General features: G+C 73.4%; 43 protein-coding genes. 31 read left to right on the top strand and 12 right to left on the bottom strand.

The window, feature by feature from the left end:
• Nucleotides 1-180 precede the first annotated feature (180 nt).
• Nucleotides 181-546: a DUF1844 domain-containing protein gene (locus tag WDV06_RS21440; RefSeq protein WP_395511376.1), complete on the bottom strand. Its 366-nt coding sequence runs from the start codon at nucleotides 544-546 to the stop codon at nucleotides 181-183.
• A gap of 324 nt (nucleotides 547-870) precedes the next feature.
• Here WDV06_RS21440 and infC point away from each other — a divergent pair, with 324 nt between their 5' ends.
• The 9 genes from infC to WDV06_RS21395 all read left to right on the top strand — a co-directional run bounded on the left by infC (nucleotide 871) and on the right by WDV06_RS21395 (nucleotide 10868).
• Entirely contained in the window at nucleotides 871-1569 is a 699-nt protein-coding gene (gene infC / locus WDV06_RS21435) for a translation initiation factor IF-3 (RefSeq protein WP_395511375.1), read from the top strand.
• Between the two features lie 101 nt (nucleotides 1570-1670).
• Entirely contained in the window at nucleotides 1671-1865 is a 195-nt protein-coding gene (gene rpmI / locus WDV06_RS21430) for a 50S ribosomal protein L35 (protein ID WP_030387121.1), read from the top strand.
• Nucleotides 1866-1966: 101 nt separating this feature from the next.
• Nucleotides 1967-2353, top strand: a complete 387-nt coding sequence (rplT, locus tag WDV06_RS21425; protein WP_079425210.1) for a 50S ribosomal protein L20 — start codon at nucleotides 1967-1969, stop codon at nucleotides 2351-2353.
• A gap of 133 nt (nucleotides 2354-2486) precedes the next feature.
• Nucleotides 2487-3344 carry a TrmH family RNA methyltransferase gene (locus tag WDV06_RS21420; RefSeq protein WP_395511374.1) on the top strand — a complete coding sequence of 286 codons (858 nt, stop codon included), beginning with the start codon at nucleotides 2487-2489 and terminating at the stop codon, nucleotides 3342-3344.
• A gap of 55 nt (nucleotides 3345-3399) precedes the next feature.
• Nucleotides 3400-4521, top strand: a complete 1122-nt coding sequence (locus tag WDV06_RS21415) for a sensor histidine kinase (RefSeq protein WP_395511373.1) — start codon at nucleotides 3400-3402, stop codon at nucleotides 4519-4521.
• Between the two features lie 168 nt (nucleotides 4522-4689).
• Entirely contained in the window at nucleotides 4690-5817 is a 1128-nt protein-coding gene (gene pheS, locus WDV06_RS21410; protein WP_395511372.1) for a phenylalanine--tRNA ligase subunit alpha, read from the top strand.
• On the top strand, nucleotides 5817-8345 hold the full coding sequence (gene pheT, locus WDV06_RS21405) for a phenylalanine--tRNA ligase subunit beta (protein ID WP_395511371.1): 2529 nt from the start codon (nucleotides 5817-5819) through the stop codon (nucleotides 8343-8345). Before pheS ends, pheT begins: the two co-directional genes overlap by 1 nt.
• 602 nt (nucleotides 8346-8947) lie before the next feature.
• Nucleotides 8948-10285 (top strand): transcriptional regulator, encoded by a 1338-nt coding sequence (locus WDV06_RS21400; protein ID WP_395511370.1) that lies wholly within the window; start codon nucleotides 8948-8950, stop codon nucleotides 10283-10285.
• Nucleotides 10286-10337: 52 nt separating this feature from the next.
• Complete coding sequence (locus WDV06_RS21395; protein ID WP_395511369.1) at nucleotides 10338-10868, top strand: NUDIX hydrolase; 531 nt, start codon at nucleotides 10338-10340, stop codon at nucleotides 10866-10868.
• Here WDV06_RS21395 and WDV06_RS21390 read toward each other — a convergent pair.
• Nucleotides 10865-12208, bottom strand: a complete 1344-nt coding sequence (locus WDV06_RS21390; RefSeq protein ID WP_395511368.1) for an acyltransferase family protein — start codon at nucleotides 12206-12208, stop codon at nucleotides 10865-10867. The two genes, WDV06_RS21395 and WDV06_RS21390, sit on opposite strands and share 4 nt — an antisense overlap.
• A 79-nt stretch (nucleotides 12209-12287) precedes the next feature.
• The gene (locus WDV06_RS21385) at nucleotides 12288-13190 is read right to left on the bottom strand and encodes a 3-hydroxybutyryl-CoA dehydrogenase (RefSeq protein ID WP_079425195.1); all 903 of its coding nucleotides are present in this window, start codon (nucleotides 13188-13190) and stop codon (nucleotides 12288-12290) included.
• Nucleotides 13191-13344: 154 nt separating this feature from the next.
• Between WDV06_RS21385 and WDV06_RS21380 the strand changes: the two genes are divergently transcribed.
• Nucleotides 13345-14616, top strand: a complete 1272-nt coding sequence (locus tag WDV06_RS21380; protein WP_395511367.1) for a glycoside hydrolase family 10-like protein — start codon at nucleotides 13345-13347, stop codon at nucleotides 14614-14616.
• Nucleotides 14617-14664: 48 nt separating this feature from the next.
• On the opposite strand, the gene WDV06_RS21375 is transcribed toward WDV06_RS21380, so the two are convergent.
• Entirely contained in the window at nucleotides 14665-14880 is a 216-nt protein-coding gene (locus WDV06_RS21375; RefSeq protein ID WP_395511366.1) for a DUF1918 domain-containing protein, read from the bottom strand.
• 59 nt (nucleotides 14881-14939) lie between these two features.
• Nucleotides 14940-15869, bottom strand: coding sequence for a DMT family transporter (locus WDV06_RS21370; protein ID WP_395511365.1), 930 nt, complete (start codon nucleotides 15867-15869; stop codon nucleotides 14940-14942).
• On the opposite strand from WDV06_RS21370, the gene WDV06_RS21365 reads away from it, so the two are divergent.
• From WDV06_RS21365 to WDV06_RS21330, 8 genes are all read left to right on the top strand, one after another.
• Entirely contained in the window at nucleotides 15868-17307 is a 1440-nt protein-coding gene (locus tag WDV06_RS21365; protein WP_395511364.1) for an aminotransferase-like domain-containing protein, read from the top strand. The genes WDV06_RS21370 and WDV06_RS21365 overlap by 2 nt on opposite strands.
• Before the next feature lie 65 nt (nucleotides 17308-17372).
• Nucleotides 17373-18125, top strand: coding sequence for an N-acetyltransferase (locus WDV06_RS21360; protein ID WP_395511363.1), 753 nt, complete (start codon nucleotides 17373-17375; stop codon nucleotides 18123-18125).
• A gap of 69 nt (nucleotides 18126-18194) precedes the next feature.
• Nucleotides 18195-18695, top strand: a complete 501-nt coding sequence (locus tag WDV06_RS21355) for a GNAT family N-acetyltransferase (RefSeq protein ID WP_395511362.1) — start codon at nucleotides 18195-18197, stop codon at nucleotides 18693-18695.
• A 75-nt stretch (nucleotides 18696-18770) separates the two neighbouring features.
• Nucleotides 18771-19799: an N-acetyl-gamma-glutamyl-phosphate reductase gene (gene argC / locus WDV06_RS21350; protein WP_395511361.1), complete on the top strand. Its 1029-nt coding sequence runs from the start codon at nucleotides 18771-18773 to the stop codon at nucleotides 19797-19799.
• Nucleotides 19796-20965: a bifunctional glutamate N-acetyltransferase/amino-acid acetyltransferase ArgJ gene (gene argJ / locus WDV06_RS21345; RefSeq protein WP_395511360.1), complete on the top strand. Its 1170-nt coding sequence runs from the start codon at nucleotides 19796-19798 to the stop codon at nucleotides 20963-20965. The genes argC and argJ overlap by 4 nt, the downstream gene beginning before the upstream one ends.
• The gene (gene argB, locus WDV06_RS21340) at nucleotides 20962-21882 is read left to right on the top strand and encodes an acetylglutamate kinase (protein ID WP_395511359.1); all 921 of its coding nucleotides are present in this window, start codon (nucleotides 20962-20964) and stop codon (nucleotides 21880-21882) included. The genes argJ and argB overlap by 4 nt, the downstream gene beginning before the upstream one ends.
• Nucleotides 21879-23069, top strand: a complete 1191-nt coding sequence (locus WDV06_RS21335; RefSeq protein ID WP_395511358.1) for an acetylornithine transaminase — start codon at nucleotides 21879-21881, stop codon at nucleotides 23067-23069. Before argB ends, WDV06_RS21335 begins: the two co-directional genes overlap by 4 nt.
• A gap of 7 nt (nucleotides 23070-23076) precedes the next feature.
• Nucleotides 23077-23616, top strand: coding sequence for an arginine repressor (locus WDV06_RS21330; protein WP_395511357.1), 540 nt, complete (start codon nucleotides 23077-23079; stop codon nucleotides 23614-23616).
• 8 nt (nucleotides 23617-23624) lie between these two features.
• Here WDV06_RS21330 and WDV06_RS21325 read toward each other — a convergent pair whose 3' ends face one another.
• On the bottom strand, nucleotides 23625-24311 hold the full coding sequence (locus WDV06_RS21325; protein WP_395511378.1) for a L,D-transpeptidase family protein: 687 nt from the start codon (nucleotides 24309-24311) through the stop codon (nucleotides 23625-23627).
• A gap of 159 nt (nucleotides 24312-24470) precedes the next feature.
• Complete coding sequence (locus WDV06_RS21320) at nucleotides 24471-26012, bottom strand: HEAT repeat domain-containing protein (protein WP_395511356.1); 1542 nt, start codon at nucleotides 26010-26012, stop codon at nucleotides 24471-24473.
• A 262-nt stretch (nucleotides 26013-26274) separates the two neighbouring features.
• Here WDV06_RS21320 and argH point away from each other — a divergent pair, with 262 nt between their 5' ends.
• On the top strand, nucleotides 26275-27702 hold the full coding sequence (gene argH, locus WDV06_RS21315) for an argininosuccinate lyase (protein WP_395511355.1): 1428 nt from the start codon (nucleotides 26275-26277) through the stop codon (nucleotides 27700-27702).
• Between the two features lie 71 nt (nucleotides 27703-27773).
• On the opposite strand, the gene WDV06_RS21310 is transcribed toward argH, so the two are convergent.
• Together WDV06_RS21310 and WDV06_RS21305 are read right to left on the bottom strand one after the other, a co-directional pair.
• Nucleotides 27774-28193 carry a hypothetical protein gene (locus WDV06_RS21310; RefSeq protein WP_395511354.1) on the bottom strand — a complete coding sequence of 140 codons (420 nt, stop codon included), beginning with the start codon at nucleotides 28191-28193 and terminating at the stop codon, nucleotides 27774-27776.
• 67 nt (nucleotides 28194-28260) lie between these two features.
• A complete protein-coding gene (locus WDV06_RS21305; RefSeq protein ID WP_395511353.1) occupies nucleotides 28261-28773 on the bottom strand; it encodes an HAD domain-containing protein in 513 nt (170 codons plus the stop codon).
• 89 nt (nucleotides 28774-28862) lie between these two features.
• Here WDV06_RS21305 and WDV06_RS21300 point away from each other — a divergent pair, with 89 nt between their 5' ends.
• The 3 genes from WDV06_RS21300 to WDV06_RS21290 all read left to right on the top strand — a co-directional run bounded on the left by WDV06_RS21300 (nucleotide 28863) and on the right by WDV06_RS21290 (nucleotide 32518).
• Entirely contained in the window at nucleotides 28863-29411 is a 549-nt protein-coding gene (locus WDV06_RS21300; RefSeq protein ID WP_395511352.1) for a TetR/AcrR family transcriptional regulator, read from the top strand.
• Nucleotides 29411-30955, top strand: a complete 1545-nt coding sequence (locus tag WDV06_RS21295) for an MFS transporter (RefSeq protein ID WP_395511351.1) — start codon at nucleotides 29411-29413, stop codon at nucleotides 30953-30955. The genes WDV06_RS21300 and WDV06_RS21295 overlap by 1 nt, the downstream gene beginning before the upstream one ends.
• Nucleotides 30956-31024: 69 nt before the next feature.
• On the top strand, nucleotides 31025-32518 hold the full coding sequence (locus WDV06_RS21290; RefSeq protein WP_395511350.1) for a membrane-associated oxidoreductase: 1494 nt from the start codon (nucleotides 31025-31027) through the stop codon (nucleotides 32516-32518).
• A gap of 9 nt (nucleotides 32519-32527) precedes the next feature.
• On the opposite strand, the gene WDV06_RS21285 is transcribed toward WDV06_RS21290, so the two are convergent.
• Nucleotides 32528-33148 (bottom strand): lysophospholipid acyltransferase family protein, encoded by a 621-nt coding sequence (locus tag WDV06_RS21285; protein WP_395511377.1) that lies wholly within the window; start codon nucleotides 33146-33148, stop codon nucleotides 32528-32530.
• Between the two features lie 298 nt (nucleotides 33149-33446).
• Here WDV06_RS21285 and WDV06_RS21280 point away from each other — a divergent pair, with 298 nt between their 5' ends.
• The 3 genes from WDV06_RS21280 to WDV06_RS21270 all read left to right on the top strand — a co-directional run bounded on the left by WDV06_RS21280 (nucleotide 33447) and on the right by WDV06_RS21270 (nucleotide 35748).
• The gene (locus WDV06_RS21280; RefSeq protein ID WP_395511349.1) at nucleotides 33447-34607 is read left to right on the top strand and encodes a glycerophosphodiester phosphodiesterase; all 1161 of its coding nucleotides are present in this window, start codon (nucleotides 33447-33449) and stop codon (nucleotides 34605-34607) included.
• A 73-nt stretch (nucleotides 34608-34680) separates the two neighbouring features.
• Nucleotides 34681-35205, top strand: coding sequence for a sigma-70 family RNA polymerase sigma factor (locus WDV06_RS21275; RefSeq protein WP_395511348.1), 525 nt, complete (start codon nucleotides 34681-34683; stop codon nucleotides 35203-35205).
• A gap of 36 nt (nucleotides 35206-35241) precedes the next feature.
• On the top strand, nucleotides 35242-35748 hold the full coding sequence (locus WDV06_RS21270; protein ID WP_395511347.1) for a GNAT family N-acetyltransferase: 507 nt from the start codon (nucleotides 35242-35244) through the stop codon (nucleotides 35746-35748).
• 30 nt (nucleotides 35749-35778) lie between these two features.
• Here WDV06_RS21270 and WDV06_RS21265 read toward each other — a convergent pair whose 3' ends face one another.
• Together WDV06_RS21265 and WDV06_RS21260 are read right to left on the bottom strand one after the other, a co-directional pair.
• Nucleotides 35779-36195 carry a hypothetical protein gene (locus tag WDV06_RS21265; RefSeq protein ID WP_395511346.1) on the bottom strand — a complete coding sequence of 139 codons (417 nt, stop codon included), beginning with the start codon at nucleotides 36193-36195 and terminating at the stop codon, nucleotides 35779-35781.
• Nucleotides 36188-36556, bottom strand: coding sequence for a hypothetical protein (locus tag WDV06_RS21260; RefSeq protein ID WP_079425147.1), 369 nt, complete (start codon nucleotides 36554-36556; stop codon nucleotides 36188-36190). Before WDV06_RS21260 ends, WDV06_RS21265 begins: the two co-directional genes overlap by 8 nt.
• Before the next feature lie 573 nt (nucleotides 36557-37129).
• Here WDV06_RS21260 and WDV06_RS21255 point away from each other — a divergent pair.
• The 6 genes from WDV06_RS21255 (at nucleotide 37130) to cobT (ending at nucleotide 46087) form a co-directional block, all read left to right on the top strand.
• Nucleotides 37130-38197, top strand: coding sequence for a methionine ABC transporter ATP-binding protein (locus WDV06_RS21255; RefSeq protein ID WP_395511345.1), 1068 nt, complete (start codon nucleotides 37130-37132; stop codon nucleotides 38195-38197).
• Nucleotides 38194-38862 (top strand): methionine ABC transporter permease, encoded by a 669-nt coding sequence (locus WDV06_RS21250; protein WP_042812822.1) that lies wholly within the window; start codon nucleotides 38194-38196, stop codon nucleotides 38860-38862. Before WDV06_RS21255 ends, WDV06_RS21250 begins: the two co-directional genes overlap by 4 nt.
• Before the next feature lie 115 nt (nucleotides 38863-38977).
• On the top strand, nucleotides 38978-39841 hold the full coding sequence (locus tag WDV06_RS21245) for a MetQ/NlpA family ABC transporter substrate-binding protein (protein ID WP_395511344.1): 864 nt from the start codon (nucleotides 38978-38980) through the stop codon (nucleotides 39839-39841).
• 191 nt (nucleotides 39842-40032) lie between these two features.
• Nucleotides 40033-40764, top strand: a complete 732-nt coding sequence (locus tag WDV06_RS21240) for a GNAT family N-acetyltransferase (RefSeq protein ID WP_395511343.1) — start codon at nucleotides 40033-40035, stop codon at nucleotides 40762-40764.
• 60 nt (nucleotides 40765-40824) lie between these two features.
• The gene (gene cbiE, locus WDV06_RS21235; RefSeq protein WP_395511342.1) at nucleotides 40825-42036 is read left to right on the top strand and encodes a precorrin-6y C5,15-methyltransferase (decarboxylating) subunit CbiE; all 1212 of its coding nucleotides are present in this window, start codon (nucleotides 40825-40827) and stop codon (nucleotides 42034-42036) included.
• A 244-nt stretch (nucleotides 42037-42280) separates the two neighbouring features.
• Nucleotides 42281-46087 (top strand): nicotinate-nucleotide--dimethylbenzimidazole phosphoribosyltransferase, encoded by a 3807-nt coding sequence (gene cobT, locus WDV06_RS21230; protein WP_395511341.1) that lies wholly within the window; start codon nucleotides 42281-42283, stop codon nucleotides 46085-46087.
• Nucleotides 46088-46201: the final 114 nt, after the last annotated feature.

Below are 46201 nucleotides of genomic sequence, written 5' to 3'. Positions count from 1 at the left end.
GGGCTATGGTGCCTTCCATGTACGCGCTCTCCAGCCAGACCTGGTGGTGGTCCGCTCCCGGCGGCCCCCCCCCCCTGCGGTCCCACAGACACCAGCCAAAACAACCCCCCCCCCACGGGCGGGCGGGGCGATCGCGCGGACGGCCCTTCGGCGTGGGAAACGGAACGGGAGGGGTCGGGCTCAGGCGTACACGGGGCCCGTGAACTTCTCGCCCGGGCCCTGGCCCGGCTCGTCCGGGACGAGCGAGGCCTCGCGGAAGGCCAGCTGGAGCGACTTCAGGCCGTCGCGCAGCGGCGCCGCGTGGAAGGAGCTGATCTCGGTGGCGCTGGCCGTGACCAGGCCGGCCAGGGCGTTGATCAGCTTGCGGGCCTCGTCGAGGTCCTTGTGCTCGGAGTCGGGCTTGTCCAGGCCCAGGTTGACCGCCGCGGCGCTCAGCAGGTGGACGGCCACCGTGGTGATGACCTCGACGGCCGGGACGTCCGCGATGTCGCGGGTCATCTCGTCGTAGTCGGGAAGGGTGGAATCGGAGGGCGTCGCGTCAGTCATGCGGTCCACGATAGGTCGTGCGGCGGGCTTGCCATGCGTGGGGTACTATGTATCTCGACCGGCCGGACACCTGTGTGCCCGGCCCACAAGTGGAGGCTCCGATCTCCCACCCGACCACCCTCCGGGGCGGCGGGTCATCCGGTCAGGCGGTATCCATCGTTCCGTACGGACGATGGAAGGCCGCCGAGTCGCGCCCCGCGGATTGCACGCGGCGGTGCTCCGGTTGTTTTGGAGCCCCTGCCTGTGCCCGGCGGGGCATTTTTCATTCTCCGCCGCGGTGAGGTCTGACGACAAAAGACGTCAGCGGTTGTCTGCCAGGCAGCCGTGTGGTGCTACCGAGGAGGATCCATCAGCACCGAGCCCCGCATCAACGATCGGATTCGCGTCCCTGAGGTGCGACTCGTCGGTCCCAGCGGCGAACAGGTGGGCATTGTTCCGCTTGCGAAGGCGCTTGAGCTCGCGCAGGAGTACGACCTGGACCTGGTCGAGGTCGCGGCCTCCGCTCGCCCGCCGGTCTGCAAGCTCATGGACTACGGCAAGTTCAAGTACGAGTCGGCCATGAAGGCCCGTGAGGCGCGCAAGAACCAGGCGCACACGGTCATCAAGGAGATGAAGCTCCGGCCGAAGATCGACCCGCACGACTACGACACCAAGAAGGGTCACGTCGTTCGGTTCCTCAAGCAGGGCGACAAGGTCAAGATCACGATCATGTTCCGTGGTCGCGAGCAGTCCCGGCCGGAGCTCGGCTACCGACTGCTGCAGCGTCTCGCGGAGGACGTCCAGGACCTCGGCTTCATCGAGTCGAACCCGAAGCAGGACGGCCGGAACATGATCATGGTTCTCGGTCCGCACAAGAAGAAGACCGAGGCGATGGCCGAAGCCCGTGAGGCGCAGGCCGCCCGCAAGGCCGAGCGCCAGGGTGGTGCCGCCGCCGAGGCCGCTCCGGCCGAGGCCGCCGAGGTGGAGTCCACCGAGGTCGCCGCCGACGCCGACGGCTCTGCCGAGGCGAACGCCGAGGCCTGATTCCGAGGCAGCCGTCTCGGATCACCCACACAACATGACGCTCCCGGCAACCGGTCCGCGAGGACCGGCGGGAGCGCCACCGACGAGGAGATAACGGCGCTATGCCGAAGAACAAGACGCACAGCGGTTCCAAGAAGCGCTTCAAGATCACCGGCTCCGGCAAGGTGCTCCGTGAGCGCGCCGGCAAGCGCCACCTGCTTGAGCACAAGTCGTCCCGTGTCACCCGCCGCCTGACCGGCACCGCGGAGATGGCCCCCGGCGACGCCGCGAAGATCAAGAAGCTTCTCGGCAAGTGACGTCCCTCCGCCTCCCTGCGGGGGCGGGACGTCGAGACCGGGACCCCATCGAATTCGGGCCGTGTGAAGACAACCACGGCCCCGCTACAAGGAGTTAAAAAGTGGCACGCGTCAAGCGGGCAGTAAACGCCCACAAGAAGCGCCGGGCGATCCTCGAAGCGGCCTCCGGCTACCGCGGTCAGCGTTCGCGCCTGTACCGCAAGGCCAAGGAGCAGGTCACCCACTCGCTGGTCTACAACTTCAACGACCGCAAGAAGCGCAAGGGCGACTTCCGTCAGCTGTGGATCCAGCGCATCAACGCCGCTGCCCGCCAGAACGGCATGACGTACAACCGCCTCATCCAGGGTCTGAAGGCCGCCAACATCGAGGTGGACCGCAAGATGCTGGCCGAGCTGGCCGTCAACGACGCCAACGCGTTCGCCGCGCTCGTCGAGGTCGCGCAGAAGGCCCTCCCGGCCGACGTGAACGCGCCCAAGGCCGCTGCGTAAGGCCTCGCCGGCCCGATGACCGAGGCCGGCACCCACGGACCCGCAGGCGTTCGCCTGCGGGTCCGTGTGCGTTCGCCCCGCCCCGCGCGGCCCCAGCCGCGCACCGGACCCCCCGAGAGAGAACCCTGAGACCATGCCCACCCCCGCCGAGCTGATCTCCCCCCGATCCCCGCGGGTGGCCGCCGCCCGGCGGCTGGCGCGGCGCAACTTCCGCACCAAGGAGCGCCGGTTCCTCGCCGAAGGCCCCCAGGCCGTCCGTGAGGCGGCCGAGCACCGCGGGTCCCAGGGCGCGACCCTGATCGAGCTGTTCGCCACCGTCGAGGCCGCCGAGCGCTACGCCGACATCGTCGAGGCCGCCCTGCTGGGCGGGGCGCGCGTGCACTACGCCTCCGACGAGGTCCTCGCCGAGGTCTCCCAGACCGTCACCCCGCAGGGGCTCGTCGGCGTCTGCCACTTCCTGGACTCCCCCTTCGAGGAGATCCTGGAGGCCGGGCCCAAGCTGGTCGCCGTCCTCGCCCACGTCCGCGACCCCGGGAACGCCGGCACCGTCCTGCGCTGCGCGGACGCCGCCGGCGCCGACGCCGTGGTGCTGACCGACGCCTCCGTGGACCTCTACAACCCCAAGTCCGTCCGCGCCTCCGTGGGCTCCCTCTTCCACCTCCCGGTGGCCGTCGGCGTCCCCGTCGAGCAGGCCGTGGCGGGGCTGCGGGCTGCGGGCGTACGGATCCTCGCGGCCGACGGGGCCGGCCACGACGACCTCGACGCCGAGCTCGACGCCGGCACCATGGGCGGTCCCTCGGCGTGGGTCTTCGGGAACGAGGCGTGGGGCCTGCCCGAGGAGACCCGGGCCCTCGCGGACGCCGTCGTACGGGTCCCGATCCACGGCAAGGCGGAGAGCCTGAACCTCGCGACCGCCGCCGCCGTGTGCCTCTACGCGTCCGCCCGTGCACAGCGGGCGTCCGGAGGGTGCCGTTCCGTGACCCCCAGCTAGTAATGTGACCGTCCGGGGGCCCACTGAGCTACCCGGAGATGTGGGGTACGGGGACATGACCGTCGGCACGAACAGCTCGCCGGTGACCGCGCAGGCCGCGGCGCCGGCCGCAGTGCGGCTCCGGGACCCCCACGGGGCCTTCGCCGTCGACCCCGACGAGCTGCCGGACGGGCTCGTCGTCGCCGACCACGCCGGCCGGGTCGTCTGCTTCAACCGGGCCGCCTCCCGGATCACCGCCATCGAGGCCGGCCGGGCCCTCGGCGCCCGCATCGACAGCGCCCTCCCGCTGGAGGACCTCGAAGGCCGCCGCTGGTGGGCGCTGACCGACCCGTACGGGGGGCTCGCCACCCGGCGCGGCCAGCCCGAGCGGAACCTGCTGCTCCCCGGCGGCCGCGAGGTGCTGGTCTCCGCCCGGTACGTGCGCACCCACCCCACCGGCCCGCTCAGCCGCCTCGTGGTCACCCTCCGCGGTACCGAGGCCCGCCGTCGCACCGAGCGCAGCCACGCGGAGCTGATCGCCACCGTCGCCCACGAGCTGCGCTCCCCGCTGACCTCCGTCAAGGGCTTCACGGCGACCCTGCTCGCCAAGTGGGAACGGTTCACCGACGACCAGAAGCGGCTGATGCTGGAGACCGTCGACGCCGACGCCAACCGGGTCACCCGCCTGATCGCCGAGCTCCTCGACATCTCCCGCATCGACTCCGGCCGCCTGGAGGTGCGCCGGCAGCCGGTGGACATCGCCGCGGCCGTCGGCCGGCACGTCCAGGCCCTCACCGCGAACGGGCAGGCCCCCGAGCGGTTCCTCGTCCGCGTCAGCCGCCCCCTGCCCGACCTGTGGGCCGACCCGGACAAGATCGACCAGATCCTGGGCAACCTCCTCGAAAATGCGGTGCGGCACGGCGACGGAACGGTCACCATCGACGTAGCGCCGCACGAGAAGGGAACAGCCGTCACCGTGACCGATGAAGGCCCCGGGATCCCCGAGGAGTCGATGGGCCGCGTCTTCACCCGTTTCTGGCGGGGGAGCAAGCGCGGCGGCACCGGCCTGGGCCTGTACATCGTCAAGGGCATCGTCGAGGCCCACGGCGGCAGCATCACCGTCGGGCGCGGACCCGGCGGCGGCGCGGAGTTCCGATTTATGCTGCCCGTGAGCGCGCCGGCCTACCTCACCCAGTAACCCTGCGGAGAGTCTCGCCAGGCGGCCCACGGGCTTCCTCACCCCCGGCGGCCCTTAGACTCGTCCTTTGGCACCTTTGTGTCCTTGTGCCGATCACACCGATCAGCCGATCGAGTCGTGCGCGTCGTGCGGGGACCCACCAGCCAGCCATCGGAAGTACGGGAAGAGATGTCGGCACCGAACAAGTCGTACGACCCTGTCGAGGTCGAGGCACTGAAACCGGAAGAGATCGAGCGCATGCGGGACGAGGCGCTCGCCGCCTTCGCGTCCGCCGGCGACCTCGACGAGCTCCGCGAGGCGAAGACCGCGCACATGGGCGACCGCTCGCCCCTCGCGCTCGCCAACCGCGAGATCGGCGCCCTGCCGCCCCAGGCCAAGGCCGAGGCGGGCAAGCGCGTCGGCCAGGCCCGCGGCGCCGTGAACAAGGCCTTCGGGGCCCGCACGGTGGCCCTGGAGGCGGAGCGCGACGAGCGGGTGCTGGTCGAGGAGGCGGTGGACGTCACGCTGCCCTACGACCGCGTGCCCGCCGGCGCCCGCCACCCGCTGACCACGCTGATGGACCGCATCGCGGACATCTTCGTCGGCATGGGCTACGAGGTCGCGGAAGGCCCGGAGGTCGAGGCGGAGTGGTTCAACTTCGACGCCCTCAACTTCACGCCCGACCACCCGGCCCGCCAGATGCAGGACACCTTCTTCGTCCAGGGCCCCGAGGGCACCACGGGCGACGAGTCCGGCGTCGTGCTGCGCACCCACACCTCCCCGGTGCAGGCGCGCTCGCTGCTGGAGCGCAAGCCCCCCGTCTACATCGTCTGCCCGGGCCGCGTGTACCGCACCGACGAGCTCGACGCGACGCACACCCCGGTCTTCCACCAGGTCGAGCTCCTCGCCGTCGACGAGGGCCTGACCATGGCCGACCTCAAGGGCACCATCGACCACATGGTCCAGGAGCTCTTCGGGGAGCAGACCACCACGCGCCTGCGCCCGCACTTCTTCCCCTTCACCGAGCCGTCCGCCGAGATGGACATGCAGTGCTACGTCTGCCGCGGCGCGTCGGTGGGCAACCCCGACCGCCCCTGCCGTACCTGCTCCAGCGAGGGCTGGATCGAGCTCGGCGGCTGCGGCATGGTCAACCCGAAGGTGCTCGTCGCCTGCGGTGTGGACCCCGAGAAGTACAGCGGATTCGCCTTCGGGTTCGGCATCGAGCGGATGCTGATGTTCCGCCACAACGTTGAAGACATGCGAGACATGGTCGAGGGTGACGTGCGCTTCACCCGGCCGTTCGGGAGTGAGATCTGATGCGCGTCCCGCTTTCCTGGCTGCGGGAGTACGTCGACCTCCCCGCGGGCGAGACCGGCCGCGACGTGGCCGCCAAGCTGGTCGACGCCGGCCTTGAGGTCGAGACCGTCGAGCAGCTCGGCGCCGGCCTCAAGGGCCCCCTCGTCGTCGGCCAGGTGCTGACCATCGAGGAGCTGGAGGGCTTCCGCAAGCCCATCCGCTTCTGCACGGTCGACGTCGGCCAGGCCAACGGCACCGGCGAACCGCAGGAGATCGTCTGCGGTGCCCGGAACTTCGCCGTCGGCGACAAGGTCGTCGTGGTCCTGCCCGGCGCCGTCCTGCCCGGCGACTTCGCGATCGCCTCGCGCAAGACGTACGGCAAGACCTCCCACGGCATGATCTGCTCCGGCGAGGAGCTCGGCATGGGCGACGACGGCACGCACGGCATCATCGTGCTGCCGCCGGAGTACGAGCCCGGCACCGACGCGATCGAGCTGCTCCAGCTCGTCGACGAGGTCCTCGACATCGACATCACCCCGGACCGCGGCTACTGCATGTCGATGCGCGGCGTGGCCCGCGAGGCCGCCACCGCCTACGGCCTGCCGCTGCGCGACCCGGCGCTGCTCGACGTGCCCGCGCCGAACTCCTACGGCTACGCGGTGAAGATCTCCGACCCGCAGGGCTGCGACCGCTTCACCGCCCGCACGGTGACCGGCCTCGACCCCGAGGCCCGCTCCCCGATCTGGCTCACCCGCCGCCTCCAGAAGGCCGGCATGCGCCCGATCTCGCTCGCGGTCGACATCACCAACTACGTGATGCTCGAACTGGGCCAGCCGCTGCACGCCTACGACCGCTCCCGCCTGGACGGCGAGATCGGCGTCCGCCGTGCCGAGCAGGGCGAGAAGTTCACCACCCTCGACGGGGTCAAGCGGACCCTCGACGCCGAGGACCTGGTGATCACCGACAACAGCGGCCCGATCGGGCTCGCCGGTGTCATGGGCGGCGCCAACACCGAGATCGCCGACTCCGTCACCGACCCGGAGACCGGTGCGGTCACCGGTACGACGGACGTGGTGATCGAGGCCGCGCACTTCGACTCGGTGTCGATCTCGCGCACCGCCCGCCGCCTGAAGCTGTCCTCCGAGGCCTCCAAGCGCTTCGAGCGCGGCGTGGACCCGCTGGCCGCGGCCGCGGCCGCGCAGCGCACCGTCGACCTCCTCGTGCTGCTCGCCGGCGGCACCGCCGAGGCCGGGGTCACCGAGCTCATCGCCCCGGGTGCCCCGCGCACCATCGCGATGCGCGCCGACCACCCGGACCGGGTCGCGGGCATGGAGTACGGCCGCGAGACCGTCGTGCGCCGCCTCCAGGAGATCGGCTGCGACGTCTACGGCCAGGACGAGCTCGTCGTCACCGTCCCCTCGTGGCGGCCCGACCTCGCCGCGCCCAACGACCTCGCCGAGGAGGTCATCCGCCTGGAGGGCTACGGGAACCTCCCGTCCACCCTCCCGCAGGTGCCCTCCGGCCGCGGCCTGACCCCGCGCCAGCGGCTGCACCGCCGCGTCGGCCGCGCCCTGGCCGGCGCCGGCTACGTCGAGGCGCTCAGCTACCCGTTCATCGGCGAGGGCGTCTTCGACCAGCTCCAGCTGGCCGCGGACGACCCGAGCCGCCGGGTCGTCAAGCTCGTCAACCCGCTCTCCGACGAGGAGCCGGCGCTGCGCACCACGCTGCTGCCGGGTCTGCTCGGCGCGCTGCGCCGCAACGACAGCCGCGGCAGCCACGACCTCGCGCTGTTCGAGACGGGCTCGGTCTTCCGCGCCGGCGAGCAGCCGGGTGCCGCCGTACGCCTGCCCGTCGACCGCCGTCCCACGGACGAGGAGATCGCCACCCTGGACGCGGCCCTGCCCGCGCAGCCGCGGTACGCCGCGGTCGTGCTGGCCGGCGCCCGCGAGCAGGCCGGCTGGTGGGGCAAGGGCCGTCCGGCCGACTGGGCCGACGCGGTCCAGGCCGCCCGTTCGCTGGCCGCCGAGGCCGGTGCCGAGCTGGTCGTCCGCCAGGGCCAGTACGGTCCGTGGCACCCCGGCCGCTGCGCCGAGCTGGTCGTCACCCTCGACGGCGCGGAGACGGTCATCGGCCACGCCGGTGAGCTGCACCCGCGCGTGGTCAAGGCCCTCGGCCTGCCGGCGCGCACCAGCGCCATGGAGCTCGACCTCGACCGCCTCGCGGCGGCCGGCGGCGAGGCCCTCCAGGCGCCCCGGATCTCCACCTTCCCGGTGGCGACCCAGGACGTCGCGCTGATCGTCGACGCGTCTGTCCCGGCCGCGGCCGTCGAGGCCGCGCTGCGCGAGGGCGCCGGTGCACTCCTCGAATCGCTGCGGCTGTTCGACGTGTTCACCGGTGAGCAGGTCGGCGAGGGCAAGAAGTCCCTCGCGTACGCGCTGCGCTTCCGCGCGCCCGACCGCACCCTGACCGCCGAGGAGTCCACGGCCGCGCGCGACGCGGCGGTGGCCCTCGCCGGCGAGCGGACCGGGGCGGTGCTGCGCGGCGCCTGACCCGCCGTGAGCAGGACCCGCTGAGGGGCCCGTCCGGACCACCGGACGGGCCCCTCGGGCATGTCGTCGCCCGCGACCGCCACGGCCGCTTCTTGCCCGTGGCGAACCACCTCGCGCGGCGGGCGACGCTCACGCCCGCGCGGCTGGTTCGCGGGCGCCACGACCGGAAGGGCCGGGCCCACCCGGGCCGGGGGGAGTGGAACGGCCCGGACGGCTCCGGCTCGACCGGCTGCGCTGCCGCCCCGCACCGGGCCGGTGGACGGACCCGGTGCGGAACCGGCCCGGCTCGGGCGGGGGGCCCGGCGACCAACCGGGCGGCCCCCGCGGAGCCGTGGTGCGCCGCCCGCCTGCCATGGAGTGTCGGGCAGACAGCAAGGCGGGCGGCGCGGTGCCGGGTCGTCGCACTGTACGAGGGGGAGCCGACGACCGGGCGGCCTCCTTGGCGAGGCCCTTAAGTGAAGCGCGGCGCGGCCCCTTCGCGGCAGGGTGCGTATCGCATTTATGCGCGTTCTTGTTTCACACCCCGTGTGAATTGGGTGTACCGCCCCCCGCTCGCCCCCCGCAGCCACTAGCCTGAAGCGGACGAGCCCTTGGAGGGGCCCATGCAGCCCAACGCCCTGCTCGACGCCCTCCTCGCCGAGGCGGGCATGTCCCACGCCGGACTCGCCGCGCACGTCAACCAGGCGGGGCGGTCCCGCGGACTCGCGCTGCGCTACGAACACACCGCGGTCTCCCGCTGGTTGAAGGGGCAGCGCCCCCGCGGCCAGGTGCCCGACCTCATCTGCGAGGTGCTGGGCGGACGCCTGCACCGCCCGGTCGGCCTCGACGACATCGGGCTCGGCATCCCCGGCCAGCAGACTCCGCACTCCGCCCGGCTCAGCGGCTTCGTGGACCGGGCCACCGCCCTCTGGCGCTCCGACGAGCTGGGCCGGCCCGCGCAGCTCACCGCGCAGGCCCTCACCGGCACCCCCGCCGTCATCCCGGTGTGGGAGTGGGAGAACCCGCCGGAGGACGCGGACGTGTCCCGTTCGGGCACGCACCGGATCGGCCCCGAGCACATCGAGATCCTGCGGGCCGCCCGCGCCCACTACGAGCTGATGTACCGCCGGGCCGGAGGCATGGCCACCCGCGCCCGGATCGTCCGCTTCCTCGGCAGCGAGACCGCCCCGATGCTCCGCGGCGGCTACCCCGACGACGTGGGCCGGCAACTGCACCGCGCCACCGGGTCCCTGGTGGCGGTCGCGGGCATCTGCGCGTACGACTCCGACGCGCACGGACTCGCCCAGCGCTACTTCCACCAGGCCCTGCGCCTCGCCAAGGCCAGCGGGGACCGGGGGCTCGGCGCATACGTGATCGCCCTGCTGGTCAACCAGTCCCTGCACCTGCGGGACTTCCGCCAGGCCGTGGCCTTCGCCGAGGCCGCGCTGCGGGCCGCGGGCCGGCAGACCACCCCCGCGCTGGCCGCCGACCTGTACGCGATGCAGGCCAAGGCCTACGCCCAACTCGGGGACACCGCTGCGGCGCTGACCTGCATCCGGCGCGCCGAGGTGGCCGCGGAGCGGATCCGGCCCGGCACCGAGCCCGCCGAGACGGGCTACGTCCAGCCGGGGCTGGTCAACGTACAGGTGGCGGAGGCGCTGCTCAGCCTGGGGGACCTGGACGCCGCGCACGAGCAGGCGGCCGAGGCCGTCGGCACCCCCGCGCACGACCGGGGACGGGTGCACCGGCTGGCCATGCTGTGCGAGATCCAGCTGCGCCAGGGCGAGGCGGACCGGGCGGTGGCCTCGGCGGCCGAAATGGCCGAACGGGCCAAGGGGATGGAGTCGCTGCGCCTGAGGGACCGGCTGCGGGCGGTCCGCGAGGCCCTGCTGGACAGCGGGTGCGCCGGGGCGCAGGAGACCGCCGACCTCATCGACGGGGCGCTGCGCGTTCCCCTGTGACCGTTGGAGCTGCTGCCATGTTGCCACCTACGAACCGGAAGGCGGCAAGACCGTGCAGTGGACGAATCTGAGCGAACAGACCGTGTACAAGAACCGCTGGTTCAACGTGAACCTGGCGGACGTGGAACTCCCCGACGGCCGGCACCTGGACCACTTCGTCATCCGGCTGCGGCCGGTGGCCGTGGCCACGGCCGTCAACGAGGCGGACGAGGTGCTGCTGCTGTGGCGGCACCGGTTCATCACCGACAGCTGGGGCTGGGAGCTGCCCGCGGGGGTGGTCGAGGACGGGGAGTCCGTCGAGGCGGCGGCCGCACGGGAGATGGAGGAGGAATCGGGCTGGCGGCCCGGCCCGCTCCACCACCTGATGACCGTCGAGCCCTCCAACGGGCTGACCGATGCCCGCCACCACCTCTACTGGGCGGAGGGGGCCACCCGCATCGGCGAACCGGAGGACGGGTTCGAGTCCTCGCGCCGCGCGTGGGTGCCGCTCAAGCTCGTCCCGGACATGATCGGGCGCGGGGAGGTCCCGGCCGCGAACATGGCGGCCGGCCTCCTGCTGCTGCACCACCTCAGGCTGGGCTAGCCCCGCTCGCGCGCGGCGGCCGGCCGGCGCCGGGCCGCCGCCCGCTGGGCCCGCCGGCCCAGGTTCTGCACCGGTATCTCGACCAGCCGGTACAGCAGGTGGCTGACGACCAGCACCGCCGCCAGGTACAGGGCGGTCCACGCGATCCTGCCGGGCACCGAGGACGGCAGCGGCGGCACGCCCACCAGGGGGCCGAGCAGGTGCTTCAGCGGCAGGTGGACGAGGTACAGGGAGAAGCTGATCGCGCCGAGCCAGGTGAGCACCCGGGGGAAGCGCCGCCGCCGGAGCAGGAAACCGAGCCCGAACACGGCCCAGGCGGCCAGGTAGGCGGCCGACCAGGACAGCCAGCCCGGGGTCCAGGTGTGGTCCTCGAAACCGTTCCGGTTGTACAGCGGGCCGACCAGCACGCCCGCGGCGACCACGAAGCCGCACGCCAGGAGGGACGGCACCCGGCCGCGCCGGGCGTGCTGCGCCCGGTACACCGCCGTTCCGGCGAACATCGTCGCGAAGATCGTCCACGTCTCGTACCCGGGGGCCCGGCTGTTCAGGGTGACCAGCACCAGGCCCAGCCCGCCGAGCAGCAGCGCGCCCGCGCGGGTCGGTCCGGGGCGGCCGCTGAGCACCCCGGCGAAGCCCGCGAGCACGACCGGGACGACGGCCGCCAGGAGGAGCCGTACCGCGTGGGCGTCGGGCGTCAGGAGCTTCTCGCCGACGGCCGTGCCGACCGCCAGGGCGAGGGCGGCGCAGCCCGCCGCGATGGGGGCGCTGTGCCGGTGCAGGCCGCGGGTGAACAGGGCGGTGACGAAGAAGTAGAAGACCATCTCGTAGCAGAGCGTCCAGGTGACGTTCATGCCGTTGGTGACCCCGAGCACGTCCTGGAGCAGCAGCCCGTTCGCGAGCAGCGAGGCCGCGTCGTCGCCGGTCCGCAGGAGGCGGACCGCGCCGTCGCCCGCCGGCAGCACCAGGAGCGCGACCACCAGGGTGACGACCAGTGCGGGGTGGATGCGGAAGAACCGGCCGATCCAGAAGCCCCGGACGTCCCCGCGGCGTTCCAGCGAGGCCGGGATGATGTAGCCGCTCACGATGAAGAACAGCATCACCCCGAACAGGCCGAGGTCGAAGTTCCGCGCCGCGCTCTGCCCGGACGGCAGCATCCCCAGCACGCCGAAATGGTGCAGGGCCACGACCAGGGCGGCGAGGCCGCGCAACGCGTCGAGCCAGCCCAGCCGGGCGGCGGCCGGGGCCGGAGCAGAGCCCGGAGGGCCCGGATCCGGGGCCGGGGAGGGCACGGGGACGTCGGCGGTCGGGAGCCGCGACGGTGCGGTCCTGGGGCTGTTCACGGAGGGGACCCTAGCCGTACCCCGGCCGCCGCGAGGGCGACCGAGGCACTTCTCACACGAGCAGGAGCTCCGCGACCGCTCAGCCGTACGGGTAGAAGCCCGAGCCGGTCTTGCGGCCCAGCCGGCCCGCGTCGACCATCCGCTGGAGCAGCGGGGGAGCGGCGTACAGCGGCTCCTTGTACTCGGCGTACATCGAGTCGGCGATGGAGGCGATGGTGTCCAGGCCGATCAGGTCGGACAGCTTCAGCGGGCCCATGGGGTGGGCGCAACCCAGCTCCATGCCGTTGTCGATGTCCTCGCGGCTCGCGATGCCGGACTCGAACATCCGGATCGCGGACAGCAGGTACGGCACGAGGAGCGCGTTGACGACGAACCCGGACCGGTCCTGGGCGCGCACGGCGTGCTTGCCGAGCACGTCCCGCACCAGGGCCTCGGACCGCTTCACGGTCTCCTCGCCCGTCGTCAGCGCCGGGATCAGCTCCACGAGCCGCTGCACGGGCGCCGGGTTGAAGAAGTGGATGCCGATGACCTGGTCGGGCCGCGAGGTGGCGACGGCCAGCTTGACCAGCGGGATCGAGGAGGTGTTGGAGGCGAGGATCGCGTCCGGGCGGGTGATCACCTGGTCGAGGACCTGGAAGATCTCCGTCTTGACCTGCTCGTTCTCGACGACGGCCTCGATGACGAGGTCGCGGTCGGCGAATTCGCCGAGGTCGGTGGTGAAGGTCAGGCGGGCCAGGGTGGCGTCCCGCTCCTCCTCACTGATCTTGCCGCGTTCGGCGGCCTTGGTCAGCGAGTTGTGCAGCCGGGTGCGCCCGATCTCCAGGGCCTCCCCGGTGGTCTCGGCGACCTTCACCTCAAGACCGCTGCGGGCGCACACCTCCGCGATGCCCGCGCCCATCTGGCCACAGCCCACCACGCCGACCCGGGTGATGTCGGTCGGGAGGGTAGAGAGGTCCGTCACATCGTGCCTTTCGCTGCTCATCCGGGCGGGTCCCCCGTAGTTCGGCAGTGGTAACTGCACCCCGGCGCCCGCCACGCCCCCCGACGTTACTCCCGTCCTTGCCGCCGGTGGCGGGGCGGGGCGGGCATGCTGGGCGTTCGCGAAGCGTTGTCACGGAACGGAACGGAGTCGTCACATGGCGTACATCGGACGGCGGGGGCTGCTGGCGGGAGCGGCGGGGGCGGTGGCCGCGGTGGCGGGCGCGGGCCCGGCGCAGGCGGGGCCCGTCCCCGCGCGGCTGCCGCGGGGGGCCGGCGGGGGCGGGGGAGCGGGCGGGGCGGCGGTCCGGGAGTTCCGGGGGATGTGGATCGCGACCGTACAGAACGTGGACTGGCCCGCGGCCTCGGGCCTCACCGCCCGGGAGCAGCGCGCCGGGCTGGTATCCCTGCTGGACACCGCCGTCCGGCGCCGGCTGAACGCGGTGGTCCTCCAGGTCCGGCCGGCCGCGGACTCCTTCTGGCCGTCCGCCCGCGAGCCCTGGTCGCAGTGGCTGACCGGAACGCAGGGCAAGGACCCGGGCTGGGACCCGCTGGGCACGGCGGTCACCGAGGCGCACGCGCGCGGGCTGGAGCTGCACGCCTGGTTCAACCCGTACCGGGTGGCCAACCACACCGACCCCTCCAGGCTCGCGGCCGCGCACCCGGCCCGCCGCAACCCCGACTGGGTGGTCCCGTACGGCGGCAAGCTCTACTACAACCCGGGGCTGCCGCAGGTGCGGGCCTTCGTACAGGAGGCGATGCTCGACGCCGTCTCCCGCTACCCCGTCGACGGGGTCCACTGGGACGACTACTTCTACCCCTACCCGGTGGAGGGGGAGTACTTCGACGACGACGACGCCTACGCCGAGTACGGGGCCTCCTTCGGCTCCCGCGCCGCCTGGCGCCGCCACAACACCGACGCCCTGGTCTCCGAGATGAGCCGGCGGCTGCGCCAGGTCCGCCCGGCGGCGCGGTTCGGGGTGAGCCCCTTCGCGGTGTGGCGCAACCGGGACACCGACCCGCTCGGCTCGCCGACCCGCGCGGGCGTGCAGACGTACGACGACCTGTACGCGGACACCCGCAAGTGGGTCACCGAGGGCTGGCTCGACTACATCGCGCCGCAGGCCTACTGGCAGATCGGCCATCCGCAGGCCGACTACGCGGCGATCGTGCCCTGGTGGGCGAAGACCGTCGCGGGTACCGGCGTGGACCTCTACGTGGGCGAGGCGCTGTACCGCTGCGACGCGCACAGCACCACGCCCGCCTGGCGCGATCCGGCGGAGCTGTCGAAGCACCTGACGTTCGCCAAGAAGTACGCGGAGGTCCGCGGCCACGTCTACTTCTCGGCGAAGCAGGTGGCCGCGGACCCCAACGGTGCCATGGCCCGGGTCGTCGCCGACCACTACCAGGCGGTGGCCGCGCCGCGCTGACGCGGTGTCAGGCGGTAGGTCCGGCGGGTGGTCCGTCCGGCAGGCGGATCAGCGCCAGGTGGTGGCCGCGCCCTCGGCCCTGTCCGGGTGGCGCACCACGCAGTCGGGGCCGGGGGACATGACGGCGTCGTGCCCGTCCGGGAAGTGCACCCGGTACGGGGGCGCGCCGTTCTCGCCCAGCACCTCGACGATCTCGCCCACCCTGTCGTGCTGGCCCACCACCCTGCCGTGCTGTACCAGCTGGTCGCCCTCGGTCGCTCGCATCTGCTGACCTCCCTCGGAACAGGTCCGGTCCGGTGCCAGTAGTTTAGGCCGATCCGGGGCTATTTGACCCGTTGGGTCACGGTGATGCAGACCAGGACCGCCCCGGCGGCCAGGGGGGTCGCCGGGGACAGCCGCTCGCCCAGCAGCGCCACCGACCAGACCAGGGTCAGCAGCGGCTGGGCGAGCTGGAGCTGGCTGGCGCGCGGGGCGCCGATCGCGGCCATGCCGCGGTACCAGACGTACAGGCCGAGGAAGGTCGAGCCGGCCGCCGCCCACACCAGGCCGGCCACTCCGTGCCAGGTCGGGTGCACCGGCTCGGCCGCGAGCCCGAGCACGGAGCCGGCCAGGGAGAGCGGCAGGCACAGCACCAGGGCCCAGCCGACCACCTGCCAGCCCGGCATCAGCCGGGCGAGGCGCCCGCCCTCGGTGTAGCCGGCCGCGCAGACCAGCAGGGCCCCGAACAGGTAGGCGTCCCCGGCGGAGGGGGCGCCGCCGCTCTGCGCCAGGGTGAACGCGAGGACCACCAGGGCTCCGGCGACGGCCGCCGCCCAGAAGGCGCGCGGGGGCCGGATCCCGGTGCGCAGGGCCGACAGGGCGGCGGTGGTCAGCGGCAGCAGGCCCACCACGACGGCGGCGTGCGAGGTGGTGGACGTGCGCAGGGCGAGCGTGGTCAGCAGCGGGAAGCCCACGACCACCCCGCCGGCGACGACGGCCAGCCCCGCCCAGTGCGCGCGGGCCGGGAGCGGGACCCGCCCGGCGAGCAGGAAGCCGCCCGCGACCAGGGCGGCCAGGGTGCTGCGCAGGGCCACGAGGGACCACGGGCCGAAGCTCTCCAGGCCCCAGGCGGTGGCGGGGAAGGTCAGCGAGAAGGCGACCACCCCGAGGAGGGCGAGGGCGGTACCGCTGCGGCCCCCTGCCCGGACCGTGCTGTGGCCCTCCACCTGGACTGCTATCGGGCTCAGGCGAGTAGCGCTATTCTTTGCTGTCATGTATGAGCGTAGCAGTGTGGCGGAACTGGCGGAATCTCTGCGGTCCGAGCTGGACCGCTACCCGGTGGGTGGAAAGCTCCCGTCGAGCCGCGCCCTGGTCGAGCGCTACCGCGTCAGCCCCGTCACGGTCTCCCGGGCCCTCGCGCAGCTCGCCGCCGAGGGGCTCGTCGTCACCCGCCCCGGCGCCGGCGCCTACCGCGCGCACCCCCGTACCGCCGGACCCGCCCCCGGCGACACCTCCTGGCAGGAGGTCGCGCTGAGCGCCGAAGGGGCCGGGGACGTGGTGCCGCGCTCCGTGGACGCCTCCGGGCTGCAGATCTCACTGGCCGCCTCGCCGCCCGGGGTCATCGAGCTCAACGGCGGCTACCTGCACCCCTCGCTCCAGCCCGAGCGGGCCATGGCCGCCGCCCTCGCCCGGGCCGGGCGCCGCCCCGGGGCCTGGGGCCGCCCGCCGCTGGAAGGGCTGCCCGAGCTGCGCGACTGGTTCGCCCGGGAGATCGGCGGCGCGGTGGGGGCGCTGGGCGCCGCCGACGTGATGATCACCGCGGGCGGGCAGAGCGCCCTGACCACCGCCCTGCGGGCACTGGCCCCGCCGGGGGCGCCCGTGCTGGTGGAGTCGCCCACCTACCCCGGGCTGCTGGCCATCGCCCGCGCCTCGGGCTGCCGCCCGGTGCCCGTCCCGGTGGACGCCGACGGGGTCCGGCCCGAGCTGCTGGCCGCCGCGTTCGAGGCCACGGGCGCACGGGTCTTCGTGTGCCAGCCGCTGTTCCAGAACCCGACGGGAGCGGTCCTGTCCGCCGAGCGACGGCCCGAGGTGCTGCGGATCGCCCGGGCGGCCGGAGCCTTCGTGGTCGAGGACGACTACGCCCGCAACCTCGCCCACGAGGACGCGGGCCCCCTGCCCGCGACCCTGGCCGCCGAGGACGCCGACGGGATCGTCGTCCACGTGCGCTCCCTGACCAAGGCCACCTCACCCAGCCTGCGCGTCGGCGCGCTCGCCGCCCGGGGCCCGGTCCTGGACCGGCTGCGCGCCATCCAGGTCGTGGACAGCTTCTTCGTGCCCCGCCCGCTCCAGGAGGCCGCCCTCGAACTGGTCGGCGCCCCCGCCTGGCCCCGCCACCTGAGGGCCGTCGCCGCCGAGCTGCGCCACCGCCGCGACGTGCTCGCGGGGGCCCTGCGCCGCGAGCTGCCGGGGGCGGAGGTGCCGCACCTGCCGCGCGGGAGCTACCAGCTGTGGGTGCGTCCCGCGGGCGGCGGGAGCGACGCGGAGTTCGCCGCGGCGGCCCTGCGCGCCGGGGTCGCGGTCGCGCCCGGCCGCCCGTACTTCTGCGCCGAGCCGCCGGCCGCGTACGTCCGGATGAGCTTCGCCGGGGTCTCGGGCCCGGGCGAGCTGGTGGAGGCCGTCCAGCGGCTGCGCGCCGGGATGCCCCGGCCCTGAGCCGTCCGCGGGGTGCGGCCAAACCCCGTTGAGCGGGACGCCGGCCACTGCCTAGCCTGCCCACCATGACCGAGATCGAGATCACTTCCCTGGCCCGCCGCCCGGAGCTGGCACCCCGCCTGTGGGACATGGCGGACTCCTGGCCCCGCTTCGCCCAGCACGACGCCGTGGCCTGGCTGCTCTACCCGCGGCTGGTCACCGAGTTCCCCGAGTACGTCTTCATCGCCACCGACGGCGACGAGGTGGTGGCCCGGGCCTTCAGCGTGCCCTTCGCGCTGCACTCCGACGAGCGCGGCGGAGTACTGCCCGCCCAGGGCTGGGACCGGGTCCTGATGTGGGCCTTCGCCGACCGGCGCCGGGGGATCGAGCCCGACACCGTCAGCGCCCTGGAGATCTCCGTCGCCACCGGCCGCCAGGGGCGGGGCCTGTCCGGACGGATGCTGGCCGCGATGCGCCAGGGCGCCCGGGCCGCCGGGTTCACCGAGGTCGTGGCACCGGTCCGGCCCAGCGGGAAGCCGGCCGAGCCGCACACGCCGATGTCCGAGTACGCGTACCGCACCCGCGAGGACGGCCTCCCGTACGACCCGTGGCTGCGGGTCCACGTCCGGGCCGGGGCCGTCATCGACTCGGTCGCCCCGCTCTCGATGACCGTCACGGGCTCCCTCGCCCAGTGGCGCGAGTGGACCGGGCTGCCCTTCGACGAGCCCGGGCGGGTCCGCGTCCCCGGCGCGCTGAGCCTCGTCCACTGCGAGCCGGAGCACGACTACGCCGTCTACGTGGAGCCCAACGTCTGGGTCCGCCACCCGCTCACGGGCTGAACGCGGCGTTTGATTGGCGGTCCCGGGAAACGTGCGCGATCAATCCGCGGCCCCGGCTAGGTTGCCGCCATGATCGAGATTCGTGGGGCGGGCGCGGTCGACGGGGACGCGCTCGGCGAGATCCACGCAGCCGCCTGGGGGGCCGCGTACGGCCCCTTCTTCAGCCCCGAGTTCGCCGCGGCGGGCGTCGCCGACCGGCGCGCCCGCTGGCACGGTCGCGTCACGGACGGCCCGGGGACGGTCCTGCTGGCCCTGGCCGACGGCCGCCCGCTGGCCCTGTCCTGGTACCGGCCCTCGGACACCCGGCCCCCGGGCACCGCCGAGATCCTCAGCTTCTACGCGCACCCCGACGGCTGGGGCACCGGCGTCGCCGCCGCCCTGATGACCGGCACGCTGGTGCGGCTGCGCGCCGACGGCTTCACCGCCGCGCACCTGTGGACCCTGCGTGACACGCCCCGCTCCCGGCGCTTCTACTCCAAGTCCGGGTTCGTCGCGAGCGGCGCCTCGCGACCCTGTGACTTCGGTGACGGCCACCCCCTTGAACAGGTCGAATACGAGCGGGACTGTTGAGGTGTCGGCCCCCGGGAACCCTTTGCATAACCCTGCAAAGGTACGTATAGTCATGCCATCGAAGAGGAGGGTCCGATGGTGGTACGTGTAGCGGTGGCCGGAGCGAGCGGATACGCGGGCGGTGAGGTCCTGCGCCTGCTGCTCTCCCACCCCGAGGTCGAGATCGGCGCGCTGACCGGACACTCCAACGCCGGACAGCTCCTCGGCGGCCTGCAGCCGCACCTGGTGCCGCTCGCCGGACGGACCCTGGAGCCCACCACGGCCGAGGTCCTCGCGGGCCACGACGTCGTCTTCCTCGCCCTTCCGCACGGGCAGTCCGCCGCCGTCGCCGCCGAACTCGGCGACGAGGTGCTCGTCGTCGACATGGGCGCCGACCACCGGCTGAAGGACTCCGCCGACTGGGACCGCTTCTACGGCGCCCCGCACGCCGGGACCTGGCCCTACGGCCTCCCCGAGCTCCCCGGCGCCCGGGCGGCCCTCGCGGGCACCAGGCGCATCGCCGTGCCCGGCTGCTTCCCCACCGCCGTCTCGCTCGCGCTGCACCCCGCCTACCAGGCGCGGCTCGCCGAGCCCGAGGCCGTGGTCGTCGCCGCCACCGGCACCTCCGGCGCGGGCAAGGCCCTCAAGCCGCACCTGCTCGGCTCCGAGGTCATGGGCACCGTCAGCCCCTACGGCGTCGGCGGCGTCCACCGCCACACCCCCGAGATGGTGCAGAACCTCTCCCCCCTCGCCGGGGAGCGGGTCTCCGTCTCCTTCACGCCCCACCTCGTGCCCATGGCGCGCGGCATCCTCGCCACCTGCTCGGCCAAGGCCCGCCCCGGCACCACCGCGGAATCGCTGCGCGCCGCCTACGAGAAGGCGTACGCGGACGAGACCTTCGTCCAGCTGCTCCCCGAGGGCGTCTGGCCGACCACGAAGGCGGTGTACGGCTCCAACTCCGTCCACCTCCAGGTCGCCTACGACGAATCCGCCCAGCGGATCATCGCCATCAGCGCGATCGACAACCTGACCAAGGGCACCGCCGGCGGCGCGGTGCAGAGCATGAACATCGCCCTCGGCTTCCCCGAGGCACTGGGACTTTCCACGATCGGAGTCGCACCGTGAGCGTCACGGCAGCACAGGGATTCACGGCGGCGGGCATCGCCGCCGGGATCAAGGAGAACGGCAACCCCGACCTGGCCCTCGTGGTCAACGCCGGGCCGCGACTGGCCGCCGCCGGCGTCTTCACGTCCAACCGCGTCAAGGCCGCGCCGGTCCGCTGGTCCGAGCAGGTCCTGCGCGGCGGCACGGTCAGCGCCGTCGTCCTCAACTCCGGCGGCGCCAACGCCTGCACCGGCCCCAAGGGCTTCCAGGACACCCACGCCACCGCGGAGAAGGTCGCCGCCACCCTCAACGCGCACGGTCTCGGGGAGCACAACGCCGGCGAGATCGCCGTCGCCTCCACCGGCCTGATCGGCGTCCTGCTCCCGATGGACAAGCTGCTGCCCGGCGTCGAGACGGCCGCGGCGGCCCTCTCCGCCGACGGCGGCGAGGCCGCGGCCATCGCCATCAAGACCACCGACACCGTGCACAAGACGGCCACGGCCGGCCAGGACGGCTGGACCGTCGGCGGCATGGCCAAGGGCGCGGGCATGCTCGCCCCGGGCCTGGCCACCATGCTCGTCGTCCTCACCACCGACGCCGACCTGGACGCCGCCACCCTGGACAAGGCGCTGCGCGACGCCACCCGCACCACCTTCGACCGGGTCGACTCCGACGGCTGCATGTCCACCAACGACACGGTGCTGCTGCTCGCCTCCGGCGCCTCCGGGCAGGTCCCGGCGTACGAGGACTTCGCCGCCGCCGTCCGCGCCGTCTGCGACGACCTCGCCCGCCAGCTCATCGGCGACGCCGAGGGCGCCAGCAAGGACATCCGCATCGAGGTCGTCGGCGCGGCCAGCGAGGACGACGCCGTCGAGGTGGGCCGGTCCATCGCCCGCAACAACCTGCTCAAGTGCGCCATCCACGGCGAGGACCCCAACTGGGGCCGGGTGCTGTCCGCGATCGGCACCACCAAGGCGGCCTTCGACCCGGACCGCCTCAACGTCGCCATCAACGGCGTGTGGGTCTGCAAGAACGGCTCGGTCGGCGAGGACCGCGACCTGGTCTCCATGAAGGGGCGCGAGGTGCACATCACGGCGGACCTGTCGACCGGCACCGAGTCGGCGGTCATCTGGGCCAACGACCTGACGGCCGAGTACGTCCACGAGAACAGCGCGTACTCGTCATGAGCGCCGCGAGGAAGCACACCGCGCTGCCCAAGGCACAGATCCTCATCGAGGCCCTGCCCTGGCTCACCCGCCACAACGGCAAGATCGTCGTGATCAAGTTCGGCGGCAACGCCATGATCGACGAGGACCTGAAGGCGGCCTTCGCCCAGGACGTGGTCTTCCTGCGCCAGGCCGGCCTCAAGCCCGTCGTGGTGCACGGCGGCGGCCCGCAGATCAAGGCCCAGCTCGCCAAGGAGGGCCTGGTCAGCGAGTTCAAGGCCGGTCTGCGCGTCACCACGCCCGAGGCGATGGACATCGTCCGCATGGTGCTGGCCGGGCAGGTCCAGCGCGAGCTGGTCGGCCTGCTCAACCAGCACGGCCCGCTCGCCGTCGGCATGACCGGCGAGGACGCCCACACCATCACCGCCACCCAGCACAAGCCGGAGATCGAGGGCGAGCTCGTCGACATCGGCCGGGTCGGGGAGATCACCTCCATCGACACCGGGGCGATCGAGGCGCTCCTCGCGGACGGCCGGATCCCGGTCATCTCCTCGATCGCCCGCAGCGCCGACGACGGCCACGTCTACAACGTCAACGCCGACACCGCCGCCGCCGCCCTGGCGGCCGCCCTCGGCGCCGAGACGCTGATGGTCCTCACCGACGTCGAGGGCCTCTACGCGGACTGGCCCAACAGCGACGAGGTCATCAGCCGGCTCACCGTCAGCGAGCTGGAGAAGCTGCTGCCCGAGCTGTCCAGCGGCATGGTCCCCAAGATGGAGGGCTGCCTGCACGCCGTACGGGGCGGTGTCCCCACGGCCCGCGTCCTCGACGGACGCGTCCAGCACTCGATCCTGCTGGAGATCTTCACCGACCAGGGCATCGGCACGATGGTCCTGCCCGACCCGGTACCGGGTACACCGCGAGGGGGAGCACAGTGACGCACAACGAGGAGTACGCCGCCCGCTGGCGGGCCGCGCTCACGGACAACTACGGCACCCCGGCCGTGGCCCTCGTGCGCGGCGCGGGCGCGCAGGTCTGGGACGCGGACGGCAAGCAGTACACGGACTACGTCGGCGGGATCGCGGTCAACGCCCTCGGCCACGCCCACCCGGCGGTCGTCGACGCCGTCACCACGCAGATCCAGACCCTCGGCCACGTGTCCAACCTGTTCACCTCCGAGCCGGTCATCGCCCTCGGCGAGCGGCTGCTCCAGCTGTTCGGCCGTGAGGGGCGGGTCTTCTTCTGCAACTCCGGCACAGAGGCGGTCGAGGCCGTCTTCAAGATCGGTCGGCTCACCGGCCGGACCCACATGGTCGCCACCGACGGAGGCTTCCACGGCCGCACCATGGGCGCCCTCGCGCTCACCGGCCAGCCGAAGAAGCAGACCCCCTTCCTGCCGCTGCCCGGCGAGGTCACGCACGTTCCCTACGGTGACGTCGAGGCCCTGCGGGCCGCCGTCACCGAGGAGACCGCGCTCGTCCTCATCGAGCCGGTCCAGGGCGAGAACGGCGTGGTCGTCCCGCCCGCCGGCTACCTGACGGCCGCCCGCGAGATCACCCGGGCCACCGGGACCCTGCTCGCCCTCGACGAGGTCCAGACCGGCATCGGCCGCTGCGGCACCTGGTTCGAGTACCAGCAGCACGAGGGCGTCGAACCGGATCTCGTCACCCTCGCCAAGGGCCTCGGCGGCGGTCTGCCCATCGGCGCCGTGGCCGCCTTCGGCCCGACCGCCGGGCTCCTCCAGCCCGGACAGCACGGCACCACCTTCGGCGGCAACCCGGTCGCCTGCGCCGCCGGCCTCGCGGTGATCGACACCATCGCCACCGAGGGACTGCTCGACCGGGTCAAGGCCCGCGGCGAGCGGCTGCGCTCCGGAATCGAAGCCTCCGGTCACGGGCTGGTCTCCCACGTCCGCGGCTCGGGCCTGTTGCTGGGTATCGTGCTGACGGAGCCCCTCGCACCGCAGGTGCAGTTGGCGGCCCAGCAGGCCGGATTCCTGGTCAACGCGCCCGCCCCCGACGTCGTACGGCTGATGCCCCCGTTCGTCATCACCGAGGCCGAGGTCGACGCGTTCGTCCGGGCACTTCCCGGCATCCTCGACGAAGCGGGACGATCCGGAGAATGAGACGACGATGAGCCAGGCGCAGGAGCACGATCAGAACGGCGGCCCCTCCGTACCGCAGACCCGCACCGCCCGCCACCGCCGGATCGTGGACATCCTCAACCGGCAGCCGGTCCGCTCCCAGAGCCAGCTGGCCAAGCTGCTCGCCGACGACGGGCTGAGCGTCACCCAGGCGACGCTCTCCCGCGACCTCGACGAGCTGGGCGCGGTGAAGATCCGCAACACCGGCGGCGAGCTGATCTACGCGGTCCCCAGCGAGGGCGGCTTCCGCACCCCGCAGGCACCGCTCGGCGAGTCGGCGAAGGAGGAGCGCATGCGGCGCCTCTCCGGCGAGCTGCTGATCTCGGCCGAGGCCTCCGCGAACCTCGTGGTCCTGCGCACCCCGCCGGGGGCGGCGCAGTTCCTCGCCTCGGCCATCGACCAGGCCGAACTGCACGCCGTCCTCGGCACCATCGCGGGCGACGACACCCTGATGCTCATCAGCCGCGACCCGGCCGGCGGCCAGGCCCTGGCCGACCACATGCTGCGCCTGGCGCAGAAGGAGGGCTAGCTTCCGGTTCAGTAGCGGGTGACGGCCAGCGGGCCGTCCTGCGTCCCGATGGCGATGTGGGGGGTGCGGCGGGGGTTCGCCCAGCGCAGCAGCTCGCGCATCGCCCCCCGTGGCACGGAGACGCAGCCGGCCGTCGCGCCCCTGCCGTCGACGTGCAGGAAGATGCCCGCACCCCGGCCGCGGACGGGGTGCTCGTAGTTGAAGCCGATGACCAGCGCGTGCGCGTACTGGGTTCCGTAGGCCGCCAGGTGCTCGGACTCGCCGGGGGAGCAGTCGGCGGGCAGCGGCTCCGTCCAGCGGTTGTAGGCGGCGGAGGCGTTGTCCTGGCACCACCACGAACGGTCCGTCACCCGCCGGTAGGCGTACGAGGTCCCGGCCGGCGCGTGCGCGATGCCGAAGGCGTACGGCAGGTCGTACAGGCCGGCCGGGGTGGTGTTCGTGCCCTGCGCACGCGTCGCCCCCTCGGTCAGACCGTTCGCGCCGAACCGGGCGGGCGCGCGGCCGGCCTCGTACCACCGGCCCGCACGCCGGTCCCACCAGGTCAGCACCCCGGTGGTGGACCCGGGGGCGGGGGCGACGGCGGTGATCAGCTGGCTGCCGCCGCCGGTGTCGGCGAGGCGTTCGGGCAGCGGACCGGGGCCGTGCGGCCACAGGCCGGCGAGCAGCAGCGAACCGGCGAGGAGAGCGTTGCGCAGCACATGCCGGACGGTACGGGCGGACGGGCCCCGGAGTGGCGCGGACAGGCCGGCGGGACCCGATCGGACGCCCCGGACACGATCCATACGGCCCGCACCACCCGCCCGGCCCGGCCCCCGGTCCCGGCCCGCACCGGCGGTCCCATCGGGACGGTGGTGTCAGGGGCGGGGGGCTCGCCCCGGGAGGTCCCCGGGGGCGTGGGCCAGCCGCAGTTCGAGGGCGCCCAGCAGGTCGGCCGCCCGCGCCAGCAGCCCGCCCAGCTCCGCCTGGGCCGCCGCGCCCTCGTCCAGGGTCGCGAGCCAGTTCCAGCCGGCCACCCGCTGCCGGGCGCAGCGCCGCGTACCGGGGTCCGGGTGGTCCAACAGGGCCACCGAGGCCCGCAGTTCGGCGCTTCCGCCCCGGCCCTGGAGCAGCCGGAAGGCGGCCCTGCGGGTGTGCGGGCGCCACTCCCGGCCGGTACGGGCGGCCAACGCGGCCGCGTCCAGCCGCCGGGCCACCGGCATCAGGTGCAGCGCGGCCTCACGGGCCGCCGAAGCCGACGGGCCCTCCAGCAGCGCGAGCAGCACCGGGTCGGCGACCTCGGCGCCGAACCGCCGCAGCCCCGCCAGGGCCGCGGCCCGTACCGTCCCGTCGCGATGCTCCAGCAGGCCGCGCAGCACCGGCACGTCGTCCGGCCCGGCCACCTCGGTGAAGCCGGCCACCGCGTACCCGCTCACCCGCTCCGGGTCGGCCAGCAGCGCCCGGTAGCGGGCGTACGGGTCCCCGCCGTCCTGGCGCAGCAGCCAGCGGGCGCAGGCCCGCACCGACCCTGCCCGGTCGGCGAGGAACCGCTCGGCCTCCGCCGCCCGCCCGGCCCGGCGCAGGGCGGTCACCCCTGCGGCCCGCACGGGCGGGAACCGCGAGGCCAGCAGGGCGTCCACCACCGCGTCGTCCGGCCCGTCGGCGGCCATCGCCGCCAGGGCGGCGTCGGTCCACAGCCGGCCGGCCGCCGGATCCGGCTCGGCGGCGGCCCGCAGGGCGAGCTCCTGCGCCCCGTACCGGCCGGCGGCGAGGGCCACCCGGGCGGCGAAACGCCGGGTGGGCAGGTCGGTGCTGCGGCCCAGGCGCTCCAGCATGCCCGCGCGCTGCCCGGGGGTGAGCGAGTTCCAGCTCCAGGTCGTCGAGGGCAGCCCGGGGCGCCACCACGCGGCGAGGGAGGAGTACCGGCCGGCGAGTGCGGCCTCCAGCTGGTCCACCGCCCAGCCGCCGTGCTCGCGCCCGCCCAGCCGCAGCGTGAGCGGGGTGAGCGCGGCCAGGACGAGGGCGGGGTCGTCGGCCACCGGCCGGTTCAGCGCCCGGCGGGCCCGGTCCCGGGTGCGGACGGGGTGGTGGGCCAGCACCCGGCCCAGCACCCTGCGGGCCCGCTCGCGCACCTGCGGGGCCCAGTCGGCACATCGGATCAGGACGAGCTCGGCCGGCGGGTTGCGCCAGGCGGCGAGCGCCTTCGCGCGGATCCGCCCGTCGGGGTGGCACAGCCGCGCCTCCAGCCGGCCGGTGGACACCCCGGGGAACCGCTGGAGGCGGCGCACCTCCCGGTCGAAGGCGATCCAGGCCTCCGGCCCGTTGCCGACGAGCAGGCCGGCCACCAGGGCGGTGTTCCCGTACACCAGCTCCCGCGCCACGCCCCGCCCCCGGGCGGCGTCCTCGGCCGCGCTTCCCACATGCCCTCCCCGGCTGGAATCCCTCCCTGATGGTAGGCGCCTGCTCCCGGCCTCCGCCCTCGATATACGACCTGGTCAGCGCCGGGGGAACCGAACTCGATTGACGAAACATACGGAGCAATGCATAGTTATGCTTGTTCTTGCCGTGGACCGCCGCGCGTCGCGACCCCGCCTGAATCGTTTGACGCTGTACCCGGTCGGCCTCCCCGCGTCCTCCGCGGCGGGGAGGCCGGCCACTTCCACCTCATGAGGAGCAGTAGCTGTGAGCAGCAACAACGGTGACGTCCGGCTCTGGGGCGGCCGGTTCGCCGACGGCCCTTCGGAGGCCCTCGCGAAGCTGTCCGCGTCGGTCCACTTCGACTGGCGCCTGGCGCCCTACGACATCGCCGGCTCCCGCGCCCACGCCCGCGTGCTTGCCAAGGCCGGGCTGCTCACGGCCGAGGAACTCGACCGCATGATCGCGGGCCTCGACCGGCTGGAGGCCGACGTGGCCGACGGCTCCTTCGTCGGGACCGTCGCCGACGAGGACGTCCACACCGCCCTGGAGCGGGGCCTGCTGGAGCGGCTCGGCGCGGACCTCGGCGGCAAGCTGCGGGCCGGGCGCTCGCGCAACGACCAGGTGGCCACGCTCTTCCGGATGTACCTGCGCGACCACGCGCGGATCATCGGCGGCCTGATCGCCGACCTCCAGGACGCGCTGGTCGGCCTGGCCGAGGCGCACCCGGACGTGGCGATGCCCGGCCGGACCCACCTCCAGCACGCCCAGCCCGTCCTGTTCGCCCACCACGTGCTGGCCCACGTGCAGTCCCTGTCCCGGGACGCCGAGCGGCTGCGGCAGTGGGACACCCGTACCGCCGTCTCCCCGTACGGCTCGGGCGCCCTGGCCGGCTCCTCGCTCGGCCTGGACCCCGAGGCGGTCGCCGCCGACCTGGGCTTCGAGCGCGGCTCGGTGGGCAACTCGATCGACGGCACGGCCTCGCGCGACTTCGTCGCCGAGTTCGCCTTCGTCACCGCGATGATCGGGATCAACCTGTCCCGGATCGCCGAGGAGATCATCCTGTGGAACACGAAGGAGTTCTCCTTCGTCACCCTCCACGACGCCTTCTCCACCGGCTCCTCGATCATGCCGCAGAAGAAGAACCCGGACATCGCGGAGCTGGCGCGCGGCAAGTCGGGCCGGCTCATCGGCAACCTGACGGGTTTGCTGGCCACGCTCAAGGCGCTGCCCCTTGCCTACAACCGGGACCTCCAGGAGGACAAGGAGCCCGTCTTCGACTCCTGCGACACGCTGGAGGTGCTGCTGCCGGCCTTCACCGGCATGATGGCCACGCTCACGGTCAACCGGGAGCGGATGGAGGAGCTGGCACCGGCGGGCTTCTCCCTCGCGACCGACATCGCGGAGTGGCTGGTCAAGCAGGGCGTGCCCTTCCGGGTGGCGCACGAGGTGGCCGGCGAGTGCGTCAAGGTCTGCGAGGCCGAGGGCATCGAGCTCGACGAGCTCACCGACGCCCAGTTCGCGAAGATCTCGGAGCACCTGACCCCCGAGGTCCGCACCGTCCTCAACGTCCCCGGCGCCCTGGCCTCCCGCAACGGCCGCGGCGGCACCGCCCCGTCGGCGGTGGCGGTCCAGCTCACCGAGCTCAAGGCCGACCTGGTCATCCAGCACGCCTGGGCGACGCACAAGCAGTAGCCGTCGAACGCCCTGAGGGGCGGTACGCACCCGCGCCGGTGCGTACCGCCCCTCCGGCGCGTACCAGGGGGTCAGCAGACGACGCTGACCGAGAACGGCCGGTCGTCGTCCACGGCCCGGCTGCCGCCGGAGGACGGCGTCGCGGTGCGGATGAAGATGGTCGTGGGGCCGGCCTGGCCGACCAGGATGGAGGAGCTGCCCGGGCCGGGGTCGTCGAAGTTGTTCTTGTTGACCGTGCCCAGCAGGGCGCAGTAGGTGATGTCGGTGTTCGTGGACAGGAGGTAGCGTCCGGTGCCGACGTGCTGGACGCTGTTCATGCCGGACCAGGCCAGGATCACCCCGTCCGCGCGGACCTTGGCGAAGGCGGTGGACGTCGCCGCGGCCTTCCCGGTGCGTGTCGGCTCCGCCGAGGCCGAGGTGACGGCGAACGCGCCGCCGATCGTGAGTGCCATCGCCGCGGCCCCGAGGGCCAGCTTCCTCGATCCGTTCATGGGGAGGACTCTTCCGTCTCCCCGACGACGCACATAAGACCTGGTCACGAGGGTTCACCCGAAGAGATCAAGAGGTCTGATCATCGGCCCGGGCCGCCAGTGCGTCGAAGTCCGGCCGGGTCAGCCCGATCCGCTCGTCCACGTGCATCAGCAGTGCGTGTGCCGGGTGACGCTGTCCGACGTACTCGCGGTCCATGGCCGTGATGTCGTCGTCGACCCAGGCGAAGGGCCGCGCGCCCGCGTACTCCAGGACGTACTGCGTCTTCCAGAACGTGCCGCGCGGCGCCCGGCCGTGCATCACCGGCCAGTCGATGAACGGCAGCCGGGGCAGGCCGAGGCGCGGGCCTATCCACTCGTTGGCCTCGCCCTTCCAGGTGGTGGCCCAGACGAGCTCGTAGGCGTCCGCCAGCGCGAGCAGCTCGGCCCCGTGGCCCGGGTGGAGCCAGACCCGCAGCGGCTTGCCCTCCGTGAAGCCCGTGGGGCGCATGCGGTGGGTGGTGTAGCCCTCCGGGCGGCGCTCGGGCTGGGCGCCGTAGGGGTTCAGCGGTCCGTCGACGTCGATCAGCAGCAGCGGCTTCATGCGCACAGGTTTCCTTCCCGGCCGCCTGTCCGGCAGCCCGTTTTCTCGGGAGTGAGACATTGACGTCTCATTTGGGGTATGGTTGTCTCATGGCCATGGATCGTGACCAGGTGCTCCGCGACGCGGCGGCCCTGCTCTCCCGCAAGTCGACCGCGACGATGGACGAGGTGGCCCGCGCCGCCGGAATCGGCCGGGCGACCCTCCACCGGCACTTCGCCGGGCGCGACGCCCTCGTACGGGCCCTTGAGGAGTTCGGCATCCGCCGCTTCGAGATCGCCTTCGACCGGGCCCGCCTCGACGAGGGCACGGCCGTGGAGGCCCTGCACCGCCTCGTCGCCGAGACCGAGCCGGACGCCCAGCTGCTGGCCTTCCTCGTCACCGAGAACCAGCTCTTCGAGGGCGACCAGATCAACGAGGGCTGGGCCCGCCTCGACGCCCGTGTCGGCGCGCTCTTCCGGCGCGGGCAGCAGGAGGGCGACATCCGCATCGACCTGAGCCCGGCCTGGCTCACCGAGGCCCTCTACGGCCTCATCGGCACCTGCGCCTGGGCCGTCATGGACGGCCGGGTCGCGGCCAAGGACTTCCAATACATGATCATCGAGCTGCTGCTCGGTGGCGCACGACGGAGCGTGGAGTGATGACCAGGACCGAACAGCTGGACCGCCTGACGGGAGCGGAGGGAAAGGGCCGCGGACGCTGGCTGGCGCTCTCCGTGCTCGTCCTGGCCGTGCTGCTGGTCGCGGTCGACGCCACCGTACTCGGCCTCGCCACCCCCTCCCTCAGTGAGGACCTCAAGCCGTCCGGCACCCAGCTGCTGTGGATCGGTGACATCTACTCCTTCGTCATCGCCGGCCTGCTCGTCTCCATGGGCTCCCTCGGCGACCGCATCGGCCGCAAGAAGCTGCTGCTGCTCGGCGCCACCGCCTTCGGCGCCGTCTCCGTCCTGAACGCCTACGCCACCAGCCCCGAGATGATGATCGTGGCCCGGGCGCTGCTCGGCGTCGCCGGCGCCACCCTGATGCCGTCCACCCTCGCGCTGATCCGCAACATCTTCCACGACCCCAAGGAGCGCAGCCTCGCCATCGGCATCTGGGGCGCCACCGCCTCCGCCGGCGCGGCCGTCGGACCGGTCGTCGGCGGGGCCCTGCTCCAGCACTTCTGGTGGGGCTCGGTCTTCCTCATCAACCTGCCCGTGATGGCCGTCCTGGTCGTCGTCGGCGTCAGGCTGCTGCCCGAGTCCAGGAACCCGGTCGCCGGCCCCTGGGACCTGTTCAGCGTCGCCCTCTCCCTCGTCGGTGTCATCGGCGTGGTCTACGCCGTCAAGGAAGTCGCCACCCACGGCCCGACCTGGGGCGTCGGGGCCGCCGCCGTCCTCGGCGTCGGCTGCCTGTACGGCTTCGTGCGCCGCCAGTTCACCCTGGACTCGCCGCTGCTCGACATGCGGCTCTTCAGGCACCGCGGCTTCTCCGGCGCCGTCCTCGCCGACCTGCTGACCGTCTTCGGTCTCTCCGGCCTGGTCTTCTTCCTCTCCCAGTTCCTCCAGCTGGTGCAGGGACGCGACCCCCTGGAGGCGGGCCTGGCCGAACTGCCCGCCGCCGTCGGCGCGGTCTTCACCGGTCTCGTCGCCGGACGATACGCCCGCCGGTACTCGGTGCGGGTCATCGTGTCCGGCGGTCTGGCCGCCATCGGCGTGGCCCTGGCCGCCCTCACCCTGATCCACCCCGACAGCGGCTACCCGCTGCTCGGCGCGGCCCTGCTCGGCGTCGGCCTCGGCGCGGGCTTCTCCTTCACGGTCACCGCGGACGTGATCCTCTCCAGCGTGCCCAAGGAGCAGGCCGGCTCGGCCTCGGCCGTCTCCGAGACCGCCTACGAGCTGGGCGCGGCCCTCGGCATCGCCCTCCTCGGCTCCATCGTCACCGGCGTCTACCAGGGCTTCACCGCCCCGGCCTCGGTCCCGGCCCAGGTGGCCGACGCGGCCCACGAGTCCCTCGGCGGAGCCGTCGAAGCCGCCACGGTCCTGGACCCGCAGACCGCCCACACCATGGTCGGCGCGGCCCAGGAGGCCTTCGTGGACGGGCTGCGGCTCGCCTCCGGCGTCGGCGCGGCCGTCCTGCTCGCCACCGCCGTCGCGGCCTGGTTCCTGCTGAAGGGGCAGGAGCTCCAGGACGGCGTGGAGCACTGACCCGACGCCAGGGAGCGTTGCCCCGTGCGGAGTTGACAGCCCGTCGGGGCCCGGGACACCATCCCGGCGATGGAGATCACCGACCTGACCCCCGCCGAACGCCGCGTATGGGACGCCTTCCCGCGCGGCGAAGGCGTCGACTTCCGCGAGGGCCCCGACGAGGACGCCACCGACGGACACGGCTGGGGGGACGGGCGGACCGTACGCGCCGACGTGCTCGCCGCCCTCCTGCTCGGCCGCCCCACTGTGACGGGACAGGTCGCCGAGCTCAACGTCAAGGGCGCCCGCGTCACCGGCAAGCTCAACCTCAAGTACGCCGACGTCGAGCACGCGATCCGGCTCCGCGGCTGCTGGTTCGAACGCAAACCCCAGCTGTACGGGGCCCGGCTGCGCGCCGTCAGCCTCTCGCAGTCGGCGCTGCCCGGACTCACCGCGTCCACCGTCAGCGTCGACCTCGCCCTCCGGCTGAGCGGCTGCCGCGTCACCGGGCCCGTCCGCCTCGCCGGGGCCCGGCTCGCGGGCGGCCTCTTCCTCCAGGACGCGGTGATCCGCCCGGCCGCCGGGGTGGAACCCGACGCCGACGCCGAAGAACACGACGAGCCCCCGCTCCAGCTCAACCACGCCGAGATAGGGGCCGACGTCGTCGCCGACGGGCTCACCGTCCACGGCCAGCTCCGCATCAACGGCGCCACCGTCGCCGGACAGATCAGCCTCGACCGGGCCAGGCTCCTCGCCCCCGGCGGGATCGCCCTGCACGCCGAGACCGTCTCCGTCGGCACCGACCTGCGCGGCCACCGGCTGGAGGCCGAGGGAATGTTCAACCTCACCGGCGCCCGCGTCCCCGGCCAGCTGATGCTCACCCGTGCCCGGCTCGCCAACCCCGGCGGGGTGGCCCTGCGCGCCAGCAGCTGCACCATAGGGGAGTTGTGGCTGCGCAAGTGCCCGCCCATCGACGGCATCGTCAACCTGCGCCGCAGCCAGCTGGACATGCTCTACGCCGAACCGGACACGTGGCCGCCGGTGGTGCGCACCGAGGGGCTCGGCTACCGGGTGCTGCACCCGCTCCTGCCGGCCGAGCAGCGGCTGCCGCTGCTGGAGCGGGAGGAGTCCGGCTACCTCCCGTACGCCTACGAGCAGCTCGCCGCCGCCTACCGCACCGTCGGCGACGAGGCGGCCGCCCGCAGCGTCCAGCTCGCCAAGCTCCGCCGGCACCGGCACACGCTGCCCCGGCACGCCCGCCTGTGGGGGCTGCTCCAGGACGTCACCGTCGGCTACGGCTTCCGGCCGCTGCGCGCGGCGGGCTGGCTCCTGCTGCTGGTCCTGACCGGCTGGATCGCGTACGGGCTGCACCACCCGAGGCCGCTGAAGCCGGGGGAGGCCCCCGACTTCAACCCGCTCTTTTACACGATCGACCTGCTGCTGCCGATCATCGGCTTCGGCCAGGAGGAGGCGTTCGCGCCGGGCGGCTGGTACCAGTGGCTGTCGTACCTGCTGGTCGTGACCGGCTGGATCCTCGCCACCACGACGGCGGCGGGCGTCAGCCGGTCACTCCAGCGCCAGTAGGGAGGGCGCTCAGGCAGCCTTCGCCTTGGTCGCGTACATGTCCACGTACTCCTGGCCCGACAGGCGCATGACCTCGGCCATCACCGAGTCGGTGACGGCGCGCAGCACGTAGCGGTCGCGGTCCATGCCCTCGTAGCGGGAGAACTCCATCGGCTCGCCGAAGCGGATGGTGACCCGGCCCGGGCGGGGCATGCCCTTGCCGCCGGGCTGGAGCTTGTCCGTGCCGATCACCGCGAACGGGATCACCGGGGCGCCCGTCATCAGGGTGAGGCGGGCGATGCCGGTGCGGCCGCGGTAGAGGCGGCCGTCGGGGGAGCGGGTGCCCTCGGGGTAGATCCCGAAGATCTTGCCCTCCTCCAGGATCCGGCGGCCCGTCATCAGCGCGGCGACGCCGCCGTTGGCGCCGTCCCGGTCCACGGGGATCATGCCGGCTCCGGTGAAGAACCAGGCCATCAGCCGGCCCTTGATGCCCTTGCCCGTCACGTACTCGTCCTTGCCGATGAAGTGGACGGTGCGGTCGCACACCATCGGCAGGATCATCGAGTCGATGAAGGTCAGGTGATTGCCCGCCAGGATCACGGGACCGGTGCCCGGAATGTTCTCCAGCCCCTCCACCCTGGTGCGGAACATCAGGCGGATGGCCGATCCGGCGGTGGCCTTGATGAGCGCGGTACGGAACAACGTGAGCCCTCCGGCATCGAAAAGCGGTTTTCGCACCACACGGCGGTAGTGCAGGTGAGGACGATACTCGCGGGTCAGCTCTGATCGCACATCGGGTTCACGAGGTGGATACGCGGTGTTGACGTGTGTTTCCGCCATGTTCCGCGCGAGCCCACCCGTCATCCACCCCCCTTGCCTACCATCGGCTCGCCGATTTCCAAAAGAAGCCGAGCGCTTTCCGATCGATTCCGAACAAGGAGTGGCACTGATGACGCAAGGTGGGACAGCCCGGCGCACCGTCCTGGGGGCCGCGGTCCTCGCGGCCGGCACCGGAATGAGCACGCTCGCCGCCGGGACCGCCGCCGCGACCGAGACCGGGCGCGGCGACGGCGGCTACCGCGACCTGCCCGTCCCCCTGGTCATCGGCCACCGGGGTTCCAGCGGCTACCGGCCCGAGCACACCCTCGGCTCCTACCAGCTGGCCCTCGACCTCGGCGCCGACGTCATCGAACAGGACCTCGTCCCCACCAAGGACGGCCACCTGGTCTGCCGCCACGAGAACGAGATCGGCGGCACCACCGACGTCGCCGACCACCCCGCGTTCGCCGGACGGCGCACCACCAAGACCGTCGACGGGGTCTCCGTCACCGGCTGGTTCACCGAGGACTTCACCCTCGCCGAGCTGCGCACCCTGCGCGCCAAGGAACGCATTCCGGCCATCCGCCAGCGCAACACCCTCTACGACGGCCGCTGGGCCGTCCCCACCTTCGAAGAGGTGCTCCGCTGGGCCGACCGCGAGGGCAAGCGGCGCGGCAAGCGGGTCTGGCTGCACGTCGAGACCAAGCACCCCACCTACTTCCGCGGCCTCGGCCTCGGCCTGGAGGAGCCCCTCGCCGCCCTGCTGCGCCGCTACGGCCGCGACGGGCGCAACGCCGCCGTCTTCCTCCAGTCCTTCGAGCCATCCAGCATCCAGCGGCTCTCCCGCCTGGTCTCCGCCCCGCGCGTGGTGCTGCTCTCCGCCGCGAACACCCGGCCCTGGGACTTCGAGACCGCCAAGGACCCCCGGACCGTCGCCGACCTGGTCACGCCCGAGGGCCTGAAGTGGATCGCCGGCTTCGCCCAGGGCATCGGCCCCACCCTGGACCTCATCGTCCCGCGCACCCCGGACGGCCGGCTCGGCACCCCCACCACCCTCGTGCGCGACGCCCACGCCCGCGGCCTCGTCCTGCACCCCTACACGGCCCGTAACGAGAACGCCTTCCTGCCGGCCGAGTACCGCAAGGGCACCGACCCGAACGCCTACGGGGACGCCTTCGGCGCCTTCAAGCGCTACTTCGAACTCGGCATCGACGCCATCTTCACCGACAACCCCGACACCGGGCTCCTCGCCGCCGAGGCCTTCCGCCCCGGACGAGGCGTCAACCGCTAGCCCCCCGGCCACGTACGGGTGGGCCGGGTCCGGCCGGGAAACCGCCCGGCCCGGCCCCCGCGTCCCGCCCGGCATGGACCTGCGACGCGAACCGGAATACATCGAGGAAATGCGCCCGCTGCTCTCCGCCGAGGCGGCCGCGGAGGCCCCCGCCGCCGGAGTGGACGCCGCCGACCTGGAACAGGCCGTCTGGGTAAGGCTGCTGGAGCAGGGCCCGCCCGGCCCCTGTCCCGCAGGCCGGGCCCGCTGGCTGAGGCGGGCCGTCCGCGCCGAGGCCCGGCTCGCCCGGCGGCGGGCGCGGCGCGAGGTCCCGTACGGGGCGGCCCCCGCGGACACCGCCGACGAGCCCGAGGACGCCCTCCTGCACGGGGAGCAGAACCGCGCCCTCCGATCGGCGGTCGCCCGGTTGCCGGGGCGGTGCCCCGAGCTGATAGCCGCACTTCTGTCGCCCAGGGACCTCACCTACCGTGAAATCGCAGGAGAGTTGGGTATCTCACAAGGAAGTTTGGGGCCTGTGCGTTCCCGTTGCCTGGGATGTCTGCGCAGAATGCTCGGCGGAGAGGTTGCGGCTCCTGGCCCGTGGGGAAAGGAGCGGTAGACCAGAGAGCTACCGGTGAGCGGGAGGCATGCGCACATGGGCATGAGCGTGACCATTTCGGCGGCGGCCGCCGAAGACGCCGAGCAGATCTTCAAGCTGCAGTACCTGGCGTTCCAGCGGGAGGCCGAGCTGTACGGCAACTACCTCATCCAGCCGCTCACCCAGTCCCTGGACTCCCTGAAGGAGGAGCTGGCCAAGGACACCGTCCTCGTGGCCCGGCTCGGCGACGAGGTGGTGGGCACGGTGCGCGGCAGCGTCGGCGAGGACGGCACGGCCAGCATCGCCAAGCTGTGCGTACACCCCCGCCTCCAGGGCCACGGCCTCGGCGCCCGGCTGCTGCGCGCGGTCGAGGAAGCCCTCGCCGGGCACGGCGGCACCACCCGCTTCCGCCTGCACACCGGACACAAGAGCGAGTCGAACCTGCGGCTCTACCGCAAGGCCGGCTACGCGCAGGTCGGCAACCGCACCGCCTCCGACGGCGTGCACCTGGTGATCCTGGAGAAGGACGCCGAGGTCCCCGCCGACTACACCGTCAGCGCCTGACCCCTCGGTCGCCGCGCCGAGGGCCCCGCGTCAGCGCTTGGCGCGCAGCCAGAGCATCCCGGTGACCGGAAGGACCACCGGGATGAACAGGTAGCCCATCCCGAAGTCCGACCAGACGGTCGCGTCGGGGAAGGCCTCGGGCCGGACCAGCGTCCAGGTCCCCACGGCCAGCACGCCCGCGAGCTCGGCGCCGCAGCACACCAGTGCCGCCCGCCGGGCCCGGTCGCCGCCGCGCACGAGCGAGTACGTGATGAACGCGTAGACCAGCGCCGCCGCCCCCGAAAGGGAGTACGCCAGCGGCGCCCGGTCGAACGCGGTGGAGATCTGGTACGCCGAACGCGAGACCGCGCCGACCACCATGACCCCGTAGAGCCACACCAGCAGCAGCCCCGGCCCGGACACCAGCCGCTTGCGGGCCTCCGGCGAGGCGGTCGTCGTGTCAGGCACCGGCGGATCCCCAGATGTCGTAGAGGCGCACTTCGAGCACGGCGAGGACGACCGCGCCCGCGGCCACCGTCACCGAACCCCACTTGGTGCGCTCGGTCAGCGAGAGCAGCCCGGCCGCCGGGACCGCCGCGAAGGCGCCCACCAGATAGGCCACGAAGAGCACCGTGCCCTGCTCCGGCTTCTCGCCCCGGCCCAGCTGGACCAGGCCGACCACCAGCTGGGCCAGCGCCAGCAGGGTCACCACGGCCATGCCGATGAAGTGCCAGTCCTTGGTCGGCTGGTCCCGCCATACGGCGTGGCCGCACCAGGCGGCGAGGGCGAGTGCGGCCACGCCGAGGGCGGCCGTCAGGGCGTCGAGCATGCTGCGAGGGTATTACGGCCCCCGTACCCGGCCGCGCACGGGGCGCCGCCGGGCCGCCGGCCGTGGCCTTGGCCACAACCGGGACCGCCGCCCGGCCCCGCCCCGGCCCCCTCGCGACAGCCCTCCCGGCCTTGTCGCGACTGGTCCGGAGCGGGTCCGGCCGCCTCGGGACGGAGCGCCGGAGACCACCCCCGCAGTCCGGAATGCGGCCAGAATTCGTCCGCTATGCGGACAGCATTGATCGGTGAACCGGCACGTCTGCTTTACTGGGGCCCATGACCACGACGAGCAGCCGCACCCTTGCGACCGAGGCGACGATGACGCCCGGTGCTCGTTGTATGTGTCGAATGTGCGCCTTCTGAGGGCCCCTTCCCCCGCGGTCTCGCGCCCCGAAGCGAGACGAGGCGAGCCACTCCGCCGTCCAGGTCACCGCTGACCTCCGGTCCGGACCGCTCCAGCCCCGCGCACGTGTCGACACGCCTCCTTTGTGACGGTTCGACCCGTATCGCGTCCCCAGATGTATGCCCCGTGCACGGTCCCGCACGCCGTGCACTCGACAGCGACGGAAATCCTGTGATCACCACATCGGGCCTTACGAAGGTCTACCAGTCCCGTGGCCGCGAGGTCACCGCCCTGGACGGCGTCGACCTCCACGTCCGCGAGGGCGAGGTCTACGGAGTCATCGGCCAGAGCGGCGCCGGCAAGTCCTCCCTCATCCGCTGCGTGAACCTGCTGGAACGCCCCACCACCGGCACCGTCACGGTCGACGGCGTCGAGCTCACCGCCCTCGCCGGCCGCGGCCGGCGCGCCGGCAAGGAGCTCCGCGAGGCCCGCAGCCGTATCGGCATGGTCTTCCAGCACTTCAACCTGCTGTCCTCCCGGACCGTCCAGGCCAACATCGAGCTCCCCCTGGAGATCCTCGGCGTCGACCGCCGCGAACGCTCCCGCAAGGCCCTGGAGCTCCTCGACCTCGTCGGCCTCGCCGACAAGGCCAAGGCCTACCCCACCCAGCTCTCCGGCGGCCAGAAGCAGCGGGTCGGCATCGCCCGCGCCCTGGCCGGCGACCCCAAGGTGCTCCTCTCCGACGAGGCCACCAGCGCCCTCGACCCCGAGACCACCCGCTCCATCCTCCAGCTCCTGCGCGACCTCAACCGCCAGCTCGGCCTCACCGTCCTGCTCATCACGCACGAGATGGACGTCGTCAAGAGCATCTGCGACTCCGCCGCCCTGATGAAGAAGGGCCGGATCATCGAATCCGGCACCGTCGCCGAGCTGCTCGCCACCCCCGGCTCCGAGCTCGCCGCCGAACTCTTCCCGGTCAGCGGCACCGCCACCGGCCCGGAGCGCACGGTCGTCGACGTCACCTTCCAGGGCGAGGCCGCCACCCAGCCGGTCATCTCCCAGCTGTCCCGCACCTACAACATCGACATCTCGATCCTCGGCGCCGCGATGGACACCGTCGCCGGCCGCCAGATCGGCCGCATGCGCATCGAGCTGCCCGGCCGCTACGAGGACAACGTCGTACCCGTCGGCTTCCTGCGCGAGCAGGGCCTCCAGGTCGACGTGGTCGACGGGACGGCCCCCGCAACGGACGAAATCGACGACGAACTGGCCGAACTGGTCAAGGACGGTGCCAAGTGACCTGGTCCGAGATGCAGCCCCTGCTCACCCAGGGCACGTACGACACCCTCTACATGGTCCTGTGGTCCACCCTGGTGACCGTCCTCGGCGGACTGCCCCTCGGCATCCTCCTCGTCCTCACCGACAAGGGCGGCCTCCTGCGCAACCAGCCGCTCAACAAGGCCCTCGGCGTGATCGTGAACATAGGCCGCTCGCTGCCGTTCATCATCCTGCTGATCGCCCTGATCCCGGTCACCACCGCCGTCGTCGGCACGTTCATCGGCCCCACCGCCATGATCGTCCCGCTCGCCATCGGAGCCATCCCCTTCTTCGCCCGCCTCGTCGAGACGGCCGTCCGCGAGGTCGACCACGGCCTGATCGAAGCCGTCGAGTCCATGGGCGGCGGCATCCCCACCCTCGTCGGCAAGGTCCTGCTGCCGCAGGCCCTGCCCTCCCTGGTCGCCGCCGTCACCACCACCGTCATCACCCTGGTCGGCTACTCCGCCATGGCCGGCGCCGTCGGCGGCGAGGGACTCGGCTCCAAGGCCATCACCTACGGCTTCCAGCGCTTCGAGACCGGCTTCATGGTCGCCACCGTCGTGGTCCTCATCGCCCTCGTCACGGTGATCCAGCTGATCGGCGACGGCGTGGTGCGCGTCCTCGCCCGCCGCGGCCGGACAGCCTGACCCCGCCCCGGGCGCCCCTGAGTTTCCCCACCCGAGAAAGCCCGCACTTGTCGTGCCTGGGCCACCACCAGCGGGTCCCCACCCCGGACCCGTTCCCGCAAGAAAGGCACTCTTCGTGCGTAAGAACATCAAGCTCACCGCCTTCGCCGCCGCCTCCGCCGCGCTCGCCCTCGGCCTCACCGCCTGCGGCAGCTCCTCGGACCCGTCCTCCACCAAGGCCGACGGCGGCAAGACCGACGAGAGCAAGCCCCTCGTCATCGCGGCCTCCCCGAGCCCCCACGCCGACATCCTGAACTTCGTCAAGGACAAGCTGGCGGCCAAGGAGGGCCTCAAGCTGGAGGTGAAGGAGTTCACGGACTACGTCCTGCCCAACACCGCCACCGAGCAGGGCCAGGTCGACGGCAACTACTTCCAGCACAAGCCGTACCTCGACGACTTCAACAAGAAGAACGGCACCCACATCGTGCCCGTCGTGAACGTGCACCTGGAGCCCCTCGGCCTCTACTCCAAGAAGGTCAAGGCCCTCACCGACATCAAGGCCGGCCAGACCATCGCCGTCCCCAACGACACCACCAACGAGGGCCGCGCGCTCCAGCTGCTCGCCGCCAACAAGCTGATCACCCTCAAGGACGGCGTCGGCACCAGCGCCAAGCTCTCCGACATCACGGACAAGAAGGGCCTGGAGTTCAAGGAGCTGGAGGCCGCCACGGTCCCGCGCGCCCTGAACGACGTGGACGCCGCCGTCATCAACGGCAACTACGCGCTGGAGGCCAACCTCGCGCCCGCCAAGGACGCCCTGGTCCTGGAGAAGGCCGAGGGCAACCCGTACGCCAACTTCCTGGCGGTCAAGGACGGCAAGCAGAACGACCCGCGCATCCAGAAGCTCGCCAAGCTCCTGAACTCCGACGAGGTCAAGAAGTTCATCGAGGAGAAGTACCAGGGCTCGGTCATCCCGGCCTTCGGCACCCCGGCCGCCTGACGGACCACCCGGCGAACCGCCTGGCCGACGCCGGATTCCCGGCCCCGCGCACCCTCCCGGGCACGCGGGGCCTCGGTCTGCCCGGAGGCTGCCCGCTTCCGGGCAGCCCGGCCCTGCACATCCCCGGGCCGATGCTGCATGCTGTGGCCTACGACCCGCCAAAACGGTCCGTCTCAGGCATGGAGCTGCGCATGACTACCACCTTCCCGGACGTCACCATCAGCACGGACCGGCTGGTGCTGCGCCCCTTCGAGGAGGAGGACGTCACCGCGCTCGCCGAGATGATGAACGACGAGCAGGTCACCGCCTGGACGCCGGCACCGCACCCCTACACCCTCACCGACGCCCACGCCTGGGCCACCGACCGGTCCCACGCCGAACGCACCGCCGGACACGGCATCGTCTTCGCCGTCGCCGAGTTCCTCACCCACCGCCTCGTCGGCAGCGTCCACCTCCGCGACACCGACTGGCGCACCCGCGCCACCGAGATCCGCTACGTCACCGCCCCCTGGGCCCGCGGCGAGGGCTACGCCAGCGAATCCGTCCTCGCCGTCGCCCGCTGGCTCTTCCGCGAGCAGCAGTTCGAGAGACTCGAACTGCGCACCCCCGCCGACAACACGGCCGCCCAGCAGGTCGCCCAGAAGATCGGTTGCATCAGCGAAGGCGTCCTGCGCAACGCCTGGACCGTCCGCACCCAGGCCGCCGACGGCAGCTGGGCCGACACCCGCACCGACCTCATCGTCTGGAGCCTGCTCCCCGAGGACCTCGACGAAGACGACGCCGCCGCCTACGACGAGACCTACGGCGCCTACGGTGCCTACGACACCTACGACAGCCGCGAGGCGCGCCAGGCCCGCGAGGCCCGCGGCAGCCACCCGGCCCACGTCGTCACCGCGGACCGGAACCGACCCGTGACCAGGTAGTCTCGAACCGCGCGACCCCGACGAAACTTCGCCTGCCCCCACCCCAGGAGACTGACGACGATGGCCGACCGGGTCACGGTGATCGGCTGGGACGGCTCCCCCCTGACCGCGGCCGCCCGGTCCGCGCTCTCCGCGGCCACCCTCGTGGCCGGCGCCGCCCACCACCTCGCGCTTCCCGAAGTCCCGCCCGGCGCCGAACGCATCCGCCTCGGCAGCCTCGGCCTCGCCGCCCGCCGCATCGCCGGCCACCGCGGCACCGCCGTCGTCCTCGCGGACGGCGACCCCGGCTTCTTCGGCGTCGTCCGCACCCTGCGCGCCCCCGAACACGGCCTGGAAGTCGAGGTCGTCCCCGCCGTCTCCTCCGTCGCCGCCGCCTTCGCCCGCGCCGGAATGCCCTGGGACGACGCCCAGGTCGTCGTCGCCCACCCCCGTACCCTGCGCCGCGCCGTCAACGTCTGCCGGGCCCGCACCAAGGTCGCCGTCCTCACCTCGCCCGGCGCCGGCCCCGCCGAACTCGCCCTGCTCCTCGAAGGGGTCCACCGGACCTTCGTCATCTGCGAGGAACTCGGCACCGACCGCGAACGCGTCACCGTCCTCACCTCCGACGCCGCCGCCGACCACACCTGGCGCGACCCCAACGTCGTCATCGTCATCGGCGGCACGGGACAGGCCGCCGCCGACACCCCCTGGCTCCTCGGCCAGCACCCCGCCCAGGCCCCCGCCGCCGGACGCGGCTGGGCCCGCCCCCTCGCCGACCCCGGCGCCGGGGAAGGAGAGTCGGCGCACCTGCGCGCCGCCCAGCTCGCCCGCCTCGGCCCCCGTCCCGGCGACCTCGTCTGGGACATCGGCGCCGGCCACGGAGCCCTGGCCGTCGAAGCCGCCGCGTTCGGGGCCGCCGTCATCGCCGTCGACGCCGACCCACGCGCCTGCGAACGCGTAACGGCCGCGGCCCGCGAGCGCGGTGTACAGATCCAGGTCGTCGCGGGCCGCGCCCCCCTCGTACTGGAGAACCTGCCCGAACCCGATGTCGTACGGGTCGGGGGAGGCGGCGCCGAGGTCGTCGCCGCGGTCGCCGACCGCCGCCCCGAACGGATCGTCAGCCACGCCTCCACCCGGGACCAGGCGGAGGCCATCGGACGCACCCTCACCGAACACGGGTACGCCGTCGAGTGCGCCCTCCTCCAGTCCGTGGGCCTCGACACCAGGACCTGGGCCGAACAGGAGCGTTCGGTCGTGTTCCTGCTGGCAGCCGAACGCCCCGTGAACCGCTGACAGCGGGCCCGGGGTAGGCTGGCCGATCGTCGTACCGCCAGGCAGGCGCACGACGTGGCGCAGTCCACAGCGGACCGTGCCGGTTTCCGGCCGACACTTTGGCCGACGAGCGCGACAATGCTCAGGAGTTGTCGTGCGGGCGTACGCGAGCCGTCGCGCCGCGCGGCGACCCCGCTCGTCGGGCCACCAGGGCGCCGGGCGATCGAAGAGGCGAAGAGGCAACACCGATGGGCGAGGGGTAAGCATGACTGACACCGGCCAGGTCCCGGGCGAGGGTCACCCGGACAACGCGGGCATGGTGGATCAGCAGGGCGTTCCCGCTCCGGTCCCGCAGATGCCCCCGCTGCCGCCGATGCCCCCGGCCGGCTACGCCTTCCAGGACCTCGTCGACGACCCCGCCGAGGACGAGGAACTGCTGCTGATGCCCAGCGGCCACGGGCAGGGCGGTGCCTGGAGCGACCCGCAGGTGGTCCCGCAGGCCCCCGCCTTCCCCGGAGAGTTCCCCGCCGACCAGGGCTACACCGAATACCCGCAGGGCGAGTACCCCCAGCCCCAGGCACAGCCCCAGGCCGCCGGTTACCCCGAGCCCGGGCACCTCGGCTTCCCGGAGCAGGGCTACGCCATGCCGGGCCAGCCGGTACAGGACCACTCCCTCGCCGGCCGGCAGCTCGGCTTCCCCGACGCCGCGGCCCCCGAGGGCTTCGCCGACCCCGCCGCGTACAGCGCGGGCGCGCACGAGACCGGCGGCCGTGACTCCGGCTCCCTGGACCTCGGCGGCCTCGTCGTACCGCCGGCCGCCGCCGCGACCGGCCAGGTGCCGCACGCCGCCCCCGCGAGCCCGCCCCGCCGGCCCCTGCACATGGGCCCGCCCGTGCCCGACGCCACCGGCGGAGTCGTACGGTCCCTCGCGGACCGGGGCCCCGCCGCGCCCGTCGCGCAGCCGATGCCGGTCCCGCCCGCCGCCGCCGTCGTACCGCCGGCCCAGGCCGTCGCCGCCGCTCCCGTGGCGCAGACCGGCCCGGACGCGGGCGCGGGCGCCGCGCAGCCGCAGGCCGCCGCGCAGGCGACGCCGGGCGCGCCCGAGCCGGTGCCGGGCGGGCAGGTCGTATCCGCCGCGGGGCCCGAGTACCTGGACGCCCCGGCCGCGGAGACTCCTGCGGCCCCGGCCGCCCCGCAGCTGGGCGAGATCCCGCCGCAGGCCGGAGCCCCCTGGACGACGGAGCCGACGACCGGTCCCGGCGCCGAGCAGGCCGCCCGGGGGCCGGCCGACGGCCAGGCCGTGGCCGAGGGCCAGGCTGCCGTGGCCGAGAGCCTGCCCGCGGGCGGCGGCCAGGCCGGCCCCGAAGGCCTTCCGGCGGCCGCAGGACAGCCGGTGGCCGAAGGACAGGCCGCGGGCGACGGCCGGCCCCTGGTGGGCGCTCAGGTCCCGGGTGACGGCCAGTCGGTGGCCGAGGGCCGGCCCGGAGCCGAGAACCAGGTCGCTGCGGGTGGTCAGGCCGTGGTGGAGGGCCAGCCGGTGGTGGAGGGGCAGCCCACCGAGAACCAGGCCGCTGCGGGCGGTCAGGCCGTGGTCGAGGGCCAGCCGGTGGTCGAAGGACAGCCGGCGGCCGGGGCCCAGGCAGTGGCCGACGGGCAGCCCCTGGTGGGCGGTCAGGCCGCGGCCGACGCCCAGCCGGCGGCAGAGGGCCAGCCCGTGGCGGGCGGCCGGCCCGTCGCCGAGGGAGGCCCCGCGGCCGAGGGAGGCCCCGTCGCCGAAAGCCAGGCTCCGGCCGAGGGCGGGCCCGTGACGGACGGTCACCCCGTCGCCGAGGGCGGGCCCGTCGCCGAAGGCCAGGGCCAGGGTCTCGCCGAGGGGCAGCCCGTGGGCGACGGCCAGGCCCCGGTCCAGGATGCGGAGGCGGCCGCCGCCGTACCGCAGGCCGTTCCGGCGCCGGAAGCCGCCGCCGCTCCCGAGGGCGCCGTCGCCACCCAGACGGCCGCCGCCCCCGAGCCCGTCCCCGCGCCCGAGGCGGCCGCCGCCGCCGACGGTGCCCCCGCGCCCGGTGAGGCGGCTCCGGCCGTCGAGGGCGCGCCCGGCACCCCTGAGCCCGCCGCCGCGCAGGCCCCCGAGGGCGTGGAGACCCCGGCCCAGCCGGAGGCCCCCGCGGAAGCGGTGGTCCAGGCCGCCGACGCCCCCGAGGCCCCGGCCCCGCAGGCCGACCCCGCCCCGCAGGCCGACGTACCGGCCGAGCAGGCCCCGGACTCCGCCGAGGCGCAGCCCGCCCCCGCCGACGGCGAGCCCGCCGCCGAGGCCCCCGCCGAACCCCGGCCCTCCGTCGGCGAGCCGGCCCCCGGCTACGCCGACGCCGAGCGCGAAGCCGTCCTGCGCGTCATGCGCGAGCGCCGCGACATCCGCAACGGCTTCCGCACCGACCCGATCCCGCACGAGGTGCTGCTGCGCGTCCTGGAGGCCGCCCACCACGCCCCGAGCGTCGGCCACTCCCAGCCCTGGGACTTCGTGGTCATCCGGTCGGCGGAGACCCGCCGCACGATGCACGAGCTCGCCCAGCGCCAGCGCGAGGCCTACGCCAAGTCGCTGCCCAAGGGCCGGGCCAAGCAGTTCAAGGAACTGAAGATCGAGGCCATCCTCGACACCCCGGTGAACATCGTCGTCACCGCGGACCCCACCCGCGGCGGCCGCCACACCCTCGGCCGGCACACCCAGCCGCAGATGGCCCCTTACTCCTCCGCCCTCGCCGTCGAGAACCTCTGGCTCGCCGCGCGCGCCGAAGGCCTCGGCGTGGGCTGGGTGAGCTTCTTCGACGAGCGCGAGATGGTCCGCGCCCTCGGCCTCCCCGAGCACCTGGAGGTCGTCGCCTACCTGTGCGTCGGCTACGTGGACGAGTTCCCCGAGGAGCCGGAGCTGATGCAGGCGGGCTGGGCCCAGCGGCGCCCGCTGGCCTGGGTCGTGCACGAGGAGACGTACGGGCGCCGCGCGCTGCCCGGCGAGGCCCCGCACGACCTGCTCTCCGACACCGTCGCCAGCATCCGCCCGCTGGACGCGAAGGCGCTCGGCGAGGCCTGGGAGCGGCAGAAGCGCATGACGAAGCCCGCGGGCGCGCTCGGCATGCTGGAGATCATCTCCGCGCAGCTGGCGGGCCTGTCGCGGGTCTGCCCGCCGCCGATCCCGGAACCGGCCGCCGTCGCGATCTTCGCCGGCGACCACGGCGTCCACGCCCAGGGCGTCACCCCCTGGCCCCAGGAGGTCACCACGCAGATGGTGGCCAACTTCCTGGGCGGCGGAGCCGTCTGCAACGCCTTCGCCAACCAGGTCGGCGCCGAGGTGTGCGTCGTGGACGTCGGCGTGAAGGGCGACCTGCCCGCCACGCCGGGGCTGCTGCCCCGCAAGGTCCGCCCGGGCACCGACGACCTGTCCGCCGGCCCCGCGATGACCCGCGAGGACGCGATCGCGGCCATCGAGGTCGGCATCGAGACCGCGCGCGACCTCGTCGCCGCCGGCAACAAGGCGCTCCTGACGGGCGAGATGGGCATCGCGAACACGACCGTGTCCGCTGCCCTGATCTCCGTCTTCACGGGCGTCGACCCGGCGGAGGTCACCGGCCGGGGCACCGGCATCAACGACGAGACCCACGCCCGCAAGGTCGACGTGGTCCGCCGCGCCCTGGAGCTCCACCAGCCCGACCTGAACGACCCGATCGGCGTCCTGGCAGCGATCGGCGGCCTGGAGCACGCGGCGATCGTCGGCCTGATCCTCGGCGGCGCCTCGCTGCGCACGCCGGTCATCCTGGACGGAGTGAGCGCGGGCGCGGCCGCCCTGGTGGCCCGCGCCATCGCCCCCGAAGCCCTGTCGGCCTGCATCGCGGGCCACCGCAGCGCGGAACCGGGCCACGTGGCCGCCCTGAACAAGCTGGGCCTGCGCCCCCTGGTCGACCTGGACCTCCGCCTCGGCGAAGGCACGGGCGCCCTCCTGGCGCTCCCCCTCGTCCAGAGCGCGGCCCGCGCGATGCACGAGGTGGCCACGTTCGACTCGGCGGGCGTGACGGAGAAGTAGGCGGCACCCCCGCGCGGGGCCGGGGGGGGGGGCCCCCCGGGGCCGGTGTCACTGGTGCTCGTGGTGCTGTTGCCAGGATCGATCACTACGCCTCCCTGGACATACGAGTCTTTC

Source organism: Streptomyces racemochromogenes (assembly GCF_044129415.1).
Lineage (GTDB): Bacteria > Actinomycetota > Actinomycetes > Streptomycetales > Streptomycetaceae > Streptomyces > Streptomyces racemochromogenes_A.
This window is presented reverse-complemented; position numbering and strand designations above follow the sequence as displayed.

What these genes read in the sequence shown, in the direction of transcription:
- WDV06_RS21290 (WP_395511350.1), top strand. Translation starts at nt 31,025, where the DNA reads ATGGAGATCACCGACCTGACCCCCGCCGAACGCCGCGTATGGGACGCC.
- WDV06_RS21240 (WP_395511343.1), top strand. Translation starts at nt 40,033, where the DNA reads ATGACTACCACCTTCCCGGACGTCACCATCAGCACGGACCGGCTGGTG.
- cbiE (WP_395511342.1), top strand. Translation starts at nt 40,825, where the DNA reads ATGGCCGACCGGGTCACGGTGATCGGCTGGGACGGCTCCCCCCTGACC.
- WDV06_RS21360 (WP_395511363.1), top strand. Translation starts at nt 17,373, where the DNA reads ATGACCGAGATCGAGATCACTTCCCTGGCCCGCCGCCCGGAGCTGGCA.
- WDV06_RS21295 (WP_395511351.1), top strand. Translation starts at nt 29,411, where the DNA reads ATGACCAGGACCGAACAGCTGGACCGCCTGACGGGAGCGGAGGGAAAG.
- WDV06_RS21380 (WP_395511367.1), top strand. Translation starts at nt 13,345, where the DNA reads ATGGCGTACATCGGACGGCGGGGGCTGCTGGCGGGAGCGGCGGGGGCG.
- WDV06_RS21385 (WP_079425195.1), bottom strand. Translation starts at nt 13,190, where the DNA reads ATGAGCAGCGAAAGGCACGATGTGACGGACCTCTCTACCCTCCCGACC.
- WDV06_RS21285 (WP_395511377.1), bottom strand. Translation starts at nt 33,148, where the DNA reads ATGTTCCGCACCAGGGTGGAGGGGCTGGAGAACATTCCGGGCACCGGT.
- WDV06_RS21330 (WP_395511357.1), top strand. Translation starts at nt 23,077, where the DNA reads ATGAGCCAGGCGCAGGAGCACGATCAGAACGGCGGCCCCTCCGTACCG.
- WDV06_RS21365 (WP_395511364.1), top strand. Translation starts at nt 15,868, where the DNA reads ATGTATGAGCGTAGCAGTGTGGCGGAACTGGCGGAATCTCTGCGGTCC.
- argB (WP_395511359.1), top strand. Translation starts at nt 20,962, where the DNA reads ATGAGCGCCGCGAGGAAGCACACCGCGCTGCCCAAGGCACAGATCCTC.
- WDV06_RS21415 (WP_395511373.1), top strand. Translation starts at nt 3,400, where the DNA reads ATGACCGTCGGCACGAACAGCTCGCCGGTGACCGCGCAGGCCGCGGCG.
- WDV06_RS21375 (WP_395511366.1), bottom strand. Translation starts at nt 14,880, where the DNA reads ATGCGAGCGACCGAGGGCGACCAGCTGGTACAGCACGGCAGGGTGGTG.
- WDV06_RS21260 (WP_079425147.1), bottom strand. Translation starts at nt 36,556, where the DNA reads ATGCTCGACGCCCTGACGGCCGCCCTCGGCGTGGCCGCACTCGCCCTC.
- WDV06_RS21305 (WP_395511353.1), bottom strand. Translation starts at nt 28,773, where the DNA reads ATGAAGCCGCTGCTGCTGATCGACGTCGACGGACCGCTGAACCCCTAC.
- WDV06_RS21440 (WP_395511376.1), bottom strand. Translation starts at nt 546, where the DNA reads ATGACTGACGCGACGCCCTCCGATTCCACCCTTCCCGACTACGACGAG.
- pheT (WP_395511371.1), top strand. Translation starts at nt 5,817, where the DNA reads ATGCGCGTCCCGCTTTCCTGGCTGCGGGAGTACGTCGACCTCCCCGCG.
- WDV06_RS21400 (WP_395511370.1), top strand. Translation starts at nt 8,948, where the DNA reads ATGCAGCCCAACGCCCTGCTCGACGCCCTCCTCGCCGAGGCGGGCATG.
- WDV06_RS21310 (WP_395511354.1), bottom strand. Translation starts at nt 28,193, where the DNA reads ATGAACGGATCGAGGAAGCTGGCCCTCGGGGCCGCGGCGATGGCACTC.
- WDV06_RS21355 (WP_395511362.1), top strand. Translation starts at nt 18,195, where the DNA reads ATGATCGAGATTCGTGGGGCGGGCGCGGTCGACGGGGACGCGCTCGGC.
- argC (WP_395511361.1), top strand. Translation starts at nt 18,771, where the DNA reads ATGGTGGTACGTGTAGCGGTGGCCGGAGCGAGCGGATACGCGGGCGGT.
- rpmI (WP_030387121.1), top strand. Translation starts at nt 1,671, where the DNA reads ATGCCGAAGAACAAGACGCACAGCGGTTCCAAGAAGCGCTTCAAGATC.
- WDV06_RS21280 (WP_395511349.1), top strand. Translation starts at nt 33,447, where the DNA reads ATGACGCAAGGTGGGACAGCCCGGCGCACCGTCCTGGGGGCCGCGGTC.
- pheS (WP_395511372.1), top strand. Translation starts at nt 4,690, where the DNA reads ATGTCGGCACCGAACAAGTCGTACGACCCTGTCGAGGTCGAGGCACTG.
- cobT (WP_395511341.1), top strand. Translation starts at nt 42,281, where the DNA reads ATGACTGACACCGGCCAGGTCCCGGGCGAGGGTCACCCGGACAACGCG.
- WDV06_RS21270 (WP_395511347.1), top strand. Translation starts at nt 35,242, where the DNA reads ATGGGCATGAGCGTGACCATTTCGGCGGCGGCCGCCGAAGACGCCGAG.
- WDV06_RS21275 (WP_395511348.1), top strand. Translation starts at nt 34,681, where the DNA reads ATGGACCTGCGACGCGAACCGGAATACATCGAGGAAATGCGCCCGCTG.
- WDV06_RS21370 (WP_395511365.1), bottom strand. Translation starts at nt 15,869, where the DNA reads ATGACAGCAAAGAATAGCGCTACTCGCCTGAGCCCGATAGCAGTCCAG.
- WDV06_RS21300 (WP_395511352.1), top strand. Translation starts at nt 28,863, where the DNA reads ATGGCCATGGATCGTGACCAGGTGCTCCGCGACGCGGCGGCCCTGCTC.
- WDV06_RS21420 (WP_395511374.1), top strand. Translation starts at nt 2,487, where the DNA reads ATGCCCACCCCCGCCGAGCTGATCTCCCCCCGATCCCCGCGGGTGGCC.